Origin of the sequence: Streptomyces lomondensis (genome assembly GCF_014651035.1) — a bacterium.
Taxonomy (GTDB): Bacteria; Actinomycetota; Actinomycetes; order Streptomycetales; family Streptomycetaceae; genus Streptomyces; species Streptomyces lomondensis.
Window position 1 is genome coordinate 1 of sequence record NZ_BMWC01000005.1, and the last position, 56,123, is coordinate 56,123.

Sequence of the window (56,123 nt, forward strand, 5' to 3'; positions counted from 1 at the left end):
TACAGGATGCCGACCCGCGTTCTGCGGGAGGCCAGCAGCTTGCGCGGCCGTGCGGGGGCATTGGCGGTCAGGGTGGCGGCCATGGCTCACCCGCCCTGTTCGACGGGGAAGAGGTTGACGTCGTCCGGGTCGGCGCTGATTCCGACCCGCTCGCCGGTGACGGGTCCGCGGCCGGCCGGTACTTCCAGGCGCAGCAGCGGTGCGTCGCCGCCGTCGACGCGTACACCGGCGCGGACCAGGGTGCCGACGTAGGTGGCGGTCTCGACCGTGCCGGTACAGAAGCCGTCGTCGGGCGCGTCGGCCCGCAGCCGGCCCGGCTGGATGCCGGCCTTGACCGCGGTGCCGGGGGCCAGAGCGTGACGCCTGGCCGTCAGCAGACCACCGCACTGGTCGAGGCGGACCAGGGTGTGCTCGTCGGTGTGCCGTTCGACGCGGCCTTCGATGAAGTTGGCCGCGCCGAGGAAGTCCGCGACGAAGGGAGTCCTCGGGCGCTCGAACAGCTCCCGGGGCGTGTCGAACTGCTCGATCCTGCCGTTGCGCATCACCGCGATGCGGTCGGACATGACCAGCGCCTCTTCCTGATCGTGCGTCACATAGATGACGGTCAGGCCGAGTTCCTGCTGAATGGACTTGATCTCGACCTGGAGCTGGTCGCGCAGCTTCTTGTCCAGGGCGCCGAGCGGCTCGTCCATGAGGATCACCGGCGGGCGATAGACCAGCGCGCGGCACAGGGCGACGCGCTGCTGCTGGCCACCGGACAGCTCGCGGGGACGGCGGCCGCCGAAGCCGGACAGGCCGGCGATCTCCAGGGTCTCCCCCACCCGCCGGCGGATCTCGTCCTTCGGCACGCCGCGGAGCGTGAGCGGGAAGGCGACGTTCTCATGCACGGTCATGTGCGGGAAGAGCAGGTACTGCTGGAAGACGAAGCCGAGGTTGCGCTTCTGCGGAGCGAGCCGCGTGACGTCGCGGTCCCCGACGGTGATGGTGCCGGAGTCCGGCTCGCAGAACCCGGCGATCATCATCAGGGTCGTGGTCTTGCCCGACCCCGAGGCGCCGAGGAAGGTGATGAACTCCCCGGCGGCGATCTCCATCGACGCCTCGTCCACGGCGACGACGTCGCCGTACGTCTTGCGCAGGGCCACCACCGACAGCGGTTTCCCGGTCAAGGTGGCCGACTTGTCGCCGGCCACCTCGACAGACGGTGCGGCCACACCGAATTCAGCCACGAGCCCACTCCAACCAGCGCGTGCTGACAGCCGCTTCGTTCTTGATCCACCAGTCGATGTCCACGTCGAAGCCCTTGTCGTAGTACTGCGGCGCACCGACGAGCGCGTTGCGCTCCTCCTTGGTGAGCTTGGCGTAGGCCACCGGGGACGATGGGCTCGTCGGGAAGACCTTGGCCAGGGCTGCCGAGACCTCGGGACGCAGCGCGTAGTCCATGAGCTGGTAGGCGGCGTCCACGTGGGCCGCGCCCTTGGCGATGCCGTAGCCCTGGAACTGGCGGCGGGCGCCGTTGAGCTGCCGCGCGACCGGGACGCCCTGCTTCTGCAGATCAGCGAGCCGGCCGTCCCAGACAGTGGACATCGTCACTTCCTGGCGGCTGAGCAGCACACCGGGGAGCGGGCCGCTGTCCCAGAACTTCTTGATGTCGGACCGGAGCCGGCTCAGCACCTTGAATGCACGGTCCACGTCGAGCGGGTACAGCTTGTCCATCGGGACGCCGTCGGCCAGCAGCGCGAACTCCAGCTCGGGCAGGTCGGCGTCCGGGTTGCACATCGAGCGGCCGCCCTTGAACGCCTTGGTGTCCCAGAAGTCCGCCCACGACTCCGGCTTACGGCCTCCGAAGGCGTCAGTGCGGTACCCCATGCAGTTGGCATAGAGGCTGTAGGCGACGGAATGGTCGGTGACCTGGTTCTTGGGGAGCTGCGCCCTCTTCAGGCTCTTGATCCGGTCCGGGTCCAGGGTCTCCAGGGCGTCCTGGGCCGTGAACTTGGCGAGGTCCATCATCCCGATGTCAATAAGGTCGAACTGGGGGCGGCCCTGCTTGATCTGCGCCTGCATCTGGGTGGCCTGGAGGTTGACCACCTGGACGTTGATGCCGGTCTCCTGGGTGAACGGCGTGTAGACCGCCTGTTGGAGGGCGTCGCCGTAGGAACCGCCGCTGTTGCGGACGACCACCGTCTTGCCGCCGCCCTTGCCGCCGCCGGACGAGGCGCGGCTGGTGCCGGTGCCGCAGGCGGCGAGGGAGGGCAGGGCGGCGAGGACGGCCAGGCCGCCTGCTCCGCGCAGGAGTGCTCTGCGGCCGATCATGGGATCACTCATGACAAATCTCCTGGAATTAGCGCGTGGGGACTAGCTGTTCGGGGTGGAGAAGGGTGGGTCGGGGGGTGGTGCCGACGGGCGTGTGGGCGGCGCCGGGTCAGTCATGCGGCTGAGCGATGGCGGCGAGCTCCGCGCCGGGGGCGACGGTGAGCCCGTTCATGCCGTAAAGGATCTGTCCGGTGGCCCACTCGCGCGGCTGGACAGTCACCGGAGTGACGTGCTGGGGCGCCTCGATCACGTTCTCGAAGAGCCAGGCCGCCGGCCGCTCGGTGTCGCCCTCCCTCGGGGTCGCCGGGGAAGACACGGTTGATATTCATGCCGCCCAACGGGACTTGCCCAGGCGCCCGTCGTACACGCCCGGCGGGTTGGCCACGGGGCAGATCACCACTTGGCCGACGACGTCGTCCGGCTCCAGCAGCCCGCCGTCCACGGTCGTGGGACCGAGGTCAACGGGGACGGTGCCCCGGGTCTTGCGGCCCGGCTCGTCCCGCAGCGGGCCAATGATCAGTGTCATGTCGTTCCTCGTTCAGGCCCCGGTGCCGCCCAACGTGGCGCACTCAGGCCGTAATACGGCCGACGGTCGTGATGAAGTCGATCGGCTGGGCGGAGTCCCCGTCCAGCGCAAGGTCGGCGGCGATGTCACCGAAGGCGGGCGAGAGCTTGAAGCCGTGGCCGGAGAACCCGGCGAGCAGGATCACGTTCTCGTTACCGGCGCCGGGCAGCGGGCCGACCAAGGGGCGGTCGCTCTCGGTGTAGCCCTCCATGTAGACGGACAGGCGGGTCGGGTCCGGGTGCAGGTCCGGCAGAAAGCGGCCGAGCAGCTCGGTGAAGATCTCCAGTTCCTCCGGCTGGACAGTGCGCTCCAGCCGGTCGGGGCCGTCGATCAGGCGGTGCAGGGTGCGGTTGAGCCCGATCTTGACGGAGACGCCGTCCGGGGAGGGCAGGCCGTAGAAGTGATGCGGGGCGGTACGGATGAAGGCGGGACGCTCCTCACCGAACCACGCCTCAGTGGTGGGCGTGTACCAGGCGCTGACCAGCCGGCGGACCTCCACCTCCCACGGCAGGTCGGGAAGCAGGTCGTTCACCCAGGGGCCGACGGTGACGACGACCGCGTCGAAGCGCTCACTGCAGGAGTCGGTGCGTACCTCCACCCCGGAGCCGACCGGGACGATCTCCTTCACCTCGGTGTACCGGCGGATGCGGGCGCCCAGCTCCTCGGCGCGGCGGGCCGCAGTCTGGACGGACAGCTCGGGTCGGATGAAGCCCGCCCGGCGGTCGAGCACGGCCGCTTCACCCTCCTCCAAACGGTACTGCGGGAAACGCTTGGCCAGCGCATCCACGTCGAGCACCTCATGATCGAGGCCGTGCTCGGCGATGGACTCCAGGACAGTGGCCATCTGCCGGTGCTCGGTGGGGCCCATCAGCAGACATCCGGTCAGCCGCCGCAGCTCCCGGCCGGTCTCCCGCTGGAGCTCCTCCCACAGCACGTCGGCGTGCTTCAGCAGCGGCACCCACCGGGATTCCTCGAAGTGCGCGCTGCGGAAGATCCGTGTCTCTCCGCCCGCGGCGCTGCGATCGTGGCCTGGCGCGAACCGGTCGTACCCGACGACCTCCGCCCCACGGGCCGCCAGCCGCCACGCGGCCTGACTGCCCATCGTACCGACGCCTACAACGGCGACACGCTTCCTGACAGACACAAGGGTTTCCTTCCGATCGCCGGGTGCGCACGTTGGGCCCCGACACAACAGGCTGCTGATATTTCCGTGAGGGAGGCGTCGGGGAATCGGAGCTGGGCCGCAGCGTTGCCAAGGCGAATTGCGTTGAGCAGGGAACTTACGTCAGCCGCCGACGTGACGCGAGCTGCCCTCCGATAACGATGTGCCTAAGTGCGTGGCAGCCAAGGGAAAGATTCGAACAGTCCTTACCGTGTGCCACAAAGTGGAACGTCGAGCTGGAATGTGGCACGAGGATGGCAGTCCATCGAAGGGCGGTCAAGGGGGTGTCCGCAACATATTGTGCGCCGATCAGCATGTGAAGCGGAGTATCTTGCCGGCCTGAGAGGGAGAGACCGGAGGGATACCTCCGAGCCGGCCAAGTCGACGATGCAGCCACCCTGGCCACCCGGCCGAAGCCGACTCGCTGCACGCCAACCGCAAGGACTCCTCCCCGCGTACTGCAACTGCTGGGGCGACGGCACTCATCAAACCGAGGATCCTCAGCATCTTGTGGGTGAGCTCACCTTGGTGCACACTTCCCAGACATGTCCGTCGAGGAGAGCCACGACCCGCAAACCGTCATGAGAGCCAGTGACACCCGGGCGGTCGCCAAGGAAACTGCTGATACCCGTGCGCTCGGCCGGCTGCTTCGCGACGCGCGAGCGCAGCGCGGTATGTCGCTGAAGAGGTTCGCAGCCGCCGCGGAGATCAGCGAGGGTCTGCTCAGCCAGTTCGAGCGAGGGCAAGGAAACCCGTCCCTGCTGACCCTGCAGAAAATCGCAGCGGCACTCGATGTGCCGTTGGCGCATCTCTTCTATAAGACGACACCGGACGAGGAGTCCGTTGACACAGAGAGCGACGTCCTCCCCAGGAGGCAGTGTGCCGTCGTCCCTTCCGGCGGCCGGAAGAAGCTGGTACTGCCGCAGGAACAACTGGTTTACGAACTGCTCACACCCGATCTCCAGCGGCCGCTGGAGATGATGCGGTGTGTGGTACCGCCCGGTTTCGATGGTCGTGCGAGGCCCTTCCAGCATGAGGGCGAAGAGGCAGTCCATGTGCTGGAAGGCCGCTTGCGGGCCCACGTGGCCGACGACGTGCACGACCTGGGGCCGGGCGACACGATCTCACTGCAGGCATCCCTGCCGCACTGGTGGGCGAACATCGGCGAGGTGCCTGTCGTCGTGATCAGCGCCTGCACTCCCCCGTCCTTCTGACGCCGATACGCCTGTCCACCGGACGGACAACAGGATGAGCACCCGCCGACGGTCCGCTGAGGCGCCCACTCTCTGAATCTCCGCACATCTCCGACTTGCACCTGGTTGTCACGGCGGCACCGTCACTGACCTGGCCTTCTACGACGAGTACGGCAACGTCCACTGCCGCAAGGTGCTCAGCCGTCGTAGTGAGCCCGCTCAGTCAACCCTGGCAGGCATTGAGGAATGCAGGCTGAGGTACACGTTCCCGCTGGCGCGGGGGGCGAGAATGCACCAGGGAACGCGGCCTTTCGTCATCGCGTTTGCCACGCCGGCACCGTCAACGCTCCGGTCCAGCACCGCAACCGACACGCCGTCAGCGTCCTCGACCACGTGACCGGTCTTCGTGTCCATCAGGTGTCCCTTCTGATAGGGCTTCCACCTAATTCATGACACTCCCATGCACCACACCCACTCCAGCATGGTGGCCACGAATGGTGTTGCGGGTTGTTCAGTCGTTGTCGTTGGTGCTGGGACGCGCCCGAGTTCGCGTCCTCGCATGGTTCGACTCACAACGCGTCAGCCCTTTCGCACCGCGGGCGTTCATCCGTGAAGTACGGGATCACATCACTGCGGCCGGGAAGATCCACACTCCTGAGCGATGCCGATGACATTGCCATCGCAAAGTCCTGGACATGATCGGTGGGCTGAACAGTGCGCCGATTCGAGTAGGCCGCTGCTGTGGGTTGGGCGATTGGGTTCCCTGCGAAGCACAGCCATTGCCAGTTGCGGAATTGCCAGGCGGGCACCATCGACAGCACGAGCACGGGCACCGAGAGCAGCGCGGTGATCAGCAGCCGGTCGCGTTCCTGCCGGGCCTCGCCGGACTCGCCCTGGGCCTGCTGGTTCTGGTGCTCCCGGTTCTTCTTGGGAGGCTCGGGGAGGGCGGCGGTGTAGCCGGCCTTCTCGACCGTCGCGACGAGTTCCTCACGACGGACGTGCGCCGGATGGCTGACCCGGGCCCGCCCGGTGGCCAGGTTGACGGTCGCCGTCACCCCGTCCAGCTTGGCGAGCTTCTTCTCCACGCGCTTCACACAGGCCGCGCAGGTCATCCCGCCCACCTTCAGATCGGTGGTCAAGAGGATGTCTCCGGTTCCGTGCCCATCAGCCGTCGCTTCCGTGCATGCCCGGCATGTCCTGCATGTCTTCCATGCCACCGCTCCCGCCTCCGTCGCCGCTCCGGTTCGTCCCGGTGCCGTGCATGCCGGGCGCGACAGGCCTGCCGGTCGAGGTAGCGCCCGCCGCCCAGACCGAGGTCATCGACGGCATCCCTGTCCAGATGGAGTTCGGCTGGTGAGCCGTCAGCAGCTCGTGCGACGAAGCTGATCCTCGTCCTGTTCATCGAGCTCGGGCGGCTGGTCGTTGGTGCTCAGGACCCTTCGATACGTTGGTTGCTGATGGACTGCCGGTCATAAAGGCACTTGGCGTAGCGGGACAGCAGGACCTCGACACTGTTCCCGTCCCGTTGGGCGCCCTCGGCGGGGTCGACGCCCGCGCACAGCCAGGTGGACAGGGCCGAGTGGCGCAGGTCATAGGGGCGTTTCGCGAGCGGGGTGCTGGTGAGGGCGGGCGGCAGAGCCAGTTCGCGGGTCTCGTGCCAGACCCGGTTGTAAGTGGTGTAAGTGATGATCCGGCCCTGCTCGGTGAAGAACAGCCGGCCGTCGTCAGCCGTGCCGAACGTGGCGACGTGCTCCCTCCACAGCGTCACCAGGTGCGGTGGCAACGGCACCACCCGCGTCTCTCCCGGCGGGCGGTTCTTCAGCCCACGCTCGTCGTGGAACTTGCCGGTGTCGGTCTACCGCTTGCCCGCCTGCGGCAGCGTGCGATGCAGGACCAACCGCCCCCAACCGGTGCAAGGCATGCGGCAGTCCGGCAGCGCCACCGCAACCGCCTCCTCCGGACGCGGACCCGCGTAGTACATGCCGGCGAAGAACCCGACCAGCCGATGGCCACCGGCACGCCGATAGCCGCCCACGTAGGTGACGGCGTTCAGCAGATCCCGTGCCTGGTGAGGGTTGGCCACCACCCGCGGGTCCACCGCGATGACCGGCTTGGGCACCCGCCATCGGATCTTCTCCAGCGGATGACTGCCCAACTCGCGAGATCTTCGCGACCGGAGCGATCACCGCCCTCACAGCGATGGGCGGCCCTGGACTCACTGTGCGTAGCTGGTCCGTATACCCGAACATACCTCTGACCGGCAGCATCCGGACGCCGTGAGGCCCTCGGCTGGGGAGAATCGACCGCGCAAAATGGCGTCATCATGAAAGCCCCGGAAAGAAGCCAAGTCGCAGGTCAGCACGGCTCGTATAGCGGTTCACGCAGGTCAGCCGTTGAGGGCGACGACTTCAAGAAGATCTCGTCGCGGGCGGCGATCCTGTTCGCTCCGACGCTGGTCGGGACGATCTACGGCATGAACTTCACACACATGCCGGAGTTGCACTGGGCGTTCGGATACCCCTTCGCGATCGCCCTGATGGGGGTTGTCTGCACCAGTTTGTACGTCATCTTCAAGCGGCGGGACTGGCTCTGAGGCCGCGGTCGCGGACCACATCGGCGACTGTGCAACAACGCCGCCGTCCCGGGGCGGCCCGGGATGGTCATCGTGCGGGGGCTGGTCCACCAGACCGGCCCCCGTATTTCTTTCACTCAGTCCCCTCACTGGCGGCTGTGCGCCAGATCTGGACCAGGCAGTATTGATCCGCGCCATTCAGTTTCTCTTCGTGCCCCGGCGGCATGGGCAAGGATTCCCGGTGTCCCGCCAACGGAGAGGTGAAAGGCCCGCCTGCACGATTGAATATCCACTGCCATCGCATCCGGTACAAGCCGGACGAGGGCAGGATCAAGGGGACTTCTTTCTGCCCGCCATCGATGGTCTCCAGCGCGAGATCGCCGCCGGGAAGCTCCACCTCCACGTCATCCGCACCGGACCATTGAGCATCGCTTGCCGGGGGGACCGTTGACCAACTCTCCAACCGCACAGACGCCCGGATCACTTGGGGCGGCACCTGTAGATAGACCATGCCAGGGGCGGAAAGAAGCCAATTCGCGCGATCCGCATGTGGTGCATACGTATCGACACTCGTGTCAACCAGCCCAAAGATGCGATGACTTGGAGAGACCACCGTCTCGAAAACATACAGCAGCCTGCTCAAGGGCACCTCGCACGTCATCAGTTGAGTCGCGAGCAGCATAATGCCCGCATGGCCTGCATCTCAGTCGGGTCTCATACTCAGGCTGCCGCTTGCGGAACTCATACACCCCTCTTCATCGGTCTTTCGATATCGGCGGTGGCAATCGCATGGAAAGAACCGTTCGCCTGGGCAACTCGACCTGGTCAGCGCGGGCGCGAGACCGAACGCCGGTACCAGGCCCGGGTCGTTGAACGCCGTGATGCGGGCGACGCGGTCCCCGAGCAGGGTCAGGACCTGGACGCCGTGTGCCTCGTACCGGCCGTCGCCCGCGCGGTGGTAGACGACGGCGGCGGGCTGGCCGTTGGCGCCGGTGGGCACCATCCGCCACTGGTCCGGGTGGCGCAGTACCCGTCCGGCCAGGAACCCGACGACGGCCCGCCGGCCGGTGAACCAGGTCGGGGTCGGCGGCATCTCCAGCTCGACGTCGGCATGCAACAGCCTCACCATCGCGTCGGGGTCGGCCCGGGTGAACGCGTCGACGTAGCCGTCGAGGAGGGTGCGCCGGGTCTCCTCGTCCGGCTCGGCCAGTTCGTCCCAGGCCGGGCCGGCATCGGCCAGGCGGGCCCGGGCGCGGCGCAGCGCGCTGTCGACGGCCGCCGTCGTCGTGTCCAGCATCTCGGCGACCTCGGCGGTCCGGAACGCCAGGACGTCACGCAACGTCAGCACGGCCCGCTGCCGGGCGGAGAGGACCTGGAGCGCGGCGATGAAGGCGAGCCGCACTCCCGCCCTCCCGGCTACGACCGCCGCCGGGTCGTCGGCGCCGAGCAGGGCGTCGGGCGCCGGCTGGAGCCACGCCACCGACGGCTCCCGAGCGGCCACGGCCACCCGGTGGTCCTCCTCGGGCGCGCCGAGTCCCGACGGCAGGGGCCGCCGGGAGCGCGTTTCCAGCGCCGTCAGGCAGGCCATCGTGGCGATCTTGTACAGCCACCGCCGCAGCGAGGAGCGTCCTTCGAACCGGCCGAACGCCCGCCACGCTCGCAGGTAGGTCTCCTGCACCAGGTCCTCGGCGTCGTGGATCGAGCCGAGGATCCGGTAGCAGTGCGCGAGCAGCTCCGGCCGGAACGGTTCGGTCAGAGCGGCGAACTCGGCGTCCGACGGCATCGCGGCTTCTTTCGAGGGTGCGGTGGGATTCACTGTAGGCAGCCGCTCAGCCGATGGGGCGCAGTCCGGTACCGCCGACCCGGTACTCCGCATCGCTGCCGGGATCCTGGGCGACGTCCAGGACGGCCTTGGCGACCTGATCCGGGGTCAGGAGCGGCTGCTCCCGGCCCACGACGAAGGTGTCCCGGCCGACGCCCTGGCGCGCGGCGTAGCCGTCGACCGCGACCGAGCCGACGCCCCCGGCCGGGGTCATGTTCGGGAGCAGCGCGTGGAACCGGATGCCGAGGCCAGCCCGCTGCGCCTCGTCGGCCGCGTATCCGCGGATGTACCGGACGGCGGCCTTGGCGCTGGCGTATCCGCCGCTGAGCGGGGAGCCGCCCAGGGCGGCGCCGCTGGACATCGCGACGACGACACTGCCCGGCTCCAGCGGCTCCCGCAGGGCCGCCCGCACCCAGGTGAAGACGTGCCGGGTGTCGGTGTGCCAGTTGCGGCTGAAGGTCTCCCAGGTCTGCTCGTGCACGGGCGCCATGTGGGGCGTGGCCCCGGCGTTGAGGACGAGCAGGCCGGGGCGGTGTTCACGGATCACGTCCTGTGCCAGCGCTTCACCGGTGGCATCGGCGGCGACGGGTGTGAAGCCCTCGCCGAGTGCGTCGCGTACGGCGCGCAGTTCCTCCTCGTCGCGGGAGATACCGACGACGCTGGTGCCGGCTGCGACGAGCGCGGCGGCGATCGCGCGCCCGAAGCCGCGGCCGGCACCGGTGACGACGGCGGACTGGAAGAGATCGGACATCGGACACTCCACGGTGGTGGTCGGGTTCGGTCCGCATCAAGACCAGCCTGGAAAGGAAAACCCGTCGCCGCAGCCGGAATCAGTGAGTGATGTGCGTCACAGCTCGCGAGGGCGTGGTGGTGGCCACGCCCACGGCTCGGCCAATGTTCCGTCTGTTTCGATGCCGTAGCGCAGGAATGCCTGGAATGATCCGTGCCGCGCGACCACGTACATGCCCTGGAAGGCATCGGTGAGCTTCCCGGCGTTGATGGCCTGGTGGCGTAGCCGTTCCGCTTCCTCCGTGTCCCCGGCCGTCTCCCGTATCCGGGCCAGCCGCATCAGCACGTCGGTGACGGCGGGGTTCCCGGGTCTGACGACTTGGCGGTACAGCCGTTCGGCTTCCTCCGTGTCCCCGGCCGCCTCCCGCATCCGGGCCAGCTGCGTCAGGGCGTCGGTGGCCTCGGGGTTCCCGGGTTCGGCGATCTCGCGGTACAGCCGTTCGGCTTCCTCCGTGTCCCCGGCCGCTTCCCGCATCCGTGCCAACTCCCATTGGGCGCGGGGGGCCCTGGCCTCGGCGTTGGCGCGGTACAGCCGTTCGGCTTCCGCCGGATCACCGTCCCTCTCCCGCATGCGCGCGATCACCCACAGGGCGCTGGTGGATCCGGCGTCGGCGGCCCGGCGGGCGAGACGTTCGGCTTCCTGCCGGTCACCGGCCCTCTCCCGCATCTGTGCCAGGAGCCCCAAGGCGTCCGGGTTTCCGTGGGCGAGCCGTTCGGCTTCCTGCCGGTCCCCGGCCTTCTCCCGCATCCGCGCCAGATCCTCGACGGCGTCGGAGAACCCGGCATCGACGCCGGCGCGGTACAGCCGTTCGGCTTCCTGCCGCTCCCCGGCCTTCTCCCGCATCCACGCCACCCTCCGCAGGACCTCGGGATCTCCCGCATCGGCGGCCTGGCGGGCGAGTCGTTCGGCCTCCTCCCGGTCCCCGGCCCGCTCCCGGATCGCTGCCAGGATCGACATGGCTACGCGGTGTCCGGCTTCGGCGGCCTCGCGGTACAGCCGTTCGGCCTCCTCCCGGTCCCCAGCCCTCACCCGCAGGTGTGCGACCTCCGGCAGAGCGTCCGCGTGTCCGACGTCGGCGGCAGCCCTGTACAGCCGTTCGGCATCCCGTAGGTCCCCGGCCGCGTGGCGCATCCGCGCGAGCATCCACAAGGCGTCGGGGTGCCCGGCGTCGGCCGCGCGGCGGGCGAGCCGTTCGGCCTCCTCCCGGTCCCCGGCTCTCTCCTGCATCCGCGCCAAGTGCGGGGGGCCCTCGGGATGCCCCAGGTCGGCGGCGGTCCGGTAGAGAAGCGCGGCGTGGCGGTACCGGAACCGGCGGTAGGCGGAGTGGGCCAGGGCGACGAGGTCCGCTGAGAGGGTGAGATGCCGAGCGGCCGCGCTCCAGAACGAGGCGGGCGGATACAGAGTCCAGCGGCTCTGGTGGCCGTGCTGCTGGAGGTAGTCGGCCAGGCGGACGACGCCGGGGAGCGCGCCCATCCCTGAGGGGCGGGGGACGTCCTGCAAGGGCCTGGCGACCTGTTTGATCAGGGTGCGGGCGCAGGCGAGGGCGGCGGTGTACCAGTCGGGGTCAGCGCCGGCGCGTGCGCGGTCGGTGAGGTAGCCCGGGGCGGCCTCGCGGAGAAAGTCCAGCGGCAGCGGCCCCGTCACGCCGAGGCGGTGGGCGTCCATGGCCGCGCTGATCAGGGCGCTGCCGTAGACGCCGTGCGGGTCGGCGGGGTGCTCGTAGTGGGTGACCAGGTCGGGTCCGGCGGCCAGGGTCTGGGTGAGCTCGGCTCCGCCGGCATCGAGGGCCGCGGACAGAGACCGGTCCCGCCCGGCCTCGCGGCAGACGGCGTCCAGGTCGTCGGCGAAGGATGCGGGAAGGTAGACGTAGTGCGCCTGGTCCAGCAGCTTCCGGGCCTGCCGGTGCGGGTCGGGCGTGCCAGGTGCGGGGACCGCGGTGAGGGTTTGGTCGTGGACGGGCCACAGGGTGGCGACCACGATGAAGGGGCCGTCGGCGTCGAGGCGGCGCAGCAGGGCAGCCGCCGCTGCCTCGCCGGAGGGACCGGTCAGGTAGTTCTGCGCCTCGTTCAGCCACAGGACGGTCCGGGGCTCCAGGGCGTCCGCGTCCAGGGCGGCCAGGAGGCTGTCGGTGTCCGTGGGGAAGAGCAGGTGGAAGTCGTCCGGGACGGTCGCGTTCAGGGCTTCGAAGGCCGTGCGGGTCTTGCCGGTGCAGGACTCCCCCCGGACCACCACCAGCAGCGGGGTCGCGTCTTCGGCCACGCCGGCGGACAGTTGCCGGCGGAGCCGATCGTCGTGAGGGCGGGACACGTAGGCGGGCAGGACGAACCCGGCGCCGTCCGGGTCCACGGGATCTCCGGGAATGGCCGGGTGCACCCCGAGCCGCTGTGCCGTCCAGGACCGGACGGGGCGGGGACAGTCAGCCAGTGCTGCCTGGCGCTTCGCCCGTTCCTCAGCTGTGAGGGCCTGGTACGCCTGCTGCCGTTGTACGGATTCCCGCTTCGCCTCGGTACGGCGCCGCTGCTCCGTACCCCACATGTCCTGCCAGCGGCCTTCGTCCAGCAGGTCGGCGACGCTCTCGCCGGAGGCATCGTCCGCGCGCCTTCGCAGAAGGCCCTCCGCGGCGGCCGCAGCCCGGATATGAGCCAGGACGGTCAGCAGTTGCTGCGGCTGCTGCGGGAATCGCTCCCCCCGCAGCCACGCCCCGACGGTGTCCCGGGACACCGACGGCCGCACCACCTTGGACAGGGCATAGTCCGACGGCCGCCCACCCAGACGGCTCCGCTTGAGGACTCCCACCCGCCGCAGATTCTCGAAGAAGTCCGGCGTCCTGCCCATCCCCGTCCCGCGCCTCCCGTCCGATGTCCGGAACGGACATCGCCGGACGCCAACAGGCTAGGCGCCTCACCGGAAGCCCGGCGGGCCATCCGTCCAATTCCACCGCGTACAGCGGCAGGACACGCCACCGGACAGGCAGCGTCCCTCCCCGGCCGGCCCCCGCACAGGGGGGCCACTCATCCAGAGGAGACACCGCGATGTCCACGCTCCAGGTGCTGACACTGCTTCTGGCGCTGTCCATGGCCCTGCACATCGGCTGCGCCGCCGCCTTCACCGCCTGGCGCGGGGGCACCCGCCCTGCCCTGGCCCTCCTGATCGGCGGCAGCGCCGCCGGCACCGCCTGCGCCCTGTATCTGGCGGGGGTCAGCGCGTACAACTAGGGCCTGTCGTTTGGATCAGGTCGCAGGGAAGTGACGGTACTTTTCAGCGCCGGTGAGCGGGGTCTGGTGCGTGCAGCTGCAAGGCGGAGGAGGGCGTCGACGCGGAGCGTCGGCAACCGACGACAACGCGGCAGATGCGCGTGCCAGACCCCGCGTCTGCGGCGTGATCCAAACGACAGGCCCTAGCTGAAACGCGCCCTGCTATGGTGCCCCGATGTCTTCGGTCAAGCAGGTCCAAGTCACCTTCGACTGCGCGGAACCCGAGCGCCTCGCTCGTTTCTGGTGCGAGGTGTTGGGGTACGTCGCGCCGTCACCGCCGGAGGGGTTCGCCACTTGGGACGATTTCAATCGCTCGCTGCCGCCTGAGGAGCGGGACGCGTGGTTCGCCTGCAGTGATCCCTCAGGTGTGGGCCCGCGGCTGTTCTTCCAGCGCGTTCCCGAAGGGAAGGTCGTCAAGAACCGGGTGCATCTCGACGTGCGGGCCGGCACCGGGCTCGTGGGTGACGAGCGCCTCGCCACCCTCGAGGCCGAATGCGCACGGCTGGTCGCGCTCGGCGCGGTACACCTGCGCACGATGCTTGCCGATGAGGAGAACGAGTCGTGCATCGTGATGCAGGACATCGAGGGCAACGAGTTCTGCCTCGATTGAGCAGCCTCCGAGACGGCGAGGCGCCAGGCGGGTTCGCGCTGGAGGTCGGCTAGTTCGTGTAGCGACTCACCGTCTCCGGATGGATGACCAGGCGGACCTGTTCCGTCGCCAGCATTCCGGCGAGGTCGTCCGCGCGGGCCGGGTCGTCGAGGTCCCAGTAGCGAGCGGCCAGGCGGGCGCACAGGTCGTGTGCCCCGTCGGGTTCCACCGTGGTGCGGCCGGCGACCGACACCCAGCGCTCGCGTTCACCCACGGGGGCGGCGACGACGATCGAGGCGCGGGGGTCGCGGCGCAGCCGCCGCACTTTGAGCGAGTCCGGGGCCGTGAACAGTTGGATCGTGCCCTCGGCAGTCGCCTCGAACCACACCGGCCGGGGCTGCGGCGGGAGCGGCCCGGCGGCCACGGACAGGAACCCGTGCAGGGGGCGACGGAGGAACTCGAGGTCCTGGGGGGTCAGTGAACCGGCGTCGGTGCTCATGACGCCGATTGAACACGGCCGACCCGGACGAACCCATAGGCAGAAAGCCGGATTGCCTGTCTGTTCGTCCAACTGTCCCTTCGTCTAACCTCCTTGTGGTGGACGCGTTCAGTGACCTGATCCGTGGGGTGCGAGCCCACGGCTCGTTGTTCGGCAGCTCGACCCTGTCCCCGCCCTGGGCACTGCACTTCGTGGACGGCGCGCCGCTGACCCTGTGCACCGTCCTGACCGGGGCGGGCTGGATCGTGCCGGAGCACCGTCCGCCCGAGCCGCTGCGCGCCCGCGAGACGATCGTCGTGCGCGGCCCCGCGACGTTCACCTTCGTCGACGAGGTCGGCACCCGGGCCGAACCGATCGCGTGCGGCGAGCACTGCGCGACGCCCGAGCAGGGCGGGACACGGCACCGGCTCGGCTGGACCGACCACGGCGGTGACACAGGTGACGGCGCCGCTACGACCCTGATCGTCGGCGCCTATCCCGTGCGCGGTGAGATCAGCCGCCGGCTGCTGGACGCGCTGCCCGTCGTGCTGCGCGTGGACGCCGGGGGAACGGCCGACGCCGTGCTGGACCACCTCGCCGCCGAGGTCGCCGTCGACACCCCGGGCCAGCAAGTCGTCCTCGACCGGCTGCTGGACTGGATGCTGGTCTGCGCGCTGCGCGAGTGGTTCGACCGGCCCGGCGGCGAGCCCCCGGCCTGGTGGGCCGCCCAGCGGGACCCCGTGGTCGGTGACGCGCTGCGCCTGCTGCACGCCGAGCCGGCGGCGCCCTGGACGGTCGCCGCGCTGGCCGAGCGCACCGGGGTGTCGCGTTCCACGCTGGCCAAGCGGTTCGCCGACCTGGTCGGCGAACCGCCGCTGACCTACCTCACCCGCTGGCGCATGACGCTCGCGGCGGACCTCCTGGTCGAGCGGGAAACCGCAACCGTCGCGGACATCGCCCGCACCGTGGGTTACGCCGACCCGTTCGGTTTCAGCGCCGCGTTCAAACGGGTCCGAGGCGTCAACCCGAGCGAGTTCCGGCGCACCGCGACCGCTGCCTCCCCGGTCGCTTAGGGACCAGGGGCCACTCCCGACTGTGGGTGGCCCGCGGGCCCGGGCCGGGTGTTCAGCCGAACCGCAGGACGCGCGGTGCGAAGGTGTTCTCGGGGCCGGCGGCGCGGCCGACCGACCACACCGTCGCCGTGCCCGGCACCGGCGCCAGTCGCAGCGTCCTGGAGTCGCCCTCCCCGGCCACCGCCGGTTCGCCGTACTCGGTGAACGACTGTCCGTTCCAGGCGAGGAAGTCCGGCCCGGGCACCAGCGGCGGAGAGCTGCCCGGCTGGCCCCACTTCTGCGAGCCGGCCACCGAGACCCAGGCCAGCCCGCCGGAGGCGCCGGGCGTCAGTGAGCTGATCGAGCCGAAGTCCGCGGGCACGGTGACCCGGCTCCACTCCTGCCCGTCCCAGCGGACCAGCAGGGGCGGAATCGGCCGGCCCGGCGGACCGCCGACAAAGCCGGCCGTGCCGCCCGCCCACACCTCCGTCGGCGAGACCGCCAGCACACTGCCCACGGCCGACCGCGGGAAGCCGTCGACGACCGTCTGCTGCCACGTCCGGCCGTTCCAGTGCGACACGGCCGCCCCCGACGCGGTCTCGCCCGCCGCCCAGACGTCGTCGGCCGCCAGGACGTGCAAGCCGTACACGGCTCCCGGTGGCGCCGGTACGTCCTGCCAGCCACGCCCGTCCCGGCGCAGCAGTACCTGCGCGCCGTCCCGTGAACCGATCAGCCAGATCTCACCGCCGCCGGCGACGACCTCGGTCAGTACGACACCGCGCGGCGGCCGGCTCTCGTGCCAGGCGGTGCCGTCGAAGCGCAGCAGGCGGGCACCGCCCGCCGAGTCGCGGCCGACCGCCCAGACCGCGGTCGGTGAGGTCGCGGCGATGGACAGCAGCTCTCCCTGCCAGCCGATCCCGGGCAGACTCTGGCGCTGCCACGCGGTTCCGTTCCAGCGCAGCACCAGCGGGAAGCCCGGCGCCTCGCGGCCGACGGCGTCGGCACCCACCGCCCACGCCCGGTCCGGCCCCAGCGCCACGGCCTCGTTCAGCCCGGCCTGCGGGCGTACCTGTGCCGGGACCGGAACGTGTTGCCAGGAGCCGGTTTCCGCCGCGGTCGAGCTCATGACCGCCATGAGGGTCAGGGCGACGGCGAGGGCCGCGACCAGAAGTCTGCGTGCCATGGTCAGCCTCCCAGCCGCTCGCTCATCAGGTTCGGTTTCGAGCCGTAGATCTCGACGGTCCCGAAGGACAGCAGTGAGGACCCGGCCCTGGCCAGTGCACGCGGCATGACGTCGATCGCGTCTCCGCGCTCCGGGCCGTGGGAGAAGGTGGTGCGGACGCCGTCCACCCGCGCGTACGTCGACTGGAACGCGCGGTCGCTGCGCACCGGGAGCCACAGCGCGCCGTCCGGGCCGCGCACCATCGCCTCGGTGGAGGTGTCGCCCAGCGGCGGGTAAGTGGTGCGCCAGGAGCGCCCGTTGAAGGTCATCAGGTAGGTGCGGGCCACGCCGTCGGTGTACCGGCTGCCGCCGATCGTGACCCGGCCCGACGGTTCGGGCAGGAGCGTGTGCACGTTGCTGTTCGGCGGCAGCGGCACCTTCGCGTCCCGCCACGCCGTGCCGTCCCAGCGCAGGACGGTGGTGCCGGTGCTGGTGTCCGCCCACGCCCAGGCGTCGGTGGCGGTACGCGCGGTGATGCCCATCAGGAACAGCACACCGTCCGGGGTGGACTGGGTGGTCCAGCCGGAACCGTCGTAGTGCAGCACCTTCAGCCCGGTGTCGTCCTCACCCACCACCCACGCGGCACCCGGTACGGCCGTGAAGTCCTGGTAGGTCCACAGGGTCTGCGGCAGCGGGACGGCACTCCATCCGCCCGCCGACCGGCGCAGGATCTCCCCCGCTCCCCCGCGGTGGTGGAAGATCCACGCCTCCTCGCCGACGAACCGCACGTTGCCGAGCCAGCCCGGCTCCCCGGCGCCCGGGAAGGTGGTGTCCCGGCGCCACGCCGTGCCGTCCCACCGGTACAGCATCGGCCGCGGCCCCTCGGCGGCGTGCTCGTACCCGGTCGCCCACGCCTCGCCCGGCCCGCGGGCGGCGAGATCGGACACGGTCACCGGCGGGGCCGCCGCCGGCACCGGCAGCGCCGACCAGCCCGGCGTCACGGCCGCGGCCGGCGACATCATCGCGGCACACGCGATCACAAGGCAGACGAACACCGCACGGAGACCGTTCACGAGACCCCCAGATCTCGGAGGTCGCAGAGCTTATGGGCGTCCACTGGACCGTGAACAGACGGCATTCGGCCATGACGTTGCCGCTGGAGGCCCACCGTGTCGTGGGCCCGTCGTACCCGGCAGTGCCACCGCCCGAGCCGCCCGGACGGGCCGGTGCATAGAATGCGATCTCATGTCGAAGCCTGACGAGCTGATCGTTGACATCGCCGCCCTTGTGGAGTCGGGGCAGAGCACTCGGATGTCCCTGACCGTGGTCACCGGTGGTGCTGTCATCACCGGTCGCCTGGCCCCCGAAGCCGTATGGCGGCAGAGGGTGTCGGAGGTTCTCACCGATTCCGCGCACCTGGGCGAGTTCTCCGCCGTCTTCGACACCTCCGCGAAGAAGGACGGGCCACCCACGCATCTGCACTTCCATGTCGCCCGGATCCTTCAGGGCACGGTGGGGATCCCGGAGACGGGCGGGATGTACCGCGTCGCGATCGAGGACGTCAGCGCCTGGACCGTGGGCGACTTCAGCTACTCCGACCACTGACCCGCTCACGGGGACGGATCTAGACCTGGTCGGCCGTCATGGCGCGGCGGACGCTCTCGCGGAGCAAGGTGCGACGCTGCTCGTGCACCTCGGGGGGCTCCTGAGCGGTCGCCGCGTAGACGTTGCTGACCGGTGACCAGGCCATGGATATGGCGATCACCATGGCCATCACGTCGAACGGGTCTCCCTGGCGCACCAGACCGACGGCCGTCGCCCACCCTGCGGCGAGCGCCGCTGGAACGGCGCGGCCTGCGCCCCGACGACCTCGCGGTCCGGATCGAGTACTGCGGTGTCTGCCACACCGATGCGCACGCCGTCAGCGCCCGCTCCGGCGAAGGGGGCGAGCCCCGGGTGCCGGGGCACGAGTTCACGGGTGTGGTGACCGAGGCCGGGCCCGCGGTCACCCGCTTCGCCGTCGGCGACCCGGTCGCGGTGGGCAACATCGTCGATGCGTGCGGCGAGTGCGCCCTGTGCCGGGCCGGTCTCGGTGTGGGGCCGGGGACCCGCGTCGCCGTGGCGGGGCTGGGCGGCCTGGGCCATCTGGCGGTCAAGCTCGCCGTGGCGCTCGGCGCCGACACCTCGGTCGTCAGCCGCTCACCGGACAAGGCCGACGACGCTCGTCGTCTCGGCGCCCGCCGTCTCATCGTCTCGACGGACCCGGAGCAGATGGCCGACGCCCGCGACCGGTTCGACGTCGTCATCGACACCGTCTCCGCCCCGCACGACCTCGGCCCTTACCTGCGCCTGGTCGCCATGGACGGGACGCTCAGCCACCTCGGGCACCTCGGACCCCTCACCGTGGAGACCACCGACCTGCTCGTGGGACGCAAGAAACTCAGCTCACCGACCTCGGCTGAACGGCCTCCGACATCGTTCGACGGGACAACCGACGCGTGCCCGGCAGCCGTCAGGAGCGGAACGCGGCGGCGTGGTCCCTTGCCCACTGCGCGAAGGTGCGGGCGGGCCGTCCGGTGACGGCCTCCGCCGTCGGCAGGGGGCCGAGGGACGCCGGGTCGAAGGCCTCGGCCTCCGACGCGTCCGCGTCGTTGCCGCCGTAGTCCTCGAAGCCGAGGAGGAAGTCGGCGGCCTCCGCGGCGAAGCCGCCCTGCGCGAGATAGATCTCGCGGGCCTCCTGCGGGGTCACCACCTCGAAGCGGATCTCCTCGCCCAGCGCCTCGCCGATGAGCTCCACCTGGCGGCGGTGGGTGAGGAGTTCGGGCCCGTTCAGGGTGTACGCCTGCCCCGCGTGGCCCTCCTCGGTCAGGGCGAGGACCGCCGTGTCGGCGATGTCCCGCTCGTGCACCGGGAACCACGCGGCGTCCGGGGCCGGGTCGCGCACCACACGCTCGGCGCGGATGGGCGGCCCCCACAGGGCGAGCTTGTTCATCGCGAACTCGCCGGGGCGCACATGCGTCCACTCGAGTCCCGATGCCTCCACCGCCTGCTCCACCGGGAGGTGGAAGTCGGTGTCGTAGCCGGCGGTGACCGCGCCGGAGGAGAGCACGACGATGCGGTGCACGCCCGCCGTCTTCGCCATGCCGACCACCTCCTCGGCGGTCGCCGCCACGGGGTAGAGGAAGAGCGCGTCGACGCCGTCCAGGGCGTCCTTCAGCGTATCGGGGCGCGTGAGATCGCCTTCGTGGACCCGGACTTCCTCGGGTAACGCCCCGGCCCGGGGCGTGCGGGTCAGGGCCCGCACGTCGTGCCCCCGCTCCAGGAGTTGCCGGACGACGTTCCGCCCCACGTTGCCGGTCGCCCCCGTCACCAGAATCGTCATGGATCGCCTTTCGTCTCGGTACCGGGCGCCTCGCTGAGCAGGCCTTCGCCTCACGTACGGGCCAGTTCCGCCGCGCCGAAGGAGACGTCGAAGCGGTCGCACCAGATGCTGACGCTGCTGTACCGGGTCACGTCGACGTCGGCGGGCACGGCGTAGTTCTGGCTGCCCTTGTTGCCCTTGAGCCTGCCGAGGCTCACGTACTGCCCGTCGTCGAACACGTGCCAGCCGGCGCGTCCCTCCTTCACCGGCGCGTCGGTGAACCAGACGCGCAGGTCGGGGCCGTTGCTGGTGTCGAGCCCCTCCAGGCGCACCACATGGCTGCCGTCGGGCAGCCGTACGAGCTTCACGGTACCGGACGTCGCGTGTTCGTGGCTGATCAGTTCGCCGCTCGCCAGCGTCTTTGGTCCGGCCGGGGACGGGGCGGAGGATGACGCGGACGGCGGTGCGTCGGCCGACGGCTCGGGCGCCTCCACCGTGACGGGCAGTGCCTCCCGGACCGTCTCGTCCTGCCACAGCTTCCACGGCTGGAACCAGTACAGCCCGAAACCGGCCCCGGCGACCGCCACCACCAGCACACCCACCATCCACGGCCCGAGCAGCGCGCTCCGCACCCGCCCCATGTCGCCCACCTCCTGGGAGTCCTCGTCTGCCTCCCATTCAACGGGAACGGCGGCCGTGCCGGGCCGGACTGCCGATGACGAAACCCTTACGTCCGCCTCGAGTCCCCTGTGGTCACCGCCCCGCGGACCCTACGCCGGCGGCAGCAGCACCTCGAAGCGGCAGCCGCCGGGGATGTTGCGTACGGTGGCCCGGCCCTGGTGCGCCTCCACGATCCCCCGGACGATGGCGAGGCCGAGGCCCGCGCCGGCCGGGGGCGTGCGGGCGTGGGTGCCGCGCCAGCCGGTGTCGAAGACGCGTGGCAGGTCCTCCTCGGGGATGCCGCCGCAGCCGTCCGTCACCGACAGCACCACGCCCTCGGCGGACCGCTCCGCGGCGATCGCGACCGTGCCGTCGGCGGGGGTCCGGCGGATGGCGTTGACCAGCAGGTTGCCCAGCACCCGGCTCATCTCCTTGCCATCCACCTCCACCGGCACCGGCTCGACACGGCCGCCCACCAGCCGCACCCCGTGCTCCCGGGCGAGCGGGTCGGCTCCCGCCAGGGCGTCGCCGACCAGGTCGTACGCGGAGATGCGGGTGGGGGCCAGGGGCAGTGTGCCGGCGTGGATGCGGGAGAGTTCGAAGAGGTCGCCGACCATGTCGTTGAGGCGTTCGACCTCGGTGCGCATCTGCCTGAGGTAGCGGTCGGGGTCGGCGGCGACGCCGTCCTCCAGGGCCTCCGACATGGCGCGCAGACCGGCCAGCGGGGTGCGCAGGTCGTGCGAGATCCAGGCGACGAGTTCGCGCCGGGAGGTCTCCAGCGCTCGCTCCCGCTCCCGCGACTGGGCGAGCCGGGCGCTGGTGGCGGCCAACTCGCGGCTCAGCGACTCCAGTTCGGCGGTCGTCGGACCGTCGGGGGCCGCGAAGTCCCCGCCGTCGCCGAAGGAGCGTGCGGCCAGGGCGAGGGCACGGCTGCGGCCGACGACCCAGCGGCCCAGCAGCAGCGCGGTGGCCAGGGAGACGACGGCCGCCATGGCGACGACCGTCGTGACGACGGTCAGGTCGTGCGGGGACAGGAACATCGCCCAGGCGACGGCGAGCGTGCCGGCGAGCATCGCGACGACCCCGACCGCCGCGACCACGGTGAGCGAGGCGGTCAGCGAGCGGCGCCGGATGAGGCGCAGCACGCCCGCTCCGGCCAGGCCGCTGACGGCCGCGCCGGCGAAGGCGTAGAGGGCGATGAGGAGGGTGGCGCGCACGGTCAGTCCTCCCCTCCCGCGGGGTCGAAGCGGTAGCCCACGCCCCACACGGTCCGGATCAGGCGGGGCCGGGCCGGGTCGTCCTCGACCTTGCCGCGCAGGCGGCGGACGTGAACCGTGACGGTCGACAGGTCGCCGAAGTCCCAGCCCCACACCTCGCGCATCAGGTCCTCACGGCCGAAGGCCTGCCCGGGATGGCGCAGGAAGAAGGAGAGCAGGTCGAACTCGCGGAGGGTGAGGGCGAGTTCGGTCCCGTTCTTGGCGGCCCGGCGGGCCGCCGGGTCCACGGTCAGGCCGGCCGCCCCCAGCCGGTGCTGCTCGGTGGGGGCGGGCCTGCTGCGGCGCAGGACCGACTCCACGCGCAGGACGAGTTCGCGGGGGCTGAAGGGCTTGGTGACGTAGTCGTCGGCGCCGACCTCCAGGCCCAGGATGCGGTCGTCCTCGTCGCCGCGGGCGGTGAGCATGATGACCGGCACGGGGCCCTGGCCGCGGATCCGCCGGCACACCTCCAGGCCGTCCATGCCGGGCAGCATCAGGTCGAGCACGACCAGGTCCGGCCGGTGCGCGGCGGCGCGGGTGAGGGCGGTGGGACCGTCGTCGGCGCGGTCGACGGCGTAACCGGCGCGGTCCAGGTACCCGGCGACGACCTCGGCGACGGTCGGATCGTCGTCCACGACGAGGATCCGGGGAGACCCCACACCGGGCCTCGGGGGCTCGTACGGTTGCTGCTGCATGCCCCCAGCCTGGCACCGCGCCGCCGCCGGTGCCGTGGACGTTCAGCCGCGTTCCGAACGCGGCTCGGCCGCGCCGCCCGTGGCCACTCCGGGTTTCGCGTGGAGGATGTCGCGGGCCTGGTCCGCGGCGCGGGCGGTGCTCTCGGAGACGAAGTCGAGGAAGCGGGCGATGTTCTCGAGGCGGGCGCCGGCCGGAGTGCCGGGGCCGAGGATGCCGACGCCCTGCCGCGCGGTCTCGACGATCTGGGCGATGGCCCGGGCGCTGGCCATCATCGACCGGTACCAGACGTCGTCGTCGACGATGTAGCGCTCGCGGCGGCGTTCGTCGCGTTCCCGGCGGACCAGGCCCTGACTGTCGAGGAACGCGACCGCCTTGGAGACGGACGCCGGGCTGACCTGGAGGCGCTGGACGAGTTCGGACGCGGTGAGGGTGCCCGAGTCGCTGACGCAGAGGCAGGCCATCACGCGGGCCATCATCTTGGGCGTGCCCGACTGCATGAAGACGGTGGTCAGCGCCTCCTCGTACGCGCGCACGGCCTCGGCGTCGCGTCCGTGGGGCTGCGGGGGCGCCTCCGGCCGCCGGGGCGCGGCCTGCCTGCGCCGGCGAGCGCGGCGTTCGGTGGCGCGGTGGGCCAGGTCGGCACGGTAGGCCGTGGGGCCGCCGTTCCGCATGACCTCACGCGTGACCGTGGAGGTGGGGCGGTCGAGGCGTCTGGCGATCTCCGCGTAGGCGAGCCCGTCGGCCAGCCCCAGCGCGATCTGCTGGCGTTCCTGCTGCGTGAGCCTGCCTCCGGGCACCGCGATCTCCCTTCGTGCTTCCTTGACGGCCCGAGAGTAGCGTTCATTTTCATTCCATTGCAACGAGCAAGCGAGGTGCGTTGCGTTAGCGCGTAGGCCGGTTGCAACGATTCCCCAGCTTTTACCTGGGACGATATCGAATATACGCAACGAGTGTGTTGCCGCTTCTCTGAACGCAACGTAGCGTTTCTGTCGTCGGAAACAACAAGCGGTCAAGGAGACCACGATGCAGACGTTCGAGACCACCGCCCCGATCACCGCCGTCCTCGACATTCCTGCCGGGCACGTCCGGTTCATCGCCTCCGACCGGGCCGACACCACCGTCGAGGTCCTGCCCGCGGACGCCTCGAAGGGCCGCGACGTGAAGGTGGCGGAGCAGACCACGGTCGCATACCGCGACGGCATCCTGCGGATCGAGGCCTCGGCGAAGAACCAGTACCTCGGCCCCTCCGGGGCCATCGAGGTGACGGTCCAGCTGCCCGCCGGTTCCCGGGTCGAGGCGAAGGCGGCCGGCGCCGGGTTCCGGGGCGTCGGACGGCTCGGCGACGTCGCCTTCGAGAGCGCGCACGGCGCGGTCAAGCTCGACGAGACCGCGAGCGCCCGCCTCACCACCGTCGCCGGCGACGTCTCGGTCGGCCGCCTGGGCGGCCCCGCGGAGATCAGCACCGGAAAGGGCGACATCCGGATCGCCGAGGCCGTGCGCGGCACGGTCGTGCTCACCACGCAGGCCGGTGACGTCTCGGTCGGCGCCGCCGCCGGAGTCTCCGCCTCGCTGGACGCCGGCACCGGCCACGGCCGGATCCACAACGCGCTCAGGAACAGCGAGGGCGGCGCCGCCGGCCTGAACATCCGCGCGACCACCGCCTACGGTGACATCACCGCCCGCAGCCTCTGAGCAGCCCCCGCCGCGCACTCGCCGGACACGACCCGGACAGGGCCCTGACCAGGCCGGACAGCGAGCCCTTGTCCGGGACAGGGCGACGCCATGGCAGGAGGTACGGGCGGGCTGCCATCGTCGCTGCCGTCCACAGATCACTCGTTCCCGAGGGGGAGACACATGGGCAAGATCCGTGCGGTTCTGGCGGCCGCGTCGATGGCCGCGATCATCGGCGCCGCGGGCGTTCCGGCCGCTTCCGCGGCGCCCGCGGCCGAGGGGTACGACCGCTGCGACGAGGGGAAGTTCTGCTTCTTCAGCGGCTGGAACGGTATGGGCAGCATCTGCGAGGCCCTGCCCGCGGTCCAGGACACCGTCGCCAAGTGCGGTGCGTGGGTGGGCAACCACAACGCGAAGTCGGCCTACAACCGGTCGTCCCGCGCGGCCGTGAACATCTACGCGGGCACCAACTACACGCAGCGCAAGGGATCGGTGCAGTACCAGGGCAACCTTCAGGGCAGCTACAAGATCCGCTCCTTCAACTGAGGGCGTCCGCTCACGACGTCCCGGTTCCCTGACTGACGGCCTGCCGCGTTGCGATGCCCCGGATGCCCGGGGCATCGTGACGCGGTCGCCGGAGGGGACCCGACCAGCCGCGGCGGTCGGGAGAGCGAGGTCACAGTCAGGGGGAGGGAAACGTCACAGCCGTGCCCTCTGCTGATCCTTGAGGTCCGTGTCCTAGCATCCGAGCATGACGGTCCTGCCTGACAACGGGCTTGAGCTGGCCGGCGAGTTCCCTGACGTGTCCCGTGAGCAGTGGCAGCGCCTTGTGGCGGGTGTGCTGCGCAAGTCGGGCAAGGACGTCGAGGGTGCCGAGGCCGAGGAAGCCCTGTCCACCGCGTTGGAGGACGGGTTGCGCACCCGTCCCCTCTACACGCCGCACGACGCCGCGCCCGAGCCGGGTCTCCCGGGGTTCGCGCCCTTTGTGCGCGGCGGCCGGCCCGAGGGGAACACGGTCGGCGGCTGGGACGTACGGCAGCGGCACACGGCGGCCGACCGCGACGCGGTCCTCGCGGACCTGGAGAACGGTGTCACCTCCGTCTGGCTCACCGTCGGAGAGGGCGGCATCCCGGTGCCGGAGCTCGGCCGGGTCCTCGACGGCGTCTACCTCGATCTGGCCCCGGTCGTCCTCGACGCGGGGCGTGATGTCGAGCCAGCGGCGCGGGAGTTGCTGCGGCTGTACGAGGAGCGGGGCGTCGCCCGGGACGCGGCGCGGGGCAACCTGGGCGCGGATCCGCTCGGGTTCGAGGCCCGCACCGGGCAGCGGGGTGACGTGGCGCCGGCGGCGGAACTCGCGCGGCTGTGCGCCGCGGAGTACCCGGGGCTGCGGGCGCTCACCGTGGACGCGCTGCCGTACCACGAGGCGGGTGGTTCGGCCGCCCAGGAGCTGGGCAGCTCGCTGGCCACGGGGGTGGCGTATCTGCGGGCGCTGACCGAGGCGGGCCTGAGCGTCGAACAGGCGGTCGCGCAGCTGGAGTTCCGGTACGCGGCGACCGCCGACCAGTTCCTGACGATCGCCAAGCTGCGGGCCGCGCGCCGGCTGTGGGCGCGGGTGGCGGAGGTCTGCGGGGCCCCGCGCGCGGGGGCGCAGCTCCAGCACGTGGTCACCTCGCCGGTGATGATGACGCGCCGCGACCCGTGGGTGAACATGCTGCGCACCACCATCGCCACGCTGGCCGCCGGAGCGGGCGGGGCCGACGCGGTCACCGTGCTGCCCTTCGACCACGCCCTCGGCCTGCCGGACGCGTTCGCCCGCCGCATCGCCCGCAACACCTCGACGATCCTCATCGAGGAGTCGCATCTCGCCCGGGTGATCGACCCGGCGGGCGGCTCCTGGTACGTGGAGCGGCTGACCGACGAACTCGCCCACGCGGGCTGGGAGTTCTTCCAGCGGATCGAGCGGCTCGGCGGCATGGCGGCCGCCCTGCGGTCCGGGGACGTCGAGCGGGATCTCGCCGAGACCTGGCAGGCGCGTACCGGCAGGCTGGCCAAGCGGCGCGAACCCATCACCGGTGTCAGCGAGTTCCCGTACCTCGCGGAGAAGCCGGTCGTGCGCGCGAGCGCGCCGGAGCAGCCGTCCGGCGGGCTGCCGCGGGTGCGCCGCGACGAGGCCTTCGAGGCGCTGCGCGCCCGCTCGGACGCGCATCTCGCCGCGACCGGCTCCCGGCCCCGGATCTACCTCGCCGCGCTCGGCCCGGCCGCCGCCCACACCGCACGCCTCACCTTCGCCTCGAACCTCTTCCAGGCGGGCGGCATCGAGCCGGTCACCGAGGGCACCTTCGCTCAGAGCGGCGCGACGGAGGCGGTGCTGTGCTCCAGTGACGCCCTGTACGAGGAGCAGGCGGCGGCCCGGGCCGCGGAGCTCAAGGAGGCGGGGGCCGCGCACGTGTTCCTCGCCGGGCGGCCCGGGGAGTACCCCGGTGTCGACGCGTACGTCTTCGCGGGCTGCGACGCCGTGGCCGTGCTGTCCGCGACCCTCGACCGCATGGGAGTGTCCTGATGACCGCCCCTTCCGGCCCGTCCGTCCCCGACTTCTCCGGGATCGAGCTGGGCACCCCGGCCGCCGACGGCGGCCCCGACGAGTGGCGTACGGCGGTCAAGAACGCGTCCGGCGGGGACGACCTGCTCTGGGAGACCCCGGAAGGCATCGCGGTCAAGCCGCTGTACACCGGCCGTGACCTGGAGGGCCTGGACTTCCTGGACACGTACCCGGGCGCGGCGCCGTATCTGCGCGGCCCGTACCCGACGATGTACGTCAACCAGCCCTGGACGATCCGCCAGTACGCCGGTTTCTCCACGGCCGAGGAGTCCAACGCCTTCTACCGGCGCAACCTCGCGGCCGGGCAGAAGGGCCTGTCGGTCGCCTTCGACCTGCCCACGCACCGCGGCTACGACAGCGACCACCCGCGCGTGACCGGTGACGTCGGCATGGCGGGCGTGGCCATCGACTCGATCTACGACATGCGGCAGCTGTTCGACGGGATCCCGCTGGACAAGATGACCGTGTCGATGACGATGAACGGCGCCGTGCTCCCGGTGCTGGCGCTGTACATCGTCGCCGCCGAAGAACAGGGCGTGCCGCCGGAGAAGCTGGCGGGGACCATCCAGAACGACATCCTCAAGGAGTTCATGGTCCGCAACACCTACATCTACCCGCCGAAGCCGTCGATGCGGATCATCTCCGACATCTTCGCCTTCACCTCGCAGCGGATGCCCCGCTACAACTCCATCTCCATCTCCGGCTACCACATCCAGGAGGCGGGCGCGACGGCCGACCTGGAGCTGGCGTACACGCTCGCGGACGGCGTGGAGTACATCCGGGCGGGGCGTGAAGCCGGCCTGGACGTGGACGCGTTCGCGCCCCGGCTGTCGTTCTTCTGGGCGATCGGCATGAACTTCTTCATGGAGGTCGCCAAGCTGCGCGCGGCGCGGCTGCTGTGGGCGAAGCTGGTGAAGCAGTTCGACCCGCAGAACGCCAAGTCCCTTTCCCTGCGCACCCATTCACAGACATCGGGCTGGTCGCTGACCGCGCAGGACGTGTTCAACAACGTGACGCGCACGTGCGTCGAGGCCATGGCGGCGACGCAGGGCCACACCCAGTCGCTGCACACCAACGCCCTCGACGAGGCGCTCGCCCTGCCCACCGACTTCTCGGCGCGCATCGCCCGCAACACGCAGTTGCTCCTCCAGCAGGAGTCCGGCACGACCCGGGTGATCGACCCGTGGGGCGGCAGCGCGTACGTGGAGAAGCTGACGTACGACCTGGCCCGGCGGGCCTGGCAGCACATCGAGGAGGTGGAGGCCGCGGGCGGCATGGCCAAGGCCATCGACGCGGGCATCCCCAAGCTGCGCATCGAGGAGGCCGCGGCCCGTACGCAGGCCCGGATCGACTCGGGCCGTCAGCCGGTCATCGGCGTCAACAAGTACCGGGTGGACAGCGACGAGCAGATCGACGTGCTCAAGGTCGACAACTCCTCGGTGCGCGCCCAGCAGATCGAGAAGCTGCGGCGGCTGCGCGCCGAGCGCGACGAGACGGCCTGCCGGGACGCGCTGGACGCGCTGACCCGGGCCGCCGCGGGCGAGGGCAACCTGCTGGAGCTGGCCGTGCACGCGGCCCGTGCCAAGGCCACCGTCGGGGAGATCTCCGACGCCCTGGAGAAGGTCTACGGCCGGCACGCGAGCCAGATCCGTACGATCACCGGCGTGTACCGCAACGAGACCGGAGAGTCCCCGAGCGTGGACCGCACCCGCACCCTGGTGTCCGACTTCGAGGAGGCCGAGGGCCGCCGGCCGCGGATCCTGGTCGCGAAGATGGGCCAGGACGGCCACGACCGCGGCCAGAAGGTGATCGCCACCGCCTTCGCCGACCTCGGATTCGACGTGGACGTCGGCCCGCTGTTCCAGACGCCCGCCGAGGTGGCCCGGCAGGCCGTCGAGGCGGACGTGCACATCGTCGGCGTCTCGTCGCTGGCGGCCGGTCACCTCACCCTCGTCCCGGCGCTGCGCGAGGCGCTGGCCGAGGAGGGCCGCGAGGACATCATGATCGTGGTCGGCGGGGTGATCCCGCCGCAGGACGTGCCCACGCTGCTGGAGATGGGCGCGGCGGCCGTCTTCCCGCCCGGGACGGTGATCCCGGACGCGGCCTACGACCTCGTGAAGCGGCTGTCGGGCGACCTCGGGCACGACCTGTGATCGATGTCGACGCGTATGTGAAGGGCGTGCTCGACGGGAAGCGGGCGATCATCGCCCGGGCCATCACCCTCGTCGAGTCGACCCGGCCGCAACACCGCGCGCTGGCCCAGGAGTTGCTGACCGCGCTGCTGCCGCACAGCGGCCGGGCCCGGCGGATCGGGATCAGCGGGGTGCCCGGGGTGGGCAAGTCGACGTTCATCGACGCGTTCGGCACGCTGCTGACCTCGCTCGGGCACCGGGTGGCGGTCCTGGCCGTCGACCCGTCCTCCAGCCGTACCGGCGGCTCGATCCTGGGCGACAAGACGCGGATGGAACGCCTGGCCGTCGATCCGGCGGCGTTCGTGCGCCCCTCCCCCACCGCGGGCACGCTCGGCGGGGTCGCCAAGGCCACCCGCGAGTCGATCGTGGTGATGGAGGCGGCCGGCTACGACGTGATCCTGGTGGAGACCGTCGGCGTCGGCCAGTCCGAGACCGCCGTCGCGAACATGGTCGACACCTTCCTGCTGCTCACTCTCGCCCGCACCGGCGACCAGCTCCAGGGCATCAAGAAGGGCGTCCTGGAGCTGGCCGACGTGATCGCCGTCAACAAGGCGGACGGGCCGCACGAGCGCGACGCCCGGGCCGCCGCGCGGGAACTGGCCGGCGCGCTGCGGCTGATGCACGGCAAGGACGCGTTCTGGACGCCGCCGGTCCTGCATTGCAGCGCCCGTGAGTCGACCGGCCTGGACACCGTGTGGGAGCGCCTGGAACAGCACCGCACGCTGCTGGACTCCACCGGCCGCCTCACCGCCAAGCGCCGCGAGCAGCAGGTCGACTGGACCTGGACCATGGTCCGCGACGAACTCCTCGGCCGGCTGCACGCCGACCCGGCGGTGCGGGCGCTGGCGCCGGTGCTGGAACAGCGGGTCAGGGCGGGCGAGCTGACACCGACGCTGGCCGCCGAGCGGATCCTCGGCGCCCTCGGGGGTTCCGAGGCAGCGGGTTCCTGAAGCGCAAGCAGCGGGACCGGCGATTTCGCATACCCCGCTTGCATGACTATGCAAAGTGATACATACTCTTTCTATGTCCAAGGTCCTCACCTCCCTGCCCGCCGGCGAGCGCGTCGGCATCGCCTTCTCGGGCGGTCTCGACACGTCCGTCGCGGTCGCGTGGATGCGCGACAAGGGCGCCGTCCCGTGCACCTACACCGCCGACATCGGCCAGTACGACGAGCCCGACATCGCCTCGGTGCCCGGCCGTGCCAAGACCTACGGCGCCGAGATCGCGCGCCTGGTCGACTGCCGGGCGGCGCTGGTCGAGGAGGGCCTGGCCGCGCTGACCTGCGGCGCGTTCCACATCCGCTCGGGCGGGCGGGCGTACTTCAACACCACACCGCTCGGCCGCGCCGTCACCGGCACGCTGCTGGTGCGGGCGATGCTGGAGGACGACGTCCAGATCTGGGGCGACGGCTCGACGTTCAAGGGCAACGACATCGAGCGGTTCTACCGCTACGGCCTGCTCGCCAACCCGCACCTCAGGATCTACAAGCCCTGGCTGGACGCGGCGTTCGTGACCGAGCTGGGCGGCCGCAAGGAGATGTCGGAGTGGCTGCTCGCCCACGGGCTGCCCTACCGCGACAGCACGGAGAAGGCGTACTCCACGGACGCCAACATCTGGGGCGCCACGCACGAGGCCAAGACCCTGGAGCACCTGGACACCGGCGTCGAGACGGTCGAGCCGATCATGGGCGTGCGGTTCTGGGACCCCGAGGTCGAGATCGCCACCGAGGACGTGACGATCGGCTTCGACCAGGGCCGCCCGGTGACGATCAACGGCAAGGAGTTCGCCACCGCCGTCGACCTGGTGATGGAGGCCAACGCCATCGGCGGCCGGCACGGCCTCGGCATGTCCGACCAGATCGAGAACCGGATCATCGAGGCCAAGAGCCGCGGCATCTACGAGGCCCCGGGCATGGCCCTGCTGCACGCCGCCTACGAGCGGCTGGTCAACGCGATCCACAACGAGGACACCCTCGCCCAGTACCACACCGAGGGGCGGCGGCTCGGGCGGCTGATGTACGAGGGCCGCTGGCTGGACCCGCAGGCGCTGATGATCCGCGAGTCGCTCCAGCGCTGGGTCGGCGCGGCCGTCACCGGCGAGGTGACGCTGCGGCTGCGGCGCGGCGAGGACTACTCGATCCTCGACACCACCGGCCCGGCGTTCAGCTACCACCCGGACAAGCTGTCCATGGAGCGCACCGAGGACTCCGCGTTCGGCCCGGTGGACCGGATCGGCCAGCTCACCATGCGCAACCTGGACATCGCCGACTCGCGCGCCAAGCTGGAGCAGTACGCGGGCATCGGCCTGATCGGCACCGGCAGCCCCACCATCGGCGCCTCCCAGGCCGCCGCGACCGGGCTGATCGGCACCATGCCGGAGCTGCCGCAGGGCGGCGCCGAGGCCATCGCCTCCCGCGGCGAGGTCTCCGAGCAGGACGCCTGGCTGGACCGCGCCGCGATGGAGTCGGGCACCGACTGACCCGTCCTGGTACCACCGGCAGGGGCCGGCTCGACAGTGTCGAGCCGGCCCCTGCCGTGTCGCTGTGCGCTACGGGCCCGTCATGGCCTCCGCCGGCGGGAGGCGAAGCGTCCGGGGGCGAAAGGACCGGCGAGTGCGGACGCCTCCGGAGCGCCCGCGACGTGCCCTGCGATCAGTTCCGCCGTCATCGGCGCCAGGGTCACCCCGAGCATGCAGTGCCCGCTCGCGACGAGCAGGTTCTCCCGGCCCGGGAGCGGGCCGATGACCGGCAGGCCGTCCGGGGTCATCGGGCGCAGTCCCGTCCAGCCGCGCGGCTGGAGAGCCGGAGGGAAGTCCGGCAGGAACGCGTGGGCCGAGCGGGCGATACCGCGCAGCCGGTGCCGGTCGACGGCCGAGTCGAAGCTGCCGAACTCCATCGTCCCGGCGAACCGCAGCCGGTCCGACAGCGGTGTGACGGCCACCTTCGCCTCGCCCAGGTACACCGAGTGCCGCAGGGTCACGGAGCCGCTGGTGTCGTCGAACCCGTATCCCTTGCCGGGCTGGACGGGCAGCGGGAAGCCGGCGAGCCGCGCCAGGGGGCCGGTGTGCACGCCCGCCGCGAGGACGAACACGTCGCCGGTGAGCCTCTCGCCCCCGGCGAGCACCGACGTCACCGTGGCGCCCCGGGAGTCGATGCCGGTGACCGGGTGGTCGTACAGGAACCGGACGCCGAGGTCCCGGCAGCGGTCCGCCAGGCCCCTGACCAGGCTCGCGGGGTCGACGTGCCGTTCCTGCGGGCAGCGCAGGCCCGTCCGCACCTGCGGGCCGAGGGCCGGTTCCAGGTCCCTGAGCTCGTCACCGGAGAGGGGGATCGCGGTGTGGCCGATCCGCTCCAGGTGCGCCGCTTCCGCCTGGTAGCGCCGCATCGCCTCGTGGGTACGGAAGGCCATGAGCTGGCCGGTGCGGTGGTACTCGAACCGCACGCCCTCCTTCTCGTAGGCGTCGAAGAGGTGGACGGTCCGCTCGTTGAGGGTGACGAGGGCTTCCAGGCCGTGGTGGAAGTCGCGCGGGTTGCAGTGGCGCAGCATGCGCAGCATGAAGCGGACGTGCTCGGGGCGTGGCGTCGGCCGGACGTACAGCGGGCTGTCCTTGCGGGTCATCCACCGCAGTGCCTGCCCGAGCATTCCGGGTGCGGGGACGGGCGCCGACATGATCGGCACGATCCAGCCGGCGTTGTGGACGGAGGCTCCCGTACTGGCGGGTGCCGCGTCCACGACCGTGACGGCCAGGCCGTCCTCGGCGAGCCGGTGGGCGGTGGCGAGACCGATCACGCCCGCGCCGACGATCACTGCGCTGTGTGCCATCGTCGCCCCTCCCTCAGTGCAGGAACTTCTCGGCCAGCAGCCGGGCGAGGGCCCAGTCCTGCACGGCGACGCCGACGGTCTTGAACACGGTCCGCTTGCCGTACTCCGGGGAGGCGGCGGTCAGCGCGGTGCCGAGCTCCGTGAGGGCCTCCCGCGTGAGGGCGCCGCTCTCCAGTGCGTGGATGATCTCGCCGGACTCCTCCAGGACGGCGTCGAGTTCGTCGACGACGACCGTGCTGCCGGCGAGCAGTTCGTCGGGCAGCTCGCGCATGGTGGGGCGGTAGGCGCCGATGGCGTTGACGTGCACCTGGGCGGGCAGCGCCGACTCCGGGAAGAGCGGGCTGGTGGCATTGGTCGCGCAACAGACGATCTCGGCGTCCCGGACGGCGGACTCCGGGTCGTCCGCCGTGCACAGCTCCACCTCCGCCAGCTCGGGTGCGAGCGTCTCGACGAGGTCCCGGGCGCGCCGGGGGTCGGCGTCGACGACGGTCAGCCGGCTCAGCGGCCGGACCGTGTGGACGGCGCGGACCTGGTCGGGGGCCTGCGCGCCGGCGCCGATCAGGGTCAGGCGGCCGGCCTCCGGTGCGGCCAGGAGGTCGGTCGCGACACCGACCGCGGCGCCGGTGCGCAGCGCCGTCACCGGTGCGGCGTCGGCGACCAGGTGGTCCGGGCGGCCGGTCTCGGTCCAGGTCACCGTGCCCGCGATGGCCGGCCTGCGTGCGAAGTTCACGCTCAGCGTCTTGATCATGGCGGACGCGGTCGGCCGGTGATGAGCGGCCATCACGAGGAACTGCCCGTCCCGGAGCGCGGTGCGGGTGGGCATCTCGAACGCCCCGCCCGCGAGGTCGGCGAAGCCGCGTCGTACGGCGTCGATGGCCTCGCTCATCGTGACGGCCTCGCGGATCTCGCGCTCACCGAGGGTGATGGTCTTCATGGCACTCCGCTTCGTCACAGGACCTTCTCCACGGCCTCCCAGGAAGGAAGCCCGAGTAAGGTATTACACCTTACGAGCCTCGGCAAGGCTACGGTGCGGTGTCCCGTGTTATGCATAAGGCGTGACCACATCGCGCCCCTCGGCCGGCCCCGCCCGCGGCCCTCAGCTCAAGTCCGTCAGCCTCCGGGAGCAGGCCCGGGAGGCGGTGCGGACCCAGATCGTGCTGGGTCAGATCGAGCCGGGGCGGGTGGAGAGCGTCATCAACGTGGCGGCGGCGCTCGGCGTCTCGGTCACCCCGGTCCGGGAAGCGATCATGGACCTCGCCAACCTCGGCCTGGTCGAGATCATCCGCAACCGGGGCTTCCGGGTGCCGGTGCTCACCGACCACGACCTGGACGAGATCTTCCGGATCCGCACGATGCTGGAAGCACCGGCCATGGCCGACGTCGTCCAGACCCTGGACGGGGCACCGGTCCCGCGATTCCGGCAGCTCGCCGAGGAGATCACGGCCGCCGCCCGCGAGGGAGACCTCGCCTCCTTCCTCGACCTGGACCGGCAGTTCCACCTCGGACTGCTCGAACTGCTGGGCAACCTCCGGCTCGTGACCATGGTCGGGCAGCTGCGCGACCAGGCCCGGATGCAGGGCCTCCAGAAGCTGGCGGACCAGGGCGAGCTGACCCAGTCCGGCGAGGAGCACATCGCCATCGTGGACGCCATCGAGTCGGGGGACGGCGAGCTGGCCGCCGAGCTGATGCGCAAGCATCTCGCCCACAGCCGCGGCATCTGGGCCGGCCGGGCCGAGGGCGGCTCCGCGGACTCCTGAGCCGGGGGATCCGGAGGCAAAGCCTCCACCCGGGGCCTTGACAGGGGGAGGGGATCGGCCAATCCTCTTCGCACACCAGTAAGGCATTACACATCACACCGCAGACGAGTTCCGCGGACATCCCTGCCCGCCCCCTTCATACCCTCTCCACGCCCCCAGTGAGGTATTACACCTCAGATCTAGGGAGGACCTGTGAGCAGTTCCCTCATCGACGACGCCCGCTTCCGGCCGTTCCACCGCAAGATGTTCGCCCTCACCGCCGGGGGGCAGTTCCTCGACGGATACCTGCTCAGCATCGTGGGCGTGGTCGTCCTGGGCATGAGCCAGGACCTCGGCATGTCCGCGAGCCAGGAGGGCCTCATCGGCGCCTCGGCCCTGGTCGGCCTGTTCGTCGGCGGTCTGGTCTTCGGGCGGGTGACGGACCGGATCGGCCGCCAGCTGCTGTTCACCCTGCACTTCGTGGTGATCGCCGCGGCGTCGGTCGCCTCGATGTTCGTGAGCGATCCGACGCTGATGGTCGTCCTGCGGTTCGTCATCGGCATCGCGCTCGGCGCCGACTACGCCATCGGCAGCGCCCTGCTGTCCGAGTGGCTGCCCACCGCGCAGCGGGGCCGGGTCATGGGCATGCTCATCATGGCGTGGTTCGTGGGCGCCACCGCCGCGTACCTGGTCGGCTACACCCTCATCAGCACCGTGGACTCCGGGGCCTGGCGCTGGGCCCTGGGCAGCGCGGCCGTGCCCGCCGTCGTGTTCATCATCGCCCGCATCGGCACACCGGAGTCGCCCCGCTGGCTCCTCAGCCGGGGGCGCGTGGAGGAGGCCCGGGCCGTACTGACCCGCGTCTACGGCACGGACGCCACCACGGAGGCGGTCGAGTCCCTCGTGGCCGACGAGCGCGGGCACGGCCTGGGCTTCACCGAGGTCTTCCGCGGCGCGTACCTCAAGCGCACCGCCTTCGTCGGCCTGTTCTGGCTGCTCCAGATCGTCCCGCTGTTCGCGATCTACACCTTCGGGCCGACGATCCTGAGCGCGTTCGGCATGTCCGGCGGTGGCGACTCGATCATCGGCTCCGCGCTGATCAGCGTGCTGTTCCTGATCGGCTGCGTCCCCGCGCTGCGCCTCATCGACACCTGGGGGCGGCGGCCGCTGATCGTCTGGTCCTTCGCCCTGATGGTCATCCCGCTCGCCGTGCTGGGCCTGATGCCGGCCGCGCCCGCCGCCGTCGTCCTCGCCTGCTTCTGCGCCTACGCGCTGTTCTCCGGCGGCCCGAGCATCCTCGAGTTCATCTACCCCACCGAGCTGTTCCCGACGGAGGTACGGGCCACGGCGGTCGGGGTCGGCACGGCCGTCAGCCGCATCGGCGCCGCCATCGGCACCTACCTCCTGCCCGTCGGTCTTGACCGCATCGGGGTCGGCCCCACCATGCTGATCATGGCGGTGATCACGCTGCTGGGCTTCGCGGTCTGCCTCACCATGGCCCCCGAGACCCGGGGCCGCCGGCTGGCGGAGGCGAGCAGTGCCGGCACGCCCGGCCCGGCGCCGGCCGACCGGCCCGCCCGTGTCACCACCCGCTGAAGGGACTCGGCCGGCTCCTTCCGGCCGACGATGCCGAAGCCGCCGCCGTGGGCCGCGTCCGGAAACCGGGCGCGGCCCACGGCCGTGTCCGCGACCGGGCGGGCGGTGGGATGGTCGGCCGAACGGCCGAGGGCCGGTGCGGCGCGGGCCCGGGGGTCTGGCCGAATGGCCGAGGCGCGTGGCCGTGCCCGCGGGCGAGAGTGGAGCCACTTCCTCTGCTCGATCATCGACATGACCACGATCCCGATCCCGACCCAGGAGTACGAGATGCAGCGCGGTTTCCTCGTCGGTGCCGTCGGCGGCGTGGCCGCCATGGCCGCCGTCGGCGGTCTCGTCACCTGGCTCGCGGCCGCCAAGGATGTGCAGCACACCACGATCGACACCATGCCGCGCGCCCTCTACGTGAAGGTGGACGGCCGGCCGGCGATCGCGAAGACCATCCTCCAGGCCCGTATCGAGGGCTGGTACCACCCGCTGCCCTGGCTCGGACGGGACATCGGCGACGTGTCGTGCCCGGCCCCTCTGAAGGCGGTGGCCGGTGCGACCGGGACGTGCACGGCCCGGGCCGACGGCGACCGGATCTCGATCCCCGTCCGCGTGATCAAGGTCGAGGGAGACCCCGCGACCCCGCGGGTCACCTGGAAGTTCGAGCGCTGACACCCACCCGGGAGCACACCGCGTCATGAGCATCGTCCTGGCCGGCCACGGCCTCATCAAGAAGTACGGCTCCACCACCGCACTGGCCGGCGTGGACGTCGAGGTCGCCGCGCGCGACTCGCTGGCCATCATGGGCCCGTCCGGCTCCGGCAAGTCCACCCTGCTGCACACCCTGGCCGGGATCATCCGGCCCGACGACGGGCAGGTCCTGCTGCGCGGCGAGCGCATAGACCGGCTCGGCGAGAACAAGCTGAGCGCGCTGCGCCGCAAGCGCTTCGGGTTCGTCTTCCAGTTCGGCCAGCTGCTGCCGGAGCTGCCCGCCGAGGAGAACGTCGCCCTGCCGTTGATGCTGGAGGGCGTCCCCCGCGGGCAGGCCGTCGCCCGCGCCCGCCGCTGGTTCGCGCCGCTCGGCCTGGACGGCCTGGAGAAGCGCCGCCCCGGCCAGCTCTCCGGCGGACAGGCCCAGCGGGTCGCCATCGCCCGCGCCCTGGTGATCGAGCCGGACGTGGTCTTCGCCGACGAACCCACCGGCGCCCTGGACCAGCACACCAGCGAGGAGGTCGTACGGCTCCTCACCTCCGTCACCCGCGAGCAGGGCGCCGCCCTGGTCATGGTCACCCACGACGCCGACGTCGCCGCGCACTGCGGCCGGATCCTCCAGGTCCGCGACGGCCGGATCAGCTCCCACAGCCAGTACACGGTCGCCTGACCAGAGCCCGGAGTCCCGACATGCGTTCCCCTGTCCTCCCCCTGACCTGGCACCTCGCCCGGTCCGCCGGCCGCCGCGGCCTGCAGAGCCGGCTGCTCGCCGCCGGGGCCGCCGCCGTCGGCGCCTTCGTGCTGCTGGTGATGGTCGCCGCCTGCCTCGGCTCCGGCGCCCGCGCCGACCGCACCGCCTGGCGCGTCCCCGACGCGGCCCCCGCCCGGGCGGCGACCGCCGTCCAGGCCACGACCACGACGTATGTGCGCCACAAGCCCGTGACCGTCGTCAGCCTCGCCCAGCTCCCGGACCGCGGGCCCACCCCGGCACCGCCGGGCCTGAGCGCGTTCCCCAGGAGGGGCGAGGTGTACCTCTCCCCCGCCCTGGCCGAGCTGGTCCGTGAACTGCCCGCGCGGCAGCTCGCCGACCGCTTCCCCCGGCCCGCGTCCTACGGCACGGTCGGCGCCGCCGGTCTCGCCTCCCCCGACGAACTGGTCGCCGTCATCGGGCGCGCACCCGGCGACCCCGCGGTCTCCGCGTCGGCCGGGAGCCTCGGCTGGTACGACGAGGGGCAGACGGCACGCGCCGGGATCACCGGCTTCGCCGGTGACAAGCCGAGCCTGTTCACCGGCGCCGACCAGCAGACGGCGCTGCTCGGCGCGGTGCTGCTGGTGGTGCCCGTCGTCGTGCTGGCCGCCGCGGCCGGACGGCTCGGGGCGGCCCGGCGCGAGCAGCGGCTCGCCGCGCTGCGGCTGGCCGGGGCCACCCCGCGCCAGATCCTCGCGATGACCGCCGCCGAGGCGGCGGCCGTGGGCGCCGCCGGTGCCCTGGCGGGTGCCCTCGCCTATGGGGCGCTGCTGCCCGTCCTGGCCGAGATCCCGTACGGCGTCGGCAGCTGGTACACCGGCGAGCTGTGGGTCGGGCTGCCGTGGCTCGCGGCGGTGGTGCTCGGGGTCACCGTCCTGCTCACCGTCAGCGCGGTGACGATGCTGCGCCGGGTCGCGGCCTCGCCCCTCGGCGTGGCCCAGCAGGCCGACCCGCGCCGCACCCGCGTGATCCGGCTCGTGCTGTTCGCCGCCGCCCTCGTCTACATCCTCCAGAACACCGAGGGCCAGCTGTCCAACCGCCGGCTGATCGTGCTGCTGGCCCTGTTCTACGGGGTGTTCTGGCTGTTCGGCCCGTGGGTCGTGGACCGGCTGGGGCGGGTCGCGGGCCGTTTCGCCCGCCGCCCGGCCACCCTGCTGGCCGCCCGCAGGCTCAGCGACGACCCGCGCGCCGCCTGGCGCACCGTCAGCGGCCTGGTCCTCGCGGGCTTCGTCGCCGGGTTCTTCTCCGTGACCCAACTGGACATCGGCTTCCCCGAACACCCCGACCAGGTCGCGGTGGTGAGCCAGGACGCGGCCGACGCCCGGCACACGGCGGCCGAGGCCCGTACGCTGCTGGACCGGGCGGGCGTCGAGGCGCGTGTCGGCACCGTGGACGACGACGACTTCTCCGGCAGCGTGCTGCTCGGCAACGCCGGCGTGGTCGCCCGGGTCTCCGGCGGACCCGCGCAGATCGACACCGCGATCACCGCCCTCACGCCCGCCGCGAACGGCCGGTTGCCGGTCTCGCAGGACTATGTGTCCGCCCCCGACGCCACCGTCACCGACCGCATCGCCACGGTCAGCGCCGCGACGCTGATCCTGAGCTTCCTGGTCGCGACCGCCTCCGCCGGGCTGACCGCCGCCGCGAACGTCCTCGACCGGCGGCGCGTCTACGGCCTGCTGCGGCTGGCCGGCACCCCGTTGAAGGTGCTGGACCGCGCCCGGGTCCGCGAGACGGTCCTCCCCCTGGTCGTCCTGGCCGGCGGCACCACCGCGATGGGCGTCTTCGGCGCGTACCAGCTCAACAAGGCGGCCGGCGCCACCGTCGACAGCTCCGGCGCGCTCCAGCTCGCCGTCTGCGTCACCGCCGGCGCGCTGGCGATGCTCGCGGCGATCGGGGCCAGCAGGCCGCTCCTGCGCAGGGTGACGACGAACCCGGCGCAGACGGCGGACTGAGGGACCGGGGACTGCTCCGCGGCCGGACAGGACCGGCCTGTCAGCCGCCTACCGGCTGCCGCGTGCGCACGCGGCAGGGCACCGCGAAGCAGCCGACCCGCCGCCGCACTTCGGCCGCCGTGGCGGCGGGGCCCGCTCGCGCGGGGTCACCGTGGCCGTCACCGTGCCGGGCGGAGAAGCGGGCCGTCGTCGACAAGCTCGCGCGGTTGGGGCTCGTCGCCCGTGCCCCCGGCCCCGCCGGGGACCCCGTGCCCGCCCTCGGCGGCAACGGTGTCCCCGGCGGCCGTGCACGCTTCAGCGGGATGTGCCGGCCATCTCCGGGACCGGCGCGTCGAGGGCGTCGAGGCGGCGCAGGATGTCCTCCACCCGCTGCTTGGCGTCGCCGAAGAGCATCTGGGTGTTCTCCCGGAAGAACAGCGGGTTCTGCACGCCCGCGTACCCGGCGGCCATGGACCGCTTGAAGACGACCACGTTCGCCGCCTCCCACACGTGCAGCACCGGCATTCCGGCGATGGGGCTGGCCGGGTTGTCGGTGGCGGCCGGGTTGACGGTGTCGTTGGCGCCGATGACCAGGACGACCGAGGTGGCGGCGAAGTCGTCGTTGATCTCGTCCATCTCCAGGACGATGTCGTACGGCACGTTCGCCTCGGCGAGCAGCACGTTCATGTGCCCGGGCAGCCGGCCGGCCACGGGGTGGATGCCGAACCGCACCTCGACGCCCCGCTCGCGCAGCTTGCGCGCCAACTCCGCGACCGGGTACTGGGCCTGGGCGACGGCCATGCCGTAGCCCGGGGTGATGATCACCGAGGTGGCGTCGCGCAGGAGTTCCGCGGTCTCCTCGGCGCTGATCTCCCGGTGTTCGCCGTGCTCGCCGTCGTCGGCCGCGGCCGCCGGGGTGCCGAAGCCGCCCGCGATGACCGAGATGAAGGAGCGGTTCATCGCCTTGCACATGATGTACGACAGGTAGGCACCGGAGGAGCCGACCAGCGCGCCGGTGACGATGAGCAGGTTGTTGGCGAGCAGGAAGCCCGAGGCCGCGGCGGCCCAGCCGGAGTAGCTGTTGAGCATGGAGACGACCACCGGCATGTCACCGCCGCCGATGGAGGCGACCAGGTGCGCGCCGAGGGCGAGGGCGATCACCGTGACCGCGATGAGCAGGCCCATGTTGGGGCGGGCGACGAACGCGATGGTCAGCCCGACGAAGGCGACCAGGGCGCCGATGTTCAGGACGTGCTTGCCGGGCAGCGTCAGCGGGCGGGAGTCGATGCGCGCCGAGAGCTTCAGGTAGGCGACGACGGAGCCCGTGAAGGTGACGGCGCCGATGAACACCCCGATGAACACCTCGGCGTGATGGATGCCCAGCAGGGAACCGGAGAGTTCGGCGTCGACGTCGAGGTAGCCGTTCCAGCCGACGAACGCGGCGGCGAGGCCGACCAGGCTGTGCATGATGGCGATCAGCTCCGGCATGCCGGTCATCTCGACGACCCGGGCCCGCCACAGGCCGATGCCCGCGCCGACGGCCGTGGCTACGGCGATCAGCACGAGCCCGGTGGCGGTGATGCTGCGGGAGGCGAGACCGACCGTGGCGGCCAGGGCGACGACCATGCCCGCGATGCCCCAGACGACGCCCGAGCGGGAGGTCCGGTGCTGGGAGAGGCCGGCGAGGCTGAGGATGAACAGCAGCGCCGCGACGACGTAGGCGGCCTGGGCGGCCGTGTCTGTGGTCATCCGTGATCAGCCCTTCGAGAACATGCCGAGCATGCGGCGGGTGACGGCGAATCCGCCGAAGATGTTGATGCTCGCCAGCAGGATCGCGGCGAACGACAGCACGGTGACGGCGGTGTTCCCGTGCCCGATCTGGAGCAGCGCGCCGACCACGACGATCCCGGAGATGGCGTTGGTGACCGACATCAGCGGGGTGTGCAGGGCGTGGTGCACATTGCCGATGACGTAGAAGCCGATGACGATCGCCAGGACGAACACCGTGAAGTGGCCGAGGAGTTCACCCGGGGAGAAGGCCGTCACGAGGAACAGCGCGAGCGCTCCGGCGGCGACGAGGGCGTACGAGGACCAGGCGGGGCGTGCGGGCCTCGCCGGTGCCTCGGAGGAGGTCGGCGCGGGGTCCTTCGCACCGGTGGCGGCGGGCGCGGCGGACACCTGGACCGGGGGCGGCGGCCAGGTCTTCTCGCCGTCGCGGACCACGGTCATCGAGCGCTGCACCACGTCGTCGAAGTCGAGGACGAGCCGGCCGTCCTTGCCGGGCGTGAGCAGCTTCATCAGGTTGACGACGTTGGTGCCGTACAGCTGCGAGGCCTGGGCGGGGAGCCGGCCGGGCAGGTCGGTGTAGCCGATGATCGTCACGTCGTTGTCGGTGACGACGGCCTTCCCGGCGACCGTGCCCTCGACGTTGCCGCCCTGGGCGGCGGCCATGTCGACGATGACGCTGCCGGGCTTCATGCGCGCCACGTGCTCGGCGGTGAGCAGCCGCGGCGCGGGGCGGCCCGGGATGAGCGCGGTGGTGATGACGATGTCGACGTCGGCGGCCTGCTCGGCGTAGAGCTGCGCGGCGAGCCGGTCGTAGTCCTCCGACGTGGCCTTGGCGTAGCCGTCGGTGCTCACCTCCTGCTCGGCGGAGACCGTCAGGAACTCCCCGCCCAGCGAGCGGACCTGCTCGGCGACCTCGGGCCGGGGGTCGGTGGCCCGGACGACGGCGCCGAGGCTGCGGGCCGCGCCGATCGCCGCGAGCCCGGCCACGCCGGCCCCGGCGACCAGCACCTTGGCGGGCGGCACCTTGCCGGCGGCGGTCACCTGGCCGGTGAAGAAGCGGCCGAAGGCGTGCGCGGCCTCGACGACGGCCCGGTATCCGGCGATGTTCGCCATCGAGCTGAGGACGTCCAGGGACTGGGCGCGCGAGATGCGGGGCACGGCGTCCATGGCGAGCACGGTGATCGGCCGCCGGGCCAGCTCGTCGACCAGTTCCGGGTCGAGCGCGGGGCTGATCAGCGCGATCAGCGTCGCCCCGTCGCGCAGCCGGCCGATCTCCTCGCCGGAGGGCCCGTTGACCTTGAGCACGATCTCCGCCTGCCACGGGTCGCCGAGCCGGGCTCCCGCCTCCTCGTAGGCCGCGTCGGAGAAGCGGGACGAGGCCCCCGCTCCCGGTTCGACCACCACGTCGTACCCGAGTGCGGCAAGTCTCCCCACGGTGGCCGGTGTGGCCGCCACCCTGGTCTCGCCCGCAGTGGACTCGGCCGGTATGCCGATCCTCTGGGGTTCCGGTTCCGCTGGGACCATCGTCTGCCTCTCCCGTCGTTCGAGTGCCTGCACTCCTTGGTGCCCGCATCCTGCACGCTCGACGCCGAGTCCGTGGCGGGCCGTGGTCACATGGCCGAAGAGGTCGTCCTCACACCGCCGAGGGGTTGCCCTGCAACGCGTTCGGCGGTATCCGGTGTGCGCCCAGGGACGGAAGTCGTCTCCTGATGCGACCGTGCCGGGGCAGGCGCAGACTGACACTGTGAGCCACACGCGCCCGGGGCGCGGGACCGCGTCCCCTTCCCGATCCGCGCCTCAGCAGACTGTGGCGCTGGCGGCGATGATGTTCGCCGTCGCCATGACCTTCATCGACCAGACCATCGTGTCCATCGCGGCTCCGGACATCGTCCGCGAACTGGGCCTGTCCTCATCCGGGATGCAGTGGGTGGTCAACGCCTACCTGCTGGCCCTCGCGGCGTTCTTCGCCCTCGGCGGGCGCCTCGCGGACCTCTACGGGCCGCGCCGGGTCGTCGTCATCGGCACGCTGGTGTTCGTCGTCTCGTCGGTGCTGTGCGGCTGCGTCCCCGAGGGCGGCGCCGCGCAGACCTGGCTGATCGTGTTCCGCGCCACCCAGGGACTCGGGGCGGCCCTGCTCTTCCCCGCCGCCCTGGCCGTGGTGGTGGCGGTCTTCCCGGTCGAGCGACGCGGCCGCGCCCTCGCCCTGTTCTTCGGGGTCACCGGCGCCCTGACCGCCCTGGGCCCGCTCCTGGGCGGCTGGCTGACCAACTGGACCTGGCGCGCCGTCTTCTGGGTCAACGTGCCCGTGGCGATCGTGGCGCTGGTCCTGACCGCCCTGGCGCACCTCTCCGACCGGCGGCGGTCCGGCACCCTGGACGTCCGTGGCGCCGCCCTCGTCGCGGCCGGGATGGCCCTGAGCGTCCTCGGCTTCCAGCAGGCCTGGTCCTGGGGCTGGGACAGCTGGGCGACCTGGGTGTGCGTCGCGGGCGGCCTCGCGGTGCTCTGCGTGTTCGTCCGCTACGAGTGGCGGCAACCGCATCCGCTGATCGACCTGCGGGTCTTCCGGGACCGGGCGTTCACCATGGACGCGGCGGTGCTGTTCTTCGCGATGCTCGCCTTCGTCCCGCTGTTCTTCTTCGCCTCCGTGTACGCGCAGGTGTCCCTGAGCGCCTCGCCCAACCAGGCGGCGCTGTTCCTGCTGTACTTCTTCGCGGGCTTCGCGATCGCCTCGCAGTGGGGCGGCCGGATCCTCGACAAGCAGGGCGCGCGCCCGGCCCTGAAGCTCGGCACGGCCGTGGGCGCCGTCGGGTTCGCGCTGTGGGCGGGCGAGCTCACCCACCTGTCCATGCACGACCAGTGGCCGTACGCGGCGCTGGCCGGGGCCGGCATCGGCTTCATCCTCGCGCCCGCCTCGACGGACGCCGTCAACCGGGCCATCGGGGCGTCCTACGGCGAGGTCACCGGCATCACCCAGACCGTGCGCAACTACGCGGCCAGCGTGGGCCTGGCCGTCTACGGCACGATCCTCACGCATGTCACGACCCGCAACGTGGTGCACACCCTGGAGTCCCGGGGCGTGCCCGCAGGCGACGCGGACACCGTGGCCCGCGACGTCACCGAGTCCGTCACGGGCAACGGCGACTCCCGGCCGCCCACCGGCACCGGCCCCGCCGCCGACGCGACGCGGGACGCGATGGCCGCGATCCGCATGGACTTCGCCGAGGCCAACCAGTGGGTGTTCTACGGCATGGCCGTCGCCCTGGGCCTCGGGTTCCTGTGCGCCCTGCGCCACCCGGGCGGCAGGGCGGACACGGCCTCGCCGGTGGAGGAACCGGCCGTGCGGGCACACTGACCGCCGGATGAAAGCTCCCTCATCCGGGGCACAGCACCGGTTCATCAACGCCCCGCATCGTCGGGGCACATGAGCCCCGAGCAGTCCGTTCGACCTCTCCCGCCCGCGCCCGTACCCGAAGCCGCCGCCGAGCTGCGGCTGCTGACAAACCCGGACTGCGGCGCTCTGCTCGCCGCCGCCCTGGAGCCGTACGGCGGCCGGGTGCTGTCCTGGGCCGTCGACCAGGTCGACCACCGGCCCGGCCGCGGCTGCACCGCCGCCTACCGGGTCCAGGTCCGCGGACCCGACGGGCGGATCCACCAGGAGCGGATCGGAGCCCGGACCGGCCGGCTACCCCAGGGCACCACGGTGGTGGAGAACGGCACCACCCGGGTGGCGCTCTGGCGCTTCCCGTACGACCCGTGGCTGCCCGCCCTGCCCTCGGCCTGCGACCGGGCCGCGCTCGCCCGGCTGCTGCGGGACTCGGGCCACGGCTCCGGCCCCGCCCGGTACCGGGTGCGCGCCTACCGGCCCGGCCGCCGCGCCGTCATCGAGGCCGTCGGCGCCCGGGGGCGGCTGTTCCTCAAGGTGGTCCGGCCGGGACGCGTCGAGGAGCTGCACCGCCGTCACCGGCTGCTCACGGAGGCCGGCGTCCCGGCCCCGCCCAGCCTCGGCTACACACCGGACGGGCTGGTCGCCCTGGAGGCGCTGCCCGGCCGGACCCTGCGGCAGGCACTGCGCGACGGCAGCGGGCCGGTACCGTCCGCGCGGGCGGTCCTGGCTCTGCTCGACCGGCTCCCGCCGGAACTCGCCCAGGGCCCGCCGCGGCCGTCCTGGTGCGCCAGGGCTGCGCACTACGCCGCCGTGCTCGCCGCCGCCCTGCCCGAACGCGCCGCGCAGGCCGCCGAGTTGGCCGAGGAGATCGCCACGGGCACCGTCCCCGGGCCCCGCACCGCCGTCCACGGCGACCTGTACGAGAGCCAGTTGCTGGTGGCCGGCGGGCGCATCACCGGGCTGCTCGACGTGGACACGGCCGGGCCCGGTGAACGCGTCGACGACCTGGCCTGCCTGCTGGGCCATCTGTCCGTCCTCGCCCTGGTCGACCGGGCGCGCGCCGCGGTCGTCGGCCGGCTGGGCGCCGACTGCCTGGCCGTGTTCGAGGAGGAGGTCGACCCTGCCGAGCTGCGGCGCCGGGCGGCTGCCGTGGTGCTGTCCCTCGCCACAGGGCCGCACCGGGTGCAGGAGGCCGGCTGGCCCGCCGCCACCCGCGCCCGCCTGGACCTGGCGGGCGACTGGCTGCACGGGGCCCGCAGGGGCAACAGAGGCCGCCGGGGCCGCCGGGCCCATGAAGGCCCTCTCACCCTCGGCACATGGCCGCTTCATGGCGGCGGCGGACCGTTGTCAGTGGAAGCCGGACCGGAAGTGAAGGAGAACAGCTCATGCGTAACACCAGACCGTGGCGCGTCGTCGTCGCCGGTGCGGGCGCGACCGCCGTCCTCGCCGGACTGAGCGGCGTGGCGGTGGCCGCCGGGAACGGCATCGACCTGCGCGACAGGACCGAACCCGTCCAGGTCGTCGCCCCGCTCGACGACGACAGGGACGACGACTCCGGACCGGGCGGGGACGACGACTCCCGCCCCGACACGGACGACGACTCCGGGCTCGACAGCCCGGACTCCGACTCCTCCCCCGCCGACGACTCGGCCGACGACTCCGACGACAGCCCGGCAGATGCCGACGACACCGACGACTCCCACGACAGCCCAGCCGACTCCGACGACTCCGAGGACTCCGACGACACCGACGACTCCGACGACTGACCAGCCCCCACCGGCGGTCCGGCGTCACGCCCGTCGGGCCGCCTCAGCGCGTGAACAAGTCGGTCGTCCGCTCCTGGATCTCCCGTGGGGTCAGCTCCTCGATCGTCTGGGAGATCATCCAGAGATGGCCGAACGGGTCGGCGAGACGGCCGCCGCGCTGCCCGTAGTGCTGGTCGGCGACGGGGTACACCACCGTCGCCCCGCCCCGCAGCATGGCCTCGGCCACGGCGTCGGCGTCGGACACGTCCAGGGCCATGATCACGGGGCTGCCGCCGAGGGAGGGCGGCGCGGGGTCGGCGTCGTCGGCGTCCTTGACCGCGATCACGGCGTCGCCGAGACGCAGCATGGCGTGCACGATCCTCCCCCCGGGGTCGGTGTACCGCTCGATCTCCTCGGCACCGAGCGCGGCCCGGTAGAACTCGATGGCCCGCGGCCCGTCCGAGACCACGAGCCGGGCGTAGAGCCGGGTGATGGCTGGTTCGTCACTCAGATTGGTCATGCCCTCACGATCGCGCGTCCCGCGGGCCGGGGATTGTAGAAAACGGTCGGACGGGCAGGTCCGTCATCCGCCGAGCGGCACGTGGTTGCGTTCGAGCGGCGAGCGTGGGGCGTACGCGGTCGGGGTGATGCCCGCCAGCGCGCGGAACTCGTGGATCAGATGTGCCTGGTCGTGGTAGCCGCAGTCCGCGGCGAGAACCGCCCAGTCCGGCGCCCCGGGCCCGGCGTTCACGCGCCCGAGCAGCCGCTGGAAGCGCCGGATGCGGGCATACCGTTTGGGCGGGAGTCCCAGCTGTTCGGCGCAGTTGCGGGCCAGTCGCCGGGAGGTCCAGCCGAGCCGGTCGGCGACCTCGCCCACGGGCGTACCGCGGTCGAGCAGCATCGCCGCGCGGCGGACCGCCGGGTCGGGTTCCAGCGGGCGTGCCGCCTGCCTCAGCAGGACCTGCTCCACTTCTCGCAGGCAGGCCTCGGGGCCGCTGGAGGACAGGGCCGCCAGCAGCCGCTCGCGCAGCACCGCGCCGTCCGTGCCCCACAGCTCGTCGAGCCCCACCAGCTGGTCGCGGACCTCGGAGACCGGGGCGGTGAGGAAGGGGTACGCGCCCGCCGGGCGGAAGGCCACCCACACGACGGCGCGCTGCTGCGCCGGGTCGATCACGGCGGGCTCGCTGTACGGCCCCTGGACGGCCGCTCCCCGGGTGCGCCGCTCCGCGCCCCGCAGCGGCGACGAGGACAGCGCGTCCCCGTCCAGGTTCACCAGCAGCTGCGCCCCGCCCGTCGGCAGGGCCAGCTCGGCGGAGTGCCCGAACCGCCCCGCCGCATAGCCCAGCGCCCCGATCAGCGGCAGGAGCGCGGGCGCCGACGGCCGGACCGTGAGCGCGACGGCCCGCTCCCCGGCGAGAGCGCTCGACGGTGCCGCCGGACCGCTGGTCGCGGGACCGCCCGTGCGTGCCATGCGTCCAGCCTACGGCCGGGCTACGACACGGCACCCGGCGTCGTGGTCTCCTAGGGCCTGTCGTTTGGATCAGGTCGCAGGGAAGTGACGGTGCTATTCAGTGCCGGTGAGCGGGGTCTGGTGCGTGCAGCTGCAAGGCGGAGGAGGGCGTCGACGCGGAGCGTCGGCAACCGACGACAACGCGGCAGATGCGCGTGCCAGACCCCGCGTCTGCGGCGTGATCCAAACGACAGGCCCTAGCAGTCGCGCACGCTCACGAACCGAGGAGGCAGCGATGGAGCCGGGCGCCGCCCTCGATCCGCTGGACCTGAAGCTGCTGCAGGCGCTCCAGCTGGACGGGCGGGCGCCGTTCAGCCGGATCGCGCAGGTGCTCGGGGTCTCCGACCAGACCGTCGCCCGGCGGTACCGGCGGCTGCGCAGCCGCGCCCGGCTGAAGGTGCTCGGCGTGACCGACGAGAACCGCCTCGGCCGCAGCAGCTGGATCGTCCGGCTGCGCTGCACCCCGGACGCGGCCGAGCAGCTGGCGGGCGCGCTCGCCCGGCGCCGGGACACCTCGTACGTCAGCCTGAACTCCGGCGGCACCGAGGTGATGTGCATGATGAAGCCGCGCAGCCGGGAGGCCCGCGACGAACTCCTCCTCGACCGGCTCCAGCGCACCCCGCGCGTCACGTCGGTCAGCGCCCACTGCGTCCTGCACCCCTTCTACGGCGGCGCGCTCGGCTGGCTCAACAAGGCCGACGCCCTCTCCCCCGACGAGGAGGCGGCGCTGCGTCCCCCGCCCGTCGCGACGCCCGCCGGCCCGGTCGCCCTGGACGCGGACGACGAGTCGCTGATCGACGTCCTGCGGCACGACGGCCGCGCCACGCTCACCGAACTCCAGGCGGCCACGGGCCAGACGGAGTCCATGGTCAAGCGGCGCCTGGAACGGCTGCGGTCCACCGGCGTCCTCTACTTCGACATCCAGCACGACGCGAGTTCGCTCGGCCACGAGGTGGAGTCCATCCTGTGGCTGACGGTGGCCCCGGCCTCCCTCGCCTCCGTCGGCCGCGTCCTCGCGGAGCACCCCCAGGTCCCCTTCGCCGCGGCCGTCACCGGCCGGGCCAACATCTTCGCCGCGAGCCTGCACCGCGGCGCCGGGGACCTGTACACGTACCTGAGCGAGAAGATCGGCGCCCTGGAAGGCGTCCAGTCCGTCGAGACCGTCCTGACGCTGCGCCGCATCAAGCAGCTCTCCTACGAACCCAGGCGCACCGGCTCCTCCTAGTGTTCGCCCACCGCCAGCCACACCGCCTGGTCCGGGCCCAGCACGCCGTCCGCCAGGGGGCCGCTGGAGAGGAGGAGCGCGGAGTGGCCGGGCAGTGCGTACGGCTCGGCCGAAAGGTTGACCACGCAGAGGAACCCCGGGTCGCGGCTGAAGGACAGGACCCCCTCCGGGGCGTCCCGCCAGGTCATGGTGCCGTCGCCGAGGGCGGCGTGGTCGCGGCGGATGCGCAGGGCCGTGCGGTACAGCTCCAGCATGGAGGCCGGGTCGCCGGTCTGGGCCTCGACGCTCAGCGGCGCCCAGTCGGCCGGCTGGGGAAGCCAGGGGGTGGCGCCGGCGGGGCCGAAGCCGTACGGGGGTGCCTGGCCGGACCAGGGGATCGGGACGCGGCAGCCGTCGCGGCCCCGGTCGGTGTGGCCGGAGCGCTCCCATATCGGGTCCTGGAGGGCCGACTCGGGCAGGTCCTCGACCTCGGGCAGGCCGAGTTCCTCGCCCTGGTAGACGTAGGCGCCGCCGGGCAGGGCGAGCATCAGCAGGGCGGCGGCGCGGGCGCGCCGAGTGCCGAGTTCGAGGTCGAGGGGGCCTTCGGGTTCGTACCGCGCGTTGGCGAGCCAGCTCCGCGCGGCGCTGCGGCCGTAGCGGCTGGGGTGGCGCATCACGTCGTGGTTGGAGAGGACCCAGGTGGCCGGTGCGCCCACCGCGCCGAGCATGGCGAGGGAGTCGTCGATGACGGCGCGCAGGTCCTTGGCGTCCCAGCCGCACATCAGGAAGTCGAAGTTGAAGGCGGTGTGCAGGCCGTCCCGGCGGACGTAGGCGGCGAGGCGTTCCGGGGTGTCCGCCCAGGCCTCGGCGACGAAGGAGCGGTCGCCGGGGAACTCGTCGGCGACCTTGCGCCAGGCGCGGTAGATCTCGTGCACCTCGTCCCGGTCCCAGTGCGGATGGTCGAGGTGCCGCCGGACCTCGTCCCGGCGGGTGAGCGGTCCCACCACGGCCGGTTCCGCGCGGGGCGGGAGATCGGGCAGCTCGGGGTGCTTGACCAGGCCGTGGGCGACGTCGATGCGGAAGCCGTCGACGCCGCGGCTGAACCAGAACCGCAGGATGGACTCGAACTCGGCCCGTACCTCGGGGTGCTGCCAGTTGAGGTCGGGCTGCTGGGGTGCGAAGAGGTGCAGGTACCAGTCGCCGTCGGGCAGCCGGGTCCAGGCCGGGCCGCCGAAGCAGGAGACCCAGTCGTTCGGCGGCTGGGCCCCGTCGGGGCCGCGGCCGGGGCGGAAGACGTAGCGTTCGCGTTCCGGGCTGCCGGGGCCGGCGGCCAGCGCCGCCCGGAACCAGGCGTGCTGGTCGGAGGTGTGGTTGGGCACGATGTCGGGGATGACGCGGATCCCGTGCGCGTGCGCTTCCTCGATGAGTTGCTCGGCGTCGGCCAGGGTGCCGAACAGCGGGTCGATGGCGCGGTAGTCGGCGACGTCGTAGCCGTGGTCGGCCATGGGCGACTTGTACCAGGGGTTGATCCAGACGGCGTCCACGCCCAGCGACTTCAGATAGGGCAGGCGGGCGCGGAGGCCGGCGATGTCGCCGACGCCGTCGCCGCTGCCGTCGGCGAAGCTGCGGATGTAGACCTGGTAGATGACGGCACTGCGCCACCAGGGTGCGGGACGGGGCATGTCACTCCTCACAAGAGGACGGGGGCGGTGGCTACTTGGCCGCGCCGGCGGTGAGCCCGGCGACGATCCGGCGCTGGAAGAGCAGCACCATGACCACCAGCGGAATGGTCACGACGACGCCCGCGGCCATCTGGCTGCCGAACGGCGTCTGGTAGGTGGTGGCGCCGGAGAACTTGGAGATGGCGACCGTCGCGGTCTGCATGCCGGGCTTGTTGGTCATCGACAGGGCGATGAGGAACTCGTTCCAGGCGGCGATGAACGTGATGATCGCGGTGGTGAAGATGCCCGGCGCGGCGAGCGGCACGATCACCTTGCGGAAGGCCTGGCCGCGTGTGCAGCCGTCGACCATCGCGGCGTGCTCCAGCTCGTCCGGCATCTGCCGGAAGAACGTGGTCAGGTTCCACACCGCCAGCGGCAGGGTGAAGGACATGCTGGGCACGATCATGGACTGGTAGGTGTTGATCCAGCCGATGTCGGTGAACAGCTTCAGCAGCGGCACGACGATCGACACCACCGGGAACATCGACGTGGCGATGATCAGTGTGAGGATCAGCCGCTTGAAACGGAACTCCAGCCGGGCCATCGCGTACGCGGTGAAGGTCGCCAGCAGCAGGGACAGCGCGGTCGTGACGCCCGCGACGATCAGGCTGTTGAGCAGCGCCCTGGTGAAGCCCTGGGCCGGGCTGAAGACGGACCGGTAGTTCTCGAAGGACAGCGGGGAGGGCAGCAGCGAGGTGCTGAAGATGTCGCTGGTGCTGCGGAGGCTGGAGACCAGCATCCAGTAGAACGGGGCCAGGCAGTAGGCCACCACCGCGGCGATGCCCAGATACGGCAGCCACTGCCGCCACTTGGCCGTGAGGATCATGCCGTCACCTCCCGTGCCTTGCGCGGCCTGCTCTTTCTCGCGCCGCCCACTTCTCCGATGAGGTCGGCGCCGAGCAGCCGGACGAAGGCGAGCGCGATGAGGAAGACGTAGAGGAAGAGCAGGACCGCGTAGGCGGAGGCCGGTCCGAAGCGGACGTTGGACGCCTCGTTCTGGGCGAGCATCGACAGGGTCTCCACGGAGCCCTTCTGCGCGCCGATGAGGATGTAGGGCAGGTCGAACATCCGCAGCGCGTCCAGGCAGCGGAACAGCACCGCCACCAGCAGCGCGGGCTTCACCAGCGGCAGCGTGATGCGCCAGAACTGCTGGAGGGCGCTCGCCCCGTCGAGCCGGGCCGCCTCGTAGACCTCCTTCGGGACGACCTGGAGGCCGGCCAGGACGAGCAGTCCGATGAAGGGGGCGGTCTTCCACACGTCGGCGATGACGACCGCGACCTTGGCGGAGAAGCCGTCGGCGGTCCACAGGACCTGGTGGCCGAGGAGGACGTTGGCGATGCCGTCGGCGTTGAAGATCCACTTCCAGAGCAGTCCGGAGATGGCGGTGGGGATCGCCCAGGGCACGAGGATGCTGGCCCGCACCAGGCCGCGGCCGCGGAACGCCTTGTGCATGATGAGGGCCATGGCCACGCCGATCACGGTCTCCAGCGACACCGTGACGACGGTGAAGAACGTGGTGTTCCAGAAGGCGTTCCAGAAGCGGTCGCCGGCCTGGGTGAAGATGTCGGTGTAGTTCTTCAGGCCGACGAACGGCTCGGTGTTGCTGATGAATCCGGTTTTGGGGTCCAGTCCCCTGGTCCCGTAGAGGGACTCGTCGAGCGCCATGAGTGTGGGGTAGATGACGACGATGGTCAGCACGAGCAGGGTCGGGGAGACCAGCAGTGCGGCCAGCCGGCCGGAGCCGGCGGTGGCGCGGGAGCGCGGGCGCCGCGTGGCCGTGGGCCGCCCGGGGCGGCGGGTGGCCGCCGTCCCGGGCACGGCCGCGGTGGTGTCGAGCGGGATCGTGGTGTCGGCCATGATCCGCACCCTCACTGGGCCGTCAGCTTCTGGAGGTCGGCCTGGAGGTCCTTGAGCGCCTGGGCGCTGCTCTTCTTGCCGGTGAGGGCGGCGTAGACCTCGTTCTGGATCGCGGCGGTGACGTCGCCGTACTGCACGACGCGGGGGCGCGGGACGGCCTTGGTGATGGACTGCTTCAGGTCGGGCAGGTACGGATACTGCTTGTCCAGCGCCGCGTTGTCGTACAGGTTGGCGTAGGGCGGGGCGAGGGAGGCGTTCTTGAGGAAGTAGGTGGCGCTCTCCTCGCTGGTGAAGAACTTCATGAAGTCCAGGGCCGTGGCCTTGTTCTTGGCGAAGGACGACAGGGCCAGGTTGGCTCCGCCGAGGCTGGAGGCGCCGGGGCCGTTCAGGCCGGGCAGGGGCGCGACGGCGAACTTGCCCTTGATGGCGCTCTTCTGGGCCAGGGAGTACACGTAGGGCCAGTTGTTGAGGAAGATCAGCTTGCCGGACTGGAAGGCCTGGCGGCCGTCCTCCTCCTGGTAGGTGATGGCCTCCTTGGGGATCGTCCCGTCCTTGAAGGACTTGACGAGGAAGTCGAGGCCCTTCTTCGCCTGCGGGGTGTCGACGTCCGGCTTGCCGCTCGCGTCGGTGATCTGGCCGCCCGCGGAGTTCACGGCCTCGGCGAAGTTCACCGTGAGGCCCTCGTACTTCTGGAACTGCCCGGCGTAGCAGGACATGTTCTTCGCCTCGGGGAGCTGCTTCACCTTGGCGCAGTCGGCGGTCATCTGCGCCCAGGTGGTGGGGGGTTGGGTGATGCCGGCCTTCTTCAGCAGGTCGGTGCGGTAGAACAGCAGGCCGCCGTTGGAGCTGGCGGGGACGGCGTAGAGCGTGCCGCGGTACTTGCCGGTCTCCACGACCGGCTGGAGCATCCTGCCGAGCGGGAACTGCTGCGCGGGCAGCGGCTCGATCCACTGGTGGGCGGCGAACTCCGACGTCCACACGACATCGGTGGCCAGCACCGTGTAGGCGTCGGACTTCGTCTCCGCGTTCTGGATCATCTGCTGGCGCTGCGAGTCGGCGTCCGTGGGCAGCTGGATGAAGGTGACCTTCTCCTTCGGGTGGGCCTTGTTCCAGCGGTTGATGATCGTCTGGACGGTGCCGGTGGTGTCCTTGCCCGCGACGTACGTGATGGGGCCGCGGCCCTTGAACGTCGCCGGTGCGGCCTGCGCGGAGCCGGAGCCGCTGCCGCCGGACGAGCCGCAGGCGGTGAGGAGGAGCCCGGCGGCGGCGATCGTCGCGGAACACCGGATCGCTCTGGCGATGCTGTTCTTCACTGTCTCTCCTGGTCGTGACGTACCGAAGTCGTGGGTGTTCCCCCGGAATGGCTTTGGTCATGAGATTGCGTTGCCACGGCATTCCGCTGATAAAAACCACAGGTCACAGCGGGTAAGAGGCGTCCCTCCGGGGCGACTTCGATCCTGTCGAGACAACGTTTGCACGCTAGGAGTGCCCCGTCGGGAAGTCAATGCGTCGCAACGTCGCGGAAGGCAAGAATCAGGTGAGGACAGCGCTGTCACCAAGGCCCGCTGATCGCAGGGTTGCTGTGCTAGCGTCCGGCGCATGCCACCAGGTCAGCGACACCCCACGATGGCTGACGTCGCCGAACGGGCGGGGGTCTCCGTGTCCACCGTCTCGCGCACCCTGCGCGGCCTGACCACGGTCTCGCCGGAGGTCCGCGCCCGGGTCGAACAGGCCGCGCGGGAGCTGGACTTCGCGGCCTCGCGGCATGCGGCGAGCCTGGTGACGGGCAGGACGGGCAGCGTCGCGGTGCTGGTGCCCACGCTCGGTTCGTGGTTCGTGGGCGCGGCCCTGTCGGGTCTGGGTCTCGTCCTGCGGGCGGCCGGCATGGAACTGACGGTGTATGTGATCCCGGACATGGCCGAGCGCAGGGCCTTCTTCGAGCATCTCCCGGCCCGGCGCAACGCGGACGCGCTGCTGGTGTTCTCCTTCGACCTCACCGAGCAGGAGACCAGGCGACTGGACAAGCTCGGCATGCCGGTCGTCTACGTCAGCCAGCACGTCGACGGACGCCCGAGTGTCTACGTGGACGACGTGGCAGGCGCCCTGTTCGGCACCCGGCATCTGCTCAACCTCGGCCACCGCCGGATCGCCTATGTGGCGACGGTGGGCACCGGCGGTTTCTCCTTCAGCTCGCAGGAGCGGCTGGTCGGTTACCGGCAGGCCCTCACCGAGGCGGGCATCCCGCTGGACGACGATCTGGTGGTCGCCACCCCGGTGGGCGACAAGCGGGGTGCCGCCGAGGCGGTCGGCAGGCTGCTGGGGCTGCGGGAGCCGCCCACCGCGGTCTTCGCCGAGCAGGACGAGGTGGCCGTCGGCGTGATCTGGACCCTGCGGGCGACCCGGATCGAGGTGCCCGGGCAGGTGTCGGTGGTCGGCTTCGACGACCAGCCGCTGGCGCAGTGGTTCGATCTGACCACCGTGGCGCAGTCGCCCTCGGCGATCGGCCGGGAGGCCGGCGAGCTGGCCCTGTCGCTCATCAACGACCCGGGCGCGGACCGCGAGCGGCACCTCGTGCTGCCGACCCAGGTGATCCCCCGGGCCACGACCGCCCCGCCTCCCGCGCCGCGGAGCGCGCCGGAGGCCCAACTGCCGCCGGGCTGACGGAAATCAGCGCGCCCCGGCGGACGTCCCTGCCTAGACTCGGCCGAAAACGAGGGGGCTGCCGTATGACCACCGGACAGAACACCGTGGGAGACGTCTTCAGCGCGGGCGCGGAGGAATTCCACCGCTGGTCGCCGACGCTGTGGGACCCGGTCGGCGAGGCCACGGCGGGCGTGGCCGCCCTGGCCGCGGGGGAGTCGGTGCTGGACGCCTGCTGCGGGGCAGGAGCGTCGGCGCTGCCGGCCGCGCGGGCCGTCGGGCCGGCCGGGCGGGTGGACGCCGTGGATCTCGCGGACGGGCTGCTGGCGATCGGTGAGCGCCGGGCGCGGGAGGAGGG

General features: G+C 71.7%; 50 protein-coding genes and 5 pseudogenes (1 of these 55 running past the window's edge). 24 read left to right on the forward strand and 31 right to left on the reverse strand.

The window, feature by feature from the left end:
* Positions 1–86: 86 nt before the first annotated feature.
* The 5 genes from IE255_RS18360 to solA all read right to left on the reverse strand — a co-directional run bounded on the left by IE255_RS18360 (position 87) and on the right by solA (position 4,019).
* Positions 87–1,226: an ABC transporter ATP-binding protein gene (locus IE255_RS18360; protein ID WP_190051393.1), complete on the reverse strand. Its 1,140-nt coding sequence runs from the start codon at positions 1,224–1,226 to the stop codon at positions 87–89.
* Positions 1,219–2,322 carry an ABC transporter substrate-binding protein gene (locus IE255_RS18365; RefSeq protein ID WP_190051394.1) on the reverse strand — a complete coding sequence of 368 codons (1,104 nt, stop codon included), beginning with the start codon at positions 2,320–2,322 and terminating at the stop codon, positions 1,219–1,221. The genes IE255_RS18360 and IE255_RS18365 overlap by 8 nt, the downstream gene beginning before the upstream one ends.
* 97 nt (positions 2,323–2,419) lie before the next feature.
* A complete protein-coding gene (locus IE255_RS18370; RefSeq protein WP_190051395.1) occupies positions 2,420–2,626 on the reverse strand; it encodes a hypothetical protein in 207 nt (68 codons plus the stop codon).
* A gap of 9 nt (positions 2,627–2,635) precedes the next feature.
* Complete coding sequence (locus tag IE255_RS18375; RefSeq protein WP_190051396.1) at positions 2,636–2,836, reverse strand: hypothetical protein; 201 nt, start codon at positions 2,834–2,836, stop codon at positions 2,636–2,638.
* 43 nt (positions 2,837–2,879) lie between these two features.
* Positions 2,880–4,019 carry an N-methyl-L-tryptophan oxidase gene (gene solA, locus IE255_RS18380; protein WP_190051397.1) on the reverse strand — a complete coding sequence of 380 codons (1,140 nt, stop codon included), beginning with the start codon at positions 4,017–4,019 and terminating at the stop codon, positions 2,880–2,882.
* Positions 4,020–4,582: 563 nt separating this feature from the next.
* Here solA and IE255_RS18385 point away from each other — a divergent pair.
* Complete coding sequence (locus tag IE255_RS18385; protein ID WP_190051398.1) at positions 4,583–5,251, forward strand: helix-turn-helix domain-containing protein; 669 nt, start codon at positions 4,583–4,585, stop codon at positions 5,249–5,251.
* 198 nt (positions 5,252–5,449) lie between these two features.
* On the opposite strand, the gene IE255_RS18390 is transcribed toward IE255_RS18385, so the two are convergent.
* From IE255_RS18390 to IE255_RS40570, 3 genes and pseudogenes are all read right to left on the reverse strand, one after another.
* A complete protein-coding gene (locus tag IE255_RS18390) occupies positions 5,450–5,644 on the reverse strand; it encodes a hypothetical protein (protein ID WP_190051399.1) in 195 nt (64 codons plus the stop codon).
* A gap of 323 nt (positions 5,645–5,967) precedes the next feature.
* Positions 5,968–6,395 (reverse strand): annotated as a pseudogene (locus IE255_RS39240) (cation transporter); the annotation flags it as partial.
* Between the two features lie 196 nt (positions 6,396–6,591).
* Positions 6,592–7,388 (reverse strand): annotated as a pseudogene (locus tag IE255_RS40570) (site-specific integrase); the annotation flags it as partial.
* Positions 7,389–7,637: 249 nt separating this feature from the next.
* Between IE255_RS40570 and IE255_RS18405 the strand changes: the two are divergent.
* A pseudogene (locus IE255_RS18405) lies at positions 7,638–7,823 on the forward strand (CorA family divalent cation transporter); the annotation flags it as partial.
* Between the two features lie 112 nt (positions 7,824–7,935).
* Here the strand turns inward: IE255_RS18405 and IE255_RS18410 are convergent.
* From IE255_RS18410 to IE255_RS18425, 4 genes are all read right to left on the reverse strand, one after another.
* The gene (locus tag IE255_RS18410; RefSeq protein WP_190051401.1) at positions 7,936–8,445 is read right to left on the reverse strand and encodes a hypothetical protein; all 510 of its coding nucleotides are present in this window, start codon (positions 8,443–8,445) and stop codon (positions 7,936–7,938) included.
* Positions 8,446–8,505: 60 nt separating this feature from the next.
* On the reverse strand, positions 8,506–9,618 hold the full coding sequence (locus IE255_RS18415) for a sigma-70 family RNA polymerase sigma factor (RefSeq protein ID WP_372487620.1): 1,113 nt from the start codon (positions 9,616–9,618) through the stop codon (positions 8,506–8,508).
* Between the two features lie 13 nt (positions 9,619–9,631).
* Positions 9,632–10,375, reverse strand: coding sequence for an SDR family oxidoreductase (locus tag IE255_RS18420; RefSeq protein ID WP_190051403.1), 744 nt, complete (start codon positions 10,373–10,375; stop codon positions 9,632–9,634).
* 96 nt (positions 10,376–10,471) lie between these two features.
* Positions 10,472–13,249: an SEL1-like repeat protein gene (locus tag IE255_RS18425; protein WP_190051404.1), complete on the reverse strand. Its 2,778-nt coding sequence runs from the start codon at positions 13,247–13,249 to the stop codon at positions 10,472–10,474.
* Positions 13,250–13,446: 197 nt separating this feature from the next.
* Between IE255_RS18425 and IE255_RS18430 the strand changes: the two genes are divergently transcribed.
* Both IE255_RS18430 and IE255_RS18435 read left to right on the forward strand, forming a co-directional pair.
* Complete coding sequence (locus IE255_RS18430) at positions 13,447–13,629, forward strand: hypothetical protein (RefSeq protein ID WP_190051405.1); 183 nt, start codon at positions 13,447–13,449, stop codon at positions 13,627–13,629.
* Between the two features lie 214 nt (positions 13,630–13,843).
* The gene (locus tag IE255_RS18435) at positions 13,844–14,278 is read left to right on the forward strand and encodes a VOC family protein (RefSeq protein WP_190051406.1); all 435 of its coding nucleotides are present in this window, start codon (positions 13,844–13,846) and stop codon (positions 14,276–14,278) included.
* 49 nt (positions 14,279–14,327) lie between these two features.
* Here IE255_RS18435 and IE255_RS18440 read toward each other — a convergent pair whose 3' ends face one another.
* Positions 14,328–14,756 (reverse strand): pyridoxamine 5'-phosphate oxidase family protein, encoded by a 429-nt coding sequence (locus tag IE255_RS18440; RefSeq protein ID WP_190051407.1) that lies wholly within the window; start codon positions 14,754–14,756, stop codon positions 14,328–14,330.
* 98 nt (positions 14,757–14,854) lie between these two features.
* Between IE255_RS18440 and IE255_RS18445 the strand changes: the two genes are divergently transcribed.
* Complete coding sequence (locus tag IE255_RS18445) at positions 14,855–15,808, forward strand: AraC family transcriptional regulator (protein WP_190051408.1); 954 nt, start codon at positions 14,855–14,857, stop codon at positions 15,806–15,808.
* Positions 15,809–15,860: 52 nt separating this feature from the next.
* On the opposite strand, the gene IE255_RS18450 is transcribed toward IE255_RS18445, so the two are convergent.
* Positions 15,861–16,970 (reverse strand): beta propeller repeat protein, encoded by a 1,110-nt coding sequence (locus IE255_RS18450; protein WP_190051409.1) that lies wholly within the window; start codon positions 16,968–16,970, stop codon positions 15,861–15,863.
* Between the two features lie 2 nt (positions 16,971–16,972).
* Entirely contained in the window at positions 16,973–18,022 is a 1,050-nt protein-coding gene (locus IE255_RS18455) for a hypothetical protein (RefSeq protein ID WP_190051410.1), read from the reverse strand.
* 172 nt (positions 18,023–18,194) lie between these two features.
* On the opposite strand from IE255_RS18455, the gene IE255_RS18460 reads away from it, so the two are divergent.
* Positions 18,195–18,554 (forward strand): hypothetical protein, encoded by a 360-nt coding sequence (locus IE255_RS18460; protein WP_190051411.1) that lies wholly within the window; start codon positions 18,195–18,197, stop codon positions 18,552–18,554.
* Between the two features lie 19 nt (positions 18,555–18,573).
* Here the strand turns inward: IE255_RS18460 and IE255_RS18465 are convergent.
* Positions 18,574–18,768: pseudogene (locus IE255_RS18465) on the reverse strand (TetR/AcrR family transcriptional regulator); the annotation flags it as partial.
* Between the two features lie 5 nt (positions 18,769–18,773).
* On the opposite strand from IE255_RS18465, the pseudogene IE255_RS18470 reads away from it, so the two are divergent.
* Positions 18,774–19,427, forward strand: a pseudogene (locus tag IE255_RS18470) (alcohol dehydrogenase catalytic domain-containing protein); the annotation flags it as partial.
* Positions 19,428–19,461: 34 nt separating this feature from the next.
* On the opposite strand, the gene IE255_RS18475 reads toward IE255_RS18470, so the two are convergent.
* From IE255_RS18475 to IE255_RS18495, 5 genes are all read right to left on the reverse strand, one after another.
* Complete coding sequence (locus IE255_RS18475; RefSeq protein ID WP_190051412.1) at positions 19,462–20,331, reverse strand: NAD(P)H-binding protein; 870 nt, start codon at positions 20,329–20,331, stop codon at positions 19,462–19,464.
* Positions 20,332–20,381: 50 nt separating this feature from the next.
* A complete protein-coding gene (locus tag IE255_RS18480; RefSeq protein WP_190051413.1) occupies positions 20,382–20,951 on the reverse strand; it encodes a DM13 domain-containing protein in 570 nt (189 codons plus the stop codon).
* Positions 20,952–21,080: 129 nt separating this feature from the next.
* Positions 21,081–22,187 carry a sensor histidine kinase gene (locus IE255_RS18485; RefSeq protein WP_190051414.1) on the reverse strand — a complete coding sequence of 369 codons (1,107 nt, stop codon included), beginning with the start codon at positions 22,185–22,187 and terminating at the stop codon, positions 21,081–21,083.
* Positions 22,188–22,189: 2 nt separating this feature from the next.
* Positions 22,190–22,921, reverse strand: coding sequence for a response regulator transcription factor (locus tag IE255_RS18490; RefSeq protein ID WP_190051415.1), 732 nt, complete (start codon positions 22,919–22,921; stop codon positions 22,190–22,192).
* Between the two features lie 42 nt (positions 22,922–22,963).
* Positions 22,964–23,719, reverse strand: a complete 756-nt coding sequence (locus tag IE255_RS18495) for a GbsR/MarR family transcriptional regulator (RefSeq protein ID WP_190051416.1) — start codon at positions 23,717–23,719, stop codon at positions 22,964–22,966.
* 226 nt (positions 23,720–23,945) lie between these two features.
* Between IE255_RS18495 and IE255_RS18500 the strand changes: the two genes are divergently transcribed.
* From IE255_RS18500 to argG, 6 genes are all read left to right on the forward strand, one after another.
* Positions 23,946–24,614 (forward strand): DUF4097 family beta strand repeat-containing protein, encoded by a 669-nt coding sequence (locus tag IE255_RS18500; RefSeq protein ID WP_190051417.1) that lies wholly within the window; start codon positions 23,946–23,948, stop codon positions 24,612–24,614.
* A gap of 162 nt (positions 24,615–24,776) precedes the next feature.
* Positions 24,777–25,139: a peptidase inhibitor family I36 protein gene (locus IE255_RS18505; RefSeq protein ID WP_190051418.1), complete on the forward strand. Its 363-nt coding sequence runs from the start codon at positions 24,777–24,779 to the stop codon at positions 25,137–25,139.
* Between the two features lie 205 nt (positions 25,140–25,344).
* Positions 25,345–27,153, forward strand: a complete 1,809-nt coding sequence (locus tag IE255_RS18510) for a methylmalonyl-CoA mutase family protein (RefSeq protein WP_190051419.1) — start codon at positions 25,345–25,347, stop codon at positions 27,151–27,153.
* Positions 27,153–29,345 (forward strand): methylmalonyl-CoA mutase, encoded by a 2,193-nt coding sequence (gene scpA / locus IE255_RS18515; RefSeq protein ID WP_190051420.1) that lies wholly within the window; start codon positions 27,153–27,155, stop codon positions 29,343–29,345. The genes IE255_RS18510 and scpA overlap by 1 nt, the downstream gene beginning before the upstream one ends.
* A complete protein-coding gene (gene meaB / locus IE255_RS18520; protein ID WP_190051421.1) occupies positions 29,342–30,334 on the forward strand; it encodes a methylmalonyl Co-A mutase-associated GTPase MeaB in 993 nt (330 codons plus the stop codon). Before scpA ends, meaB begins: the two co-directional genes overlap by 4 nt.
* A gap of 73 nt (positions 30,335–30,407) precedes the next feature.
* The gene (argG, locus tag IE255_RS18525; protein ID WP_190051422.1) at positions 30,408–31,862 is read left to right on the forward strand and encodes an argininosuccinate synthase; all 1,455 of its coding nucleotides are present in this window, start codon (positions 30,408–30,410) and stop codon (positions 31,860–31,862) included.
* An 80-nt stretch (positions 31,863–31,942) separates the two neighbouring features.
* Here the strand turns inward: argG and IE255_RS18530 are convergent, their stop codons facing one another.
* Positions 31,943–33,205 carry an NAD(P)/FAD-dependent oxidoreductase gene (locus IE255_RS18530; protein ID WP_190051423.1) on the reverse strand — a complete coding sequence of 421 codons (1,263 nt, stop codon included), beginning with the start codon at positions 33,203–33,205 and terminating at the stop codon, positions 31,943–31,945.
* A 13-nt stretch (positions 33,206–33,218) separates the two neighbouring features.
* A complete protein-coding gene (locus IE255_RS18535; RefSeq protein ID WP_190051424.1) occupies positions 33,219–34,139 on the reverse strand; it encodes an ornithine cyclodeaminase family protein in 921 nt (306 codons plus the stop codon).
* A 121-nt stretch (positions 34,140–34,260) separates the two neighbouring features.
* Here IE255_RS18535 and IE255_RS18540 point away from each other — a divergent pair, with 121 nt between their 5' ends.
* The 5 genes from IE255_RS18540 (at position 34,261) to IE255_RS18560 (ending at position 39,936) form a co-directional block, all read left to right on the forward strand.
* Complete coding sequence (locus IE255_RS18540; RefSeq protein ID WP_190051425.1) at positions 34,261–34,962, forward strand: GntR family transcriptional regulator; 702 nt, start codon at positions 34,261–34,263, stop codon at positions 34,960–34,962.
* Between the two features lie 192 nt (positions 34,963–35,154).
* Entirely contained in the window at positions 35,155–36,537 is a 1,383-nt protein-coding gene (locus tag IE255_RS18545; protein WP_190051426.1) for an MFS transporter, read from the forward strand.
* A gap of 231 nt (positions 36,538–36,768) precedes the next feature.
* Positions 36,769–37,194, forward strand: coding sequence for a DUF4333 domain-containing protein (locus IE255_RS18550; protein WP_229906471.1), 426 nt, complete (start codon positions 36,769–36,771; stop codon positions 37,192–37,194).
* 25 nt (positions 37,195–37,219) lie between these two features.
* Positions 37,220–37,903 (forward strand): ABC transporter ATP-binding protein, encoded by a 684-nt coding sequence (locus tag IE255_RS18555; protein WP_190051427.1) that lies wholly within the window; start codon positions 37,220–37,222, stop codon positions 37,901–37,903.
* Positions 37,904–37,923: 20 nt separating this feature from the next.
* The gene (locus IE255_RS18560; protein ID WP_190051428.1) at positions 37,924–39,936 is read left to right on the forward strand and encodes an FtsX-like permease family protein; all 2,013 of its coding nucleotides are present in this window, start codon (positions 37,924–37,926) and stop codon (positions 39,934–39,936) included.
* 294 nt (positions 39,937–40,230) lie between these two features.
* Here the strand turns inward: IE255_RS18560 and pntB are convergent, their stop codons facing one another.
* Together pntB and IE255_RS18570 are read right to left on the reverse strand one after the other, a co-directional pair.
* Positions 40,231–41,664, reverse strand: a complete 1,434-nt coding sequence (gene pntB / locus IE255_RS18565) for a Re/Si-specific NAD(P)(+) transhydrogenase subunit beta (RefSeq protein WP_190051429.1) — start codon at positions 41,662–41,664, stop codon at positions 40,231–40,233.
* A gap of 6 nt (positions 41,665–41,670) precedes the next feature.
* Positions 41,671–43,227: a Re/Si-specific NAD(P)(+) transhydrogenase subunit alpha gene (locus tag IE255_RS18570; protein WP_190051430.1), complete on the reverse strand. Its 1,557-nt coding sequence runs from the start codon at positions 43,225–43,227 to the stop codon at positions 41,671–41,673.
* A gap of 298 nt (positions 43,228–43,525) precedes the next feature.
* Here IE255_RS18570 and IE255_RS18575 point away from each other — a divergent pair, with 298 nt between their 5' ends.
* The 3 genes from IE255_RS18575 (at position 43,526) to IE255_RS18585 (ending at position 46,854) form a co-directional block, all read left to right on the forward strand.
* Positions 43,526–45,055 carry an MFS transporter gene (locus IE255_RS18575; RefSeq protein WP_190051431.1) on the forward strand — a complete coding sequence of 510 codons (1,530 nt, stop codon included), beginning with the start codon at positions 43,526–43,528 and terminating at the stop codon, positions 45,053–45,055.
* Positions 45,056–45,124: 69 nt separating this feature from the next.
* Positions 45,125–46,543: a phosphotransferase gene (locus IE255_RS18580; protein WP_190051432.1), complete on the forward strand. Its 1,419-nt coding sequence runs from the start codon at positions 45,125–45,127 to the stop codon at positions 46,541–46,543.
* The gene (locus tag IE255_RS18585; protein WP_190051433.1) at positions 46,474–46,854 is read left to right on the forward strand and encodes a hypothetical protein; all 381 of its coding nucleotides are present in this window, start codon (positions 46,474–46,476) and stop codon (positions 46,852–46,854) included. The genes IE255_RS18580 and IE255_RS18585 overlap by 70 nt, the downstream gene beginning before the upstream one ends.
* A gap of 43 nt (positions 46,855–46,897) precedes the next feature.
* Here IE255_RS18585 and IE255_RS18590 read toward each other — a convergent pair whose 3' ends face one another.
* Both IE255_RS18590 and IE255_RS18595 read right to left on the reverse strand, forming a co-directional pair.
* Positions 46,898–47,353 (reverse strand): VOC family protein, encoded by a 456-nt coding sequence (locus IE255_RS18590; RefSeq protein ID WP_190051434.1) that lies wholly within the window; start codon positions 47,351–47,353, stop codon positions 46,898–46,900.
* A gap of 63 nt (positions 47,354–47,416) precedes the next feature.
* Positions 47,417–48,304 carry a helix-turn-helix domain-containing protein gene (locus IE255_RS18595; protein ID WP_190051435.1) on the reverse strand — a complete coding sequence of 296 codons (888 nt, stop codon included), beginning with the start codon at positions 48,302–48,304 and terminating at the stop codon, positions 47,417–47,419.
* A 274-nt stretch (positions 48,305–48,578) separates the two neighbouring features.
* On the opposite strand from IE255_RS18595, the gene IE255_RS18600 reads away from it, so the two are divergent.
* A complete protein-coding gene (locus tag IE255_RS18600) occupies positions 48,579–49,568 on the forward strand; it encodes an Lrp/AsnC family transcriptional regulator (RefSeq protein WP_190051436.1) in 990 nt (329 codons plus the stop codon).
* Here IE255_RS18600 and IE255_RS18605 read toward each other — a convergent pair.
* From IE255_RS18605 to IE255_RS18620, 4 genes are read right to left on the reverse strand one after another with little or no spacing between them, the layout of a single operon-like run.
* The gene (locus IE255_RS18605) at positions 49,565–51,229 is read right to left on the reverse strand and encodes a glycoside hydrolase family 13 protein (protein ID WP_190051437.1); all 1,665 of its coding nucleotides are present in this window, start codon (positions 51,227–51,229) and stop codon (positions 49,565–49,567) included. The genes IE255_RS18600 and IE255_RS18605 overlap by 4 nt on opposite strands.
* 31 nt (positions 51,230–51,260) lie before the next feature.
* Positions 51,261–52,094, reverse strand: a complete 834-nt coding sequence (locus IE255_RS18610; protein ID WP_190051438.1) for a carbohydrate ABC transporter permease — start codon at positions 52,092–52,094, stop codon at positions 51,261–51,263.
* On the reverse strand, positions 52,091–53,125 hold the full coding sequence (locus tag IE255_RS18615; RefSeq protein ID WP_190051439.1) for a carbohydrate ABC transporter permease: 1,035 nt from the start codon (positions 53,123–53,125) through the stop codon (positions 52,091–52,093). The genes IE255_RS18610 and IE255_RS18615 overlap by 4 nt, the downstream gene beginning before the upstream one ends.
* Before the next feature lie 11 nt (positions 53,126–53,136).
* Positions 53,137–54,438 carry an ABC transporter substrate-binding protein gene (locus IE255_RS18620; protein ID WP_190051440.1) on the reverse strand — a complete coding sequence of 434 codons (1,302 nt, stop codon included), beginning with the start codon at positions 54,436–54,438 and terminating at the stop codon, positions 53,137–53,139.
* A 313-nt stretch (positions 54,439–54,751) separates the two neighbouring features.
* Here IE255_RS18620 and IE255_RS18625 point away from each other — a divergent pair, with 313 nt between their 5' ends.
* Positions 54,752–55,786 carry a LacI family DNA-binding transcriptional regulator gene (locus IE255_RS18625; protein ID WP_190051441.1) on the forward strand — a complete coding sequence of 345 codons (1,035 nt, stop codon included), beginning with the start codon at positions 54,752–54,754 and terminating at the stop codon, positions 55,784–55,786.
* Between the two features lie 65 nt (positions 55,787–55,851).
* Positions 55,852–56,123, forward strand: partial view of a class I SAM-dependent methyltransferase gene (locus tag IE255_RS18630; RefSeq protein WP_190051442.1) — the start only. 541 nt of this gene lie beyond the right edge of the window; 272 of the gene's 813 nt are visible here — the first part of the coding sequence; the start codon lies at positions 55,852–55,854; the stop codon falls past the right edge of the window.

Coding starts and splice junctions, on each gene's coding strand:
- IE255_RS18365 (WP_190051394.1), bottom strand. CDS start 2,322: ATGAGTGATCCCATGATCGGCCGCAGAGCACTCCTGCGCGGAGCAGGC.
- IE255_RS18375 (WP_190051396.1), bottom strand. CDS start 2,836: ATGACACTGATCATTGGCCCGCTGCGGGACGAGCCGGGCCGCAAGACC.
- IE255_RS18385 (WP_190051398.1), top strand. CDS start 4,583: ATGTCCGTCGAGGAGAGCCACGACCCGCAAACCGTCATGAGAGCCAGT.
- IE255_RS18390 (WP_190051399.1), bottom strand. CDS start 5,644: ATGGACACGAAGACCGGTCACGTGGTCGAGGACGCTGACGGCGTGTCG.
- IE255_RS18420 (WP_190051403.1), bottom strand. CDS start 10,375: ATGTCCGATCTCTTCCAGTCCGCCGTCGTCACCGGTGCCGGCCGCGGC.
- IE255_RS18425 (WP_190051404.1), bottom strand. CDS start 13,249: ATGGGCAGGACGCCGGACTTCTTCGAGAATCTGCGGCGGGTGGGAGTC.
- IE255_RS18430 (WP_190051405.1), top strand. CDS start 13,447: ATGTCCACGCTCCAGGTGCTGACACTGCTTCTGGCGCTGTCCATGGCC.
- IE255_RS18435 (WP_190051406.1), top strand. CDS start 13,844: ATGTCTTCGGTCAAGCAGGTCCAAGTCACCTTCGACTGCGCGGAACCC.
- IE255_RS18440 (WP_190051407.1), bottom strand. CDS start 14,756: ATGAGCACCGACGCCGGTTCACTGACCCCCCAGGACCTCGAGTTCCTC.
- IE255_RS18450 (WP_190051409.1), bottom strand. CDS start 16,970: ATGGCACGCAGACTTCTGGTCGCGGCCCTCGCCGTCGCCCTGACCCTC.
- IE255_RS18460 (WP_190051411.1), top strand. CDS start 18,195: ATGTCGAAGCCTGACGAGCTGATCGTTGACATCGCCGCCCTTGTGGAG.
- IE255_RS18475 (WP_190051412.1), bottom strand. CDS start 20,331: ATGACGATTCTGGTGACGGGGGCGACCGGCAACGTGGGGCGGAACGTC.
- IE255_RS18480 (WP_190051413.1), bottom strand. CDS start 20,951: ATGGGGCGGGTGCGGAGCGCGCTGCTCGGGCCGTGGATGGTGGGTGTG.
- IE255_RS18490 (WP_190051415.1), bottom strand. CDS start 22,921: ATGCAGCAGCAACCGTACGAGCCCCCGAGGCCCGGTGTGGGGTCTCCC.
- IE255_RS18500 (WP_190051417.1), top strand. CDS start 23,946: ATGCAGACGTTCGAGACCACCGCCCCGATCACCGCCGTCCTCGACATT.
- IE255_RS18505 (WP_190051418.1), top strand. CDS start 24,777: ATGGGCAAGATCCGTGCGGTTCTGGCGGCCGCGTCGATGGCCGCGATC.
- IE255_RS18510 (WP_190051419.1), top strand. CDS start 25,345: ATGACGGTCCTGCCTGACAACGGGCTTGAGCTGGCCGGCGAGTTCCCT.
- scpA (WP_190051420.1), top strand. CDS start 27,153: ATGACCGCCCCTTCCGGCCCGTCCGTCCCCGACTTCTCCGGGATCGAG.
- argG (WP_190051422.1), top strand. CDS start 30,408: ATGTCCAAGGTCCTCACCTCCCTGCCCGCCGGCGAGCGCGTCGGCATC.
- IE255_RS18530 (WP_190051423.1), bottom strand. CDS start 33,205: ATGGCACACAGCGCAGTGATCGTCGGCGCGGGCGTGATCGGTCTCGCC.
- IE255_RS18535 (WP_190051424.1), bottom strand. CDS start 34,139: ATGAAGACCATCACCCTCGGTGAGCGCGAGATCCGCGAGGCCGTCACG.
- IE255_RS18550 (WP_229906471.1), top strand. CDS start 36,769: ATGACCACGATCCCGATCCCGACCCAGGAGTACGAGATGCAGCGCGGT.
- IE255_RS18555 (WP_190051427.1), top strand. CDS start 37,220: ATGAGCATCGTCCTGGCCGGCCACGGCCTCATCAAGAAGTACGGCTCC.
- IE255_RS18560 (WP_190051428.1), top strand. CDS start 37,924: ATGCGTTCCCCTGTCCTCCCCCTGACCTGGCACCTCGCCCGGTCCGCC.
- pntB (WP_190051429.1), bottom strand. CDS start 41,664: ATGACCACAGACACGGCCGCCCAGGCCGCCTACGTCGTCGCGGCGCTG.
- IE255_RS18570 (WP_190051430.1), bottom strand. CDS start 43,227: ATGGTCCCAGCGGAACCGGAACCCCAGAGGATCGGCATACCGGCCGAG.
- IE255_RS18575 (WP_190051431.1), top strand. CDS start 43,526: ATGATGTTCGCCGTCGCCATGACCTTCATCGACCAGACCATCGTGTCC.
- IE255_RS18580 (WP_190051432.1), top strand. CDS start 45,125: ATGAGCCCCGAGCAGTCCGTTCGACCTCTCCCGCCCGCGCCCGTACCC.
- IE255_RS18585 (WP_190051433.1), top strand. CDS start 46,474: ATGCGTAACACCAGACCGTGGCGCGTCGTCGTCGCCGGTGCGGGCGCG.
- IE255_RS18590 (WP_190051434.1), bottom strand. CDS start 47,353: ATGACCAATCTGAGTGACGAACCAGCCATCACCCGGCTCTACGCCCGG.
- IE255_RS18595 (WP_190051435.1), bottom strand. CDS start 48,304: ATGGCACGCACGGGCGGTCCCGCGACCAGCGGTCCGGCGGCACCGTCG.
- IE255_RS18600 (WP_190051436.1), top strand. CDS start 48,579: ATGGAGCCGGGCGCCGCCCTCGATCCGCTGGACCTGAAGCTGCTGCAG.
- IE255_RS18605 (WP_190051437.1), bottom strand. CDS start 51,229: ATGCCCCGTCCCGCACCCTGGTGGCGCAGTGCCGTCATCTACCAGGTC.
- IE255_RS18610 (WP_190051438.1), bottom strand. CDS start 52,094: ATGATCCTCACGGCCAAGTGGCGGCAGTGGCTGCCGTATCTGGGCATC.
- IE255_RS18615 (WP_190051439.1), bottom strand. CDS start 53,125: ATGGCCGACACCACGATCCCGCTCGACACCACCGCGGCCGTGCCCGGG.
- IE255_RS18625 (WP_190051441.1), top strand. CDS start 54,752: ATGGCTGACGTCGCCGAACGGGCGGGGGTCTCCGTGTCCACCGTCTCG.